Origin of the sequence: Paenibacillus ferrarius, assembly GCF_002027705.1 — a bacterium.
Lineage (GTDB): Bacteria > Bacillota > Bacilli > Paenibacillales > NBRC-103111 > Paenibacillus_E > Paenibacillus_E ferrarius.
Map to the genome: position 1 here is coordinate 114,544 of NZ_MBTG01000007.1, position 56,430 is coordinate 170,973.

Annotated in this window: 59 protein-coding genes and 3 pseudogenes (2 of these 62 cut by a window edge); 29 read left to right on the forward strand and 33 right to left on the reverse strand. The window is 48.6% G+C overall.

The annotated features are described in order from the left end of the window. Positions 1-186, reverse strand: partial view of a hypothetical protein gene (locus BC351_RS08915; protein ID WP_079410886.1) — the start only. Its footprint begins 909 nt before the window's first position; the window shows 186 of its 1,095 coding nt (coding positions 1-186); it begins with the start codon at positions 184-186; its stop codon lies off the left edge, out of view. A gap of 272 nt (positions 187-458) precedes the next feature. Between BC351_RS08915 and BC351_RS41460 the strand changes: the two genes are divergently transcribed. Next, positions 459-662 (forward strand): hypothetical protein, encoded by a 204-nt coding sequence (locus BC351_RS41460; protein WP_144028320.1) that lies wholly within the window; start codon positions 459-461, stop codon positions 660-662. 1,726 nt (positions 663-2,388) lie between these two features. Here the strand turns inward: BC351_RS41460 and BC351_RS08920 are convergent. Then, positions 2,389-3,897, reverse strand: coding sequence for a sensor histidine kinase (locus tag BC351_RS08920; protein WP_079410888.1), 1,509 nt, complete (start codon positions 3,895-3,897; stop codon positions 2,389-2,391). Next, positions 3,894-4,577, reverse strand: a complete 684-nt coding sequence (locus tag BC351_RS08925) for a response regulator transcription factor (RefSeq protein WP_079410890.1) — start codon at positions 4,575-4,577, stop codon at positions 3,894-3,896. The genes BC351_RS08920 and BC351_RS08925 overlap by 4 nt, the downstream gene beginning before the upstream one ends. 224 nt (positions 4,578-4,801) lie before the next feature. On the opposite strand from BC351_RS08925, the gene BC351_RS08930 reads away from it, so the two are divergent. Further along, positions 4,802-5,701 (forward strand): FAD:protein FMN transferase, encoded by a 900-nt coding sequence (locus BC351_RS08930; protein ID WP_079410892.1) that lies wholly within the window; start codon positions 4,802-4,804, stop codon positions 5,699-5,701. Between the two features lie 577 nt (positions 5,702-6,278). On the opposite strand, the gene BC351_RS08940 is transcribed toward BC351_RS08930, so the two are convergent. The 3 genes from BC351_RS08940 to BC351_RS42120 form a co-directional block, all read right to left on the reverse strand. Then, a complete protein-coding gene (locus BC351_RS08940) occupies positions 6,279-7,286 on the reverse strand; it encodes a glycoside hydrolase family protein (RefSeq protein ID WP_079410897.1) in 1,008 nt (335 codons plus the stop codon). Between the two features lie 137 nt (positions 7,287-7,423). After that, positions 7,424-8,107 (reverse strand): response regulator transcription factor, encoded by a 684-nt coding sequence (locus tag BC351_RS08945; protein ID WP_079410900.1) that lies wholly within the window; start codon positions 8,105-8,107, stop codon positions 7,424-7,426. A gap of 273 nt (positions 8,108-8,380) precedes the next feature. Continuing rightward, complete coding sequence (locus BC351_RS42120) at positions 8,381-8,539, reverse strand: hypothetical protein (protein ID WP_158082022.1); 159 nt, start codon at positions 8,537-8,539, stop codon at positions 8,381-8,383. A 338-nt stretch (positions 8,540-8,877) separates the two neighbouring features. On the opposite strand from BC351_RS42120, the gene BC351_RS08950 reads away from it, so the two are divergent. Continuing rightward, positions 8,878-10,137 (forward strand): BaiN/RdsA family NAD(P)/FAD-dependent oxidoreductase, encoded by a 1,260-nt coding sequence (locus BC351_RS08950; RefSeq protein WP_079410902.1) that lies wholly within the window; start codon positions 8,878-8,880, stop codon positions 10,135-10,137. Positions 10,138-10,191: 54 nt separating this feature from the next. Here BC351_RS08950 and BC351_RS08955 read toward each other — a convergent pair whose 3' ends face one another. The 5 genes from BC351_RS08955 to BC351_RS08975 form a co-directional block, all read right to left on the reverse strand. Then, positions 10,192-11,547 carry a dicarboxylate/amino acid:cation symporter gene (locus tag BC351_RS08955; RefSeq protein ID WP_079410905.1) on the reverse strand — a complete coding sequence of 452 codons (1,356 nt, stop codon included), beginning with the start codon at positions 11,545-11,547 and terminating at the stop codon, positions 10,192-10,194. Between the two features lie 201 nt (positions 11,548-11,748). Next, positions 11,749-12,033 carry a hypothetical protein gene (locus BC351_RS08960; protein ID WP_079410907.1) on the reverse strand — a complete coding sequence of 95 codons (285 nt, stop codon included), beginning with the start codon at positions 12,031-12,033 and terminating at the stop codon, positions 11,749-11,751. A 1,162-nt stretch (positions 12,034-13,195) separates the two neighbouring features. Next, on the reverse strand, positions 13,196-13,360 hold the full coding sequence (locus BC351_RS42125; RefSeq protein WP_158082023.1) for a hypothetical protein: 165 nt from the start codon (positions 13,358-13,360) through the stop codon (positions 13,196-13,198). Positions 13,361-13,375: 15 nt separating this feature from the next. Further along, positions 13,376-13,792: a hypothetical protein gene (locus BC351_RS08970; RefSeq protein ID WP_079410912.1), complete on the reverse strand. Its 417-nt coding sequence runs from the start codon at positions 13,790-13,792 to the stop codon at positions 13,376-13,378. A gap of 75 nt (positions 13,793-13,867) precedes the next feature. After that, positions 13,868-14,743 carry an inositol monophosphatase family protein gene (locus tag BC351_RS08975; RefSeq protein ID WP_079410914.1) on the reverse strand — a complete coding sequence of 292 codons (876 nt, stop codon included), beginning with the start codon at positions 14,741-14,743 and terminating at the stop codon, positions 13,868-13,870. A 168-nt stretch (positions 14,744-14,911) separates the two neighbouring features. Here BC351_RS08975 and BC351_RS08980 point away from each other — a divergent pair, with 168 nt between their 5' ends. Then, a complete protein-coding gene (locus BC351_RS08980) occupies positions 14,912-15,877 on the forward strand; it encodes an aldolase catalytic domain-containing protein (protein WP_079410917.1) in 966 nt (321 codons plus the stop codon). Positions 15,878-15,965: 88 nt separating this feature from the next. On the opposite strand, the gene BC351_RS08985 is transcribed toward BC351_RS08980, so the two are convergent. Next, positions 15,966-16,289: a hypothetical protein gene (locus BC351_RS08985; protein ID WP_079410919.1), complete on the reverse strand. Its 324-nt coding sequence runs from the start codon at positions 16,287-16,289 to the stop codon at positions 15,966-15,968. A 195-nt stretch (positions 16,290-16,484) separates the two neighbouring features. Here BC351_RS08985 and BC351_RS08990 point away from each other — a divergent pair, with 195 nt between their 5' ends. The 3 genes from BC351_RS08990 to BC351_RS09000 all read left to right on the forward strand — a co-directional run bounded on the left by BC351_RS08990 (position 16,485) and on the right by BC351_RS09000 (position 19,318). After that, positions 16,485-17,249, forward strand: a complete 765-nt coding sequence (locus tag BC351_RS08990; RefSeq protein WP_144028321.1) for a response regulator transcription factor — start codon at positions 16,485-16,487, stop codon at positions 17,247-17,249. Further along, positions 17,246-18,613 carry a sensor histidine kinase gene (locus BC351_RS08995; RefSeq protein WP_079410924.1) on the forward strand — a complete coding sequence of 456 codons (1,368 nt, stop codon included), beginning with the start codon at positions 17,246-17,248 and terminating at the stop codon, positions 18,611-18,613. Before BC351_RS08990 ends, BC351_RS08995 begins: the two co-directional genes overlap by 4 nt. A gap of 192 nt (positions 18,614-18,805) precedes the next feature. After that, entirely contained in the window at positions 18,806-19,318 is a 513-nt protein-coding gene (locus BC351_RS09000; RefSeq protein WP_079410926.1) for a C40 family peptidase, read from the forward strand. A gap of 70 nt (positions 19,319-19,388) precedes the next feature. On the opposite strand, the gene BC351_RS09005 is transcribed toward BC351_RS09000, so the two are convergent. Next, entirely contained in the window at positions 19,389-19,847 is a 459-nt protein-coding gene (locus BC351_RS09005) for a hypothetical protein (RefSeq protein WP_144028322.1), read from the reverse strand. 138 nt (positions 19,848-19,985) lie between these two features. Between BC351_RS09005 and BC351_RS09010 the strand changes: the two genes are divergently transcribed. The 5 genes from BC351_RS09010 (at position 19,986) to BC351_RS09030 (ending at position 21,995) form a co-directional block, all read left to right on the forward strand. Further along, a complete protein-coding gene (locus BC351_RS09010) occupies positions 19,986-20,210 on the forward strand; it encodes a spore germination protein (RefSeq protein ID WP_079410931.1) in 225 nt (74 codons plus the stop codon). Between the two features lie 63 nt (positions 20,211-20,273). Then, positions 20,274-20,483 (forward strand): spore germination protein GerPB, encoded by a 210-nt coding sequence (locus BC351_RS09015; RefSeq protein ID WP_079410933.1) that lies wholly within the window; start codon positions 20,274-20,276, stop codon positions 20,481-20,483. 94 nt (positions 20,484-20,577) lie between these two features. Next, positions 20,578-21,297, forward strand: coding sequence for a spore germination protein GerPC (gene gerPC, locus BC351_RS09020; protein ID WP_079410935.1), 720 nt, complete (start codon positions 20,578-20,580; stop codon positions 21,295-21,297). 2 nt (positions 21,298-21,299) lie between these two features. Further along, positions 21,300-21,482, forward strand: a complete 183-nt coding sequence (locus BC351_RS09025) for a spore gernimation protein GerPD (protein ID WP_079410937.1) — start codon at positions 21,300-21,302, stop codon at positions 21,480-21,482. 3 nt (positions 21,483-21,485) lie between these two features. Next, entirely contained in the window at positions 21,486-21,995 is a 510-nt protein-coding gene (locus tag BC351_RS09030; RefSeq protein ID WP_079410939.1) for a spore germination protein GerPE, read from the forward strand. A 23-nt stretch (positions 21,996-22,018) separates the two neighbouring features. Here BC351_RS09030 and BC351_RS09035 read toward each other — a convergent pair whose 3' ends face one another. Together BC351_RS09035 and BC351_RS09040 are read right to left on the reverse strand one after the other, a co-directional pair. Continuing rightward, positions 22,019-23,665, reverse strand: coding sequence for an S-layer homology domain-containing protein (locus BC351_RS09035; protein ID WP_079410941.1), 1,647 nt, complete (start codon positions 23,663-23,665; stop codon positions 22,019-22,021). A gap of 145 nt (positions 23,666-23,810) precedes the next feature. After that, the gene (locus BC351_RS09040) at positions 23,811-24,728 is read right to left on the reverse strand and encodes a sensor domain-containing diguanylate cyclase (RefSeq protein WP_158082024.1); all 918 of its coding nucleotides are present in this window, start codon (positions 24,726-24,728) and stop codon (positions 23,811-23,813) included. A 342-nt stretch (positions 24,729-25,070) separates the two neighbouring features. Between BC351_RS09040 and BC351_RS09045 the strand changes: the two genes are divergently transcribed. Beyond that, positions 25,071-25,772 carry a response regulator transcription factor gene (locus BC351_RS09045; protein WP_079410945.1) on the forward strand — a complete coding sequence of 234 codons (702 nt, stop codon included), beginning with the start codon at positions 25,071-25,073 and terminating at the stop codon, positions 25,770-25,772. Positions 25,773-25,778: 6 nt separating this feature from the next. Here the strand turns inward: BC351_RS09045 and BC351_RS09050 are convergent, their stop codons facing one another. Next, a complete protein-coding gene (locus BC351_RS09050; protein ID WP_079410947.1) occupies positions 25,779-26,519 on the reverse strand; it encodes a DUF554 domain-containing protein in 741 nt (246 codons plus the stop codon). 123 nt (positions 26,520-26,642) lie between these two features. On the opposite strand from BC351_RS09050, the gene BC351_RS09055 reads away from it, so the two are divergent. From BC351_RS09055 to BC351_RS09065, 3 genes are all read left to right on the forward strand, one after another. After that, complete coding sequence (locus BC351_RS09055; RefSeq protein ID WP_079410949.1) at positions 26,643-26,876, forward strand: hypothetical protein; 234 nt, start codon at positions 26,643-26,645, stop codon at positions 26,874-26,876. Positions 26,877-26,967: 91 nt separating this feature from the next. Beyond that, entirely contained in the window at positions 26,968-27,609 is a 642-nt protein-coding gene (locus BC351_RS09060) for a thiamine diphosphokinase (protein ID WP_208629659.1), read from the forward strand. 110 nt (positions 27,610-27,719) lie between these two features. Next, the gene (locus BC351_RS09065; RefSeq protein ID WP_079410953.1) at positions 27,720-27,992 is read left to right on the forward strand and encodes a helix-turn-helix transcriptional regulator; all 273 of its coding nucleotides are present in this window, start codon (positions 27,720-27,722) and stop codon (positions 27,990-27,992) included. Between the two features lie 151 nt (positions 27,993-28,143). On the opposite strand, the pseudogene BC351_RS44290 reads toward BC351_RS09065, so the two are convergent. Beyond that, positions 28,144-28,227: pseudogene (locus BC351_RS44290) on the reverse strand (transposase); the annotation flags it as partial. Positions 28,228-28,630: 403 nt separating this feature from the next. Between BC351_RS44290 and BC351_RS09075 the strand changes: the two are divergent. After that, the gene (locus BC351_RS09075) at positions 28,631-29,080 is read left to right on the forward strand and encodes a PilZ domain-containing protein (RefSeq protein ID WP_079410957.1); all 450 of its coding nucleotides are present in this window, start codon (positions 28,631-28,633) and stop codon (positions 29,078-29,080) included. Here the strand turns inward: BC351_RS09075 and BC351_RS09080 are convergent. From BC351_RS09080 to BC351_RS09090, 3 genes and pseudogenes are all read right to left on the reverse strand, one after another. Further along, on the reverse strand, positions 29,073-29,564 hold the full coding sequence (locus BC351_RS09080; protein WP_079410959.1) for a GAF domain-containing protein: 492 nt from the start codon (positions 29,562-29,564) through the stop codon (positions 29,073-29,075). The two genes, BC351_RS09075 and BC351_RS09080, sit on opposite strands and share 8 nt — an antisense overlap. Positions 29,565-29,680: 116 nt before the next feature. Then, a pseudogene (locus BC351_RS09085) lies at positions 29,681-29,893 on the reverse strand (class II aldolase/adducin family protein); the annotation flags it as partial. Positions 29,894-29,979: 86 nt separating this feature from the next. Beyond that, the gene (locus tag BC351_RS09090) at positions 29,980-31,206 is read right to left on the reverse strand and encodes an S-layer homology domain-containing protein (RefSeq protein ID WP_079410961.1); all 1,227 of its coding nucleotides are present in this window, start codon (positions 31,204-31,206) and stop codon (positions 29,980-29,982) included. 249 nt (positions 31,207-31,455) lie between these two features. Here BC351_RS09090 and BC351_RS09095 point away from each other — a divergent pair, with 249 nt between their 5' ends. The 4 genes from BC351_RS09095 to BC351_RS09110 all read left to right on the forward strand — a co-directional run bounded on the left by BC351_RS09095 (position 31,456) and on the right by BC351_RS09110 (position 35,352). Beyond that, positions 31,456-32,259, forward strand: coding sequence for an AraC family transcriptional regulator (locus tag BC351_RS09095; protein ID WP_079410963.1), 804 nt, complete (start codon positions 31,456-31,458; stop codon positions 32,257-32,259). A gap of 105 nt (positions 32,260-32,364) precedes the next feature. Next, entirely contained in the window at positions 32,365-33,339 is a 975-nt protein-coding gene (locus BC351_RS09100; protein WP_079410965.1) for an ABC transporter substrate-binding protein, read from the forward strand. Between the two features lie 4 nt (positions 33,340-33,343). After that, the gene (locus tag BC351_RS09105; RefSeq protein ID WP_079410967.1) at positions 33,344-34,357 is read left to right on the forward strand and encodes a FecCD family ABC transporter permease; all 1,014 of its coding nucleotides are present in this window, start codon (positions 33,344-33,346) and stop codon (positions 34,355-34,357) included. Beyond that, positions 34,354-35,352 (forward strand): FecCD family ABC transporter permease, encoded by a 999-nt coding sequence (locus BC351_RS09110; RefSeq protein ID WP_079410968.1) that lies wholly within the window; start codon positions 34,354-34,356, stop codon positions 35,350-35,352. Before BC351_RS09105 ends, BC351_RS09110 begins: the two co-directional genes overlap by 4 nt. Before the next feature lie 1,177 nt (positions 35,353-36,529). Here the strand turns inward: BC351_RS09110 and BC351_RS09115 are convergent. Further along, the gene (locus BC351_RS09115) at positions 36,530-36,979 is read right to left on the reverse strand and encodes a hypothetical protein (RefSeq protein ID WP_244208933.1); all 450 of its coding nucleotides are present in this window, start codon (positions 36,977-36,979) and stop codon (positions 36,530-36,532) included. Between the two features lie 179 nt (positions 36,980-37,158). Between BC351_RS09115 and BC351_RS42870 the strand changes: the two genes are divergently transcribed. Beyond that, entirely contained in the window at positions 37,159-38,421 is a 1,263-nt protein-coding gene (locus BC351_RS42870; protein ID WP_208629661.1) for a hypothetical protein, read from the forward strand. 326 nt (positions 38,422-38,747) lie between these two features. On the opposite strand, the pseudogene BC351_RS44595 reads toward BC351_RS42870, so the two are convergent. Together BC351_RS44595 and BC351_RS43855 are read right to left on the reverse strand one after the other, a co-directional pair. After that, a pseudogene (locus tag BC351_RS44595) lies at positions 38,748-38,879 on the reverse strand (methyl-accepting chemotaxis protein); the annotation flags it as partial. Further along, positions 38,870-38,992, reverse strand: a complete 123-nt coding sequence (locus BC351_RS43855; RefSeq protein ID WP_279628322.1) for a hypothetical protein — start codon at positions 38,990-38,992, stop codon at positions 38,870-38,872. The pseudogene BC351_RS44595 and the gene BC351_RS43855, both read right to left, overlap by 10 nt. Before the next feature lie 514 nt (positions 38,993-39,506). Between BC351_RS43855 and BC351_RS09135 the strand changes: the two genes are divergently transcribed. Together BC351_RS09135 and BC351_RS09140 are read left to right on the forward strand one after the other, a co-directional pair. After that, positions 39,507-40,073 carry an RNA polymerase sigma factor gene (locus tag BC351_RS09135; protein ID WP_079410974.1) on the forward strand — a complete coding sequence of 189 codons (567 nt, stop codon included), beginning with the start codon at positions 39,507-39,509 and terminating at the stop codon, positions 40,071-40,073. Next, entirely contained in the window at positions 40,060-41,349 is a 1,290-nt protein-coding gene (locus tag BC351_RS09140) for a hypothetical protein (protein WP_079410977.1), read from the forward strand. The genes BC351_RS09135 and BC351_RS09140 overlap by 14 nt, the downstream gene beginning before the upstream one ends. Positions 41,350-41,477: 128 nt before the next feature. Here the strand turns inward: BC351_RS09140 and BC351_RS09145 are convergent, their stop codons facing one another. From BC351_RS09145 to BC351_RS09160, 4 genes are all read right to left on the reverse strand, one after another. Then, positions 41,478-42,008, reverse strand: a complete 531-nt coding sequence (locus BC351_RS09145) for a YfiT family bacillithiol transferase (RefSeq protein WP_079410980.1) — start codon at positions 42,006-42,008, stop codon at positions 41,478-41,480. A gap of 521 nt (positions 42,009-42,529) precedes the next feature. Then, a complete protein-coding gene (locus tag BC351_RS09150) occupies positions 42,530-44,014 on the reverse strand; it encodes an HD domain-containing phosphohydrolase (RefSeq protein ID WP_079410983.1) in 1,485 nt (494 codons plus the stop codon). A 152-nt stretch (positions 44,015-44,166) separates the two neighbouring features. Beyond that, positions 44,167-45,612 (reverse strand): flotillin family protein, encoded by a 1,446-nt coding sequence (locus BC351_RS09155; RefSeq protein ID WP_079410985.1) that lies wholly within the window; start codon positions 45,610-45,612, stop codon positions 44,167-44,169. A gap of 39 nt (positions 45,613-45,651) precedes the next feature. Continuing rightward, a complete protein-coding gene (locus BC351_RS09160; protein ID WP_079410988.1) occupies positions 45,652-46,179 on the reverse strand; it encodes an NfeD family membrane protein in 528 nt (175 codons plus the stop codon). Between the two features lie 202 nt (positions 46,180-46,381). Here BC351_RS09160 and BC351_RS09165 point away from each other — a divergent pair, with 202 nt between their 5' ends. The 5 genes from BC351_RS09165 (at position 46,382) to BC351_RS09185 (ending at position 50,921) form a co-directional block, all read left to right on the forward strand. Further along, positions 46,382-47,932 (forward strand): stalk domain-containing protein, encoded by a 1,551-nt coding sequence (locus tag BC351_RS09165; RefSeq protein ID WP_079410990.1) that lies wholly within the window; start codon positions 46,382-46,384, stop codon positions 47,930-47,932. 126 nt (positions 47,933-48,058) lie between these two features. Further along, entirely contained in the window at positions 48,059-48,430 is a 372-nt protein-coding gene (locus tag BC351_RS09170) for a hypothetical protein (protein ID WP_079410993.1), read from the forward strand. A gap of 183 nt (positions 48,431-48,613) precedes the next feature. Beyond that, positions 48,614-50,209, forward strand: a complete 1,596-nt coding sequence (locus tag BC351_RS09175) for a copper amine oxidase N-terminal domain-containing protein (protein WP_079410995.1) — start codon at positions 48,614-48,616, stop codon at positions 50,207-50,209. Positions 50,210-50,453: 244 nt separating this feature from the next. Further along, positions 50,454-50,654, forward strand: coding sequence for a cold-shock protein (locus BC351_RS09180; RefSeq protein WP_079410998.1), 201 nt, complete (start codon positions 50,454-50,456; stop codon positions 50,652-50,654). A gap of 66 nt (positions 50,655-50,720) precedes the next feature. Further along, complete coding sequence (locus tag BC351_RS09185; RefSeq protein ID WP_079411000.1) at positions 50,721-50,921, forward strand: cold-shock protein; 201 nt, start codon at positions 50,721-50,723, stop codon at positions 50,919-50,921. A gap of 103 nt (positions 50,922-51,024) precedes the next feature. On the opposite strand, the gene BC351_RS09190 is transcribed toward BC351_RS09185, so the two are convergent. The 6 genes from BC351_RS09190 to BC351_RS09215 form a co-directional block, all read right to left on the reverse strand. Further along, the gene (locus tag BC351_RS09190) at positions 51,025-51,405 is read right to left on the reverse strand and encodes a YflT domain-containing protein (RefSeq protein ID WP_144028324.1); all 381 of its coding nucleotides are present in this window, start codon (positions 51,403-51,405) and stop codon (positions 51,025-51,027) included. 56 nt (positions 51,406-51,461) lie between these two features. Next, positions 51,462-51,626 (reverse strand): DUF1328 domain-containing protein, encoded by a 165-nt coding sequence (locus tag BC351_RS09195; RefSeq protein WP_079411004.1) that lies wholly within the window; start codon positions 51,624-51,626, stop codon positions 51,462-51,464. A gap of 101 nt (positions 51,627-51,727) precedes the next feature. Beyond that, on the reverse strand, positions 51,728-52,291 hold the full coding sequence (locus tag BC351_RS09200) for a DUF1003 domain-containing protein (protein WP_208629663.1): 564 nt from the start codon (positions 52,289-52,291) through the stop codon (positions 51,728-51,730). Positions 52,292-52,422: 131 nt separating this feature from the next. After that, the gene (locus BC351_RS09205; protein WP_079411006.1) at positions 52,423-53,310 is read right to left on the reverse strand and encodes a CheR family methyltransferase; all 888 of its coding nucleotides are present in this window, start codon (positions 53,308-53,310) and stop codon (positions 52,423-52,425) included. Then, complete coding sequence (locus BC351_RS09210) at positions 53,280-56,063, reverse strand: CHASE3 domain-containing protein (RefSeq protein ID WP_079411009.1); 2,784 nt, start codon at positions 56,061-56,063, stop codon at positions 53,280-53,282. Before BC351_RS09210 ends, BC351_RS09205 begins: the two co-directional genes overlap by 31 nt. A gap of 95 nt (positions 56,064-56,158) precedes the next feature. After that, positions 56,159-56,430: the end of a PPK2 family polyphosphate kinase gene (locus BC351_RS09215; protein ID WP_079411012.1), read on the reverse strand. Its footprint extends 544 nt past the window's final position; the window shows 272 of its 816 coding nt (coding positions 545-816); its start codon lies beyond the right edge, outside the window; its stop codon occupies positions 56,159-56,161.

Sequence of the window (56,430 nt, forward strand, 5' to 3'; positions counted from 1 at the left end):
GCCGCCGCGGTTCCCAAAATCTCCACGTCCCTTGCCTTGGCCTGCTTTTTGCGTCGTCGCGCTCTTCGTCGTACCTGTTACCGTATCTGCAAATGCCTGATTATGTAGGGCGCCAACAAAACCAACTCCGAGTACAAAAGAAGCTACCAATGAACCTGTAAGAATTTTTCTGCCGATGTTTTTCATAATTTGTTTCCACCTTTTCCTTTTTTATTTTGTTTGTTTCTTCCTTACAAAACCAAGTATAGCCCCCTTACCTGAAACCCATCTGAGTATAAACTGAAGGTTCGTTGAGAGGTTTCTGAGGGTTGGCTGAAAATGGTAGGACTGGTGGGGCGTGGGTGGATGATGGAGGGTGGACGAAAGGTGAAGGACGGAGTGCGAAGGACGGAGTGCGAAGGACGGAGTGCGAAGGACGGAGGGATGAAGGGCGAGGGATGAGCGGCGAGGGATGATAGGTGAATCGCGAAGGGATCAAGACATGGATGATGGATGAACGGCGGAGCGGTGGGCACGACTGGACGATGGTGACTGGACGATGTCGTCGGAAGATTGTAATGGATGGTCACGGTCAAATAGAAACCGGTGAGCTTTGTGTGAGCAAATGTGAGAATAATCCGGCGCTAGCTAGGAGGAAGCGGAACTATGGTACGCTATTTTAAGGTAAACTGCTTCTTTTCATGCTCAAAGGGAACTGTGGTCCGCTAATTGCTCGTTTAGACCACAATTTGGTGTGAAATTGGGCAAATAAGGGAACGACGTTCCCTTTGAGCTGCTTTTGAGGCTAATTTCTCGAAATAGCGGACCATAGTTCCGTTTCGTGGTTTTTGGGGACTTTGACTGCATACTCCCATTCGGGAAGCGGACAATTTAATGCTGAGACAGCCCTTTGGGCCTCTCAGCAAGGTTTTGCTACTTGGACTACATCTCCATTGTGGCGCTCTTACCTTACACTTGCGGAGATTTCCACCCTTTCATACCCTGAGACGGCCCTTTCGGCCTCTCAGCGAGGTTTTGCTACTTGGACTACATCTCCCTTTAGGGCGCTCTCTCCTTACACCTGCGGAGACTTCCACCATTCTTACCCTGAGACGGTCCTTTAGGCCTCTCAGCAAGGTTTTGCTACTTTGACTACATCTCCCTTTGGGGCGCTCTCTCCTTACACTTGCGGAGACTCCACCATTCTTACGCTGAGACTGCCCTCTGGGCTTCTCAGCGATAATTCGCTACTTGGACTACATCTCCCTTTGGGGCGCTCTCACCTTACACTTGCGGAGACTTCCACCATTCTTACTCTGAGACGGTCCTTTTGGCCTCTCAGCAAGGTTTGCTACTTTGACTACATCTCCCTTTGGGGCGCTCTCACCCTACACCTGTGGAGACTTCCACCATTCTTACCCTGAGACGGCCCTTTGGGCTCCTCAGCAAGGTTTTGCTACTTGGACTACATCTCCCTTTGGGGCGCTCTCACCTTACACTTGCGGAGACTTCCACCATTCTTACCCTGAGACAGCCCTTTGGGCTCCTCAGCCAGGTTTTACTACTTTGACTACCTCTCCCTTTGTGGCGCTCTCACCTTACACTTGCGGAGACTCCACCATTCTTACGCTGAGACTGCCCTCTGGGCTTCTCAGCGATAATTCGCTACTTGGACTACATCTCCCTTTGGGGCGCTCTCACCTTACACTTGCGGAGACTTCCACCATTCTTACCCTGAGACAGCCCTTTGGGCTCCTCAGCCAGGTTTTACTACTTTGACTACCTCTCCCTTTGTGGCGCTCTCACCTTACACTTGCGGAGACTCCACCATTCTTACGCTGAGACTGCCCTCTGGGCTTCTCAGCGATAATTCGCTACTTGGACTACATCTCCATTGTGGCGCTCTCANCATCTCCCTTTGGGGCGCTCTCACCTTACACTTGCGGAGACTCCACCATTCTTACGCTGAGACGGCCCTTTCGGCCTCTCAGCAAGGTTTTGCTACTTGGACTACATCTCCCTTTGGGGCGCTCTCACCTTACACTTGCGGAGACTTCCACCATTCTTACCCTGAGACAGCCCTTTGGGCTCCTCAGCCAGGTTTTACTACTTTGACTACCTCTCCCTTTGTGGCGCTCTCACCTTACACTTGCGGAGACTCCACCATTCTTACGCTGAGACTGCCCTCTGGGCTTCTCAGCGATAATTCGCTACTTGGACTACATCTCCATTGTGGCGCTCTCACCTTACACCTGCGGAGACTTCCACCATTCTTACCCTGAGACGGTCCTTTCGGATCTCGGCGATGGTTTGCTGCTTTGACCCTTTGCGGCGGCTTTGTTCAAGACGCCGCTCATACCAATCCATCAAAAAAAGCCATACCCATCACTCCGCGGGTATGACTCATTTTCATTTACCATCAGGCAGAAGCACCTTAAATGTGCTGCCTACCCCCAATTCACTTTCAACTCCAATCGATCCGCCGTGAAGCTCGACGATGGAACGCGTGATCGACAAGCCCAGTCCGGCGCCGCCGCTGCGTCTAGCCCGCGAGGAATCGATGCGGTAGAACCGATCGAACAGGTGCGGGAGATGCTCGGCCGCGATCCCCGGGCCATTGTCGTGAATCGCGATTTCGACACCCGCACTCGTTTTGGCCAATGACAGCCTCAGATTACCGGTTTCCGGGTGTGTGTGCTGAACCGCGTTGTGAAACAAGTTGAGCACAACTTGCTTGATTTTATCGGGATCAAACAGACAATGCGTGTTAGGCTCCAAGGTGAATGTAACGGTTCTGTCTCCTGCCAGCAAACGAAGCTGGTGTTCCATGTCATGCAGCATGTCATCGAGAACACCTTCCGTTTTGTGAAAAGACGGTGTACGATCCAACCGAGCGAGCATCAGCAGATCCTCGACTAGTTTATTAATTCGCACGGACTCACCGTGCATGCTTTTGAGTGCTTTCAGCAGCTGTTCCGGCTGTTGATACGCTCCGCGGAGCAGCACTTCCAGAAACCCGTGGATGGAAGTCAGCGGTGTGCGAAGCTCATGCGAAGCATCCGCGGCAAAACGGCGCATCTGCTCCTTGGCTTCCTTTTCCGCCTCAAATGAAAATTCCAAACGTTCCAGCATGCTGTTGAAGGAAACAGCCAATTGATCAATTTCCACTTGTCCTTGATGTGCTGGAAACCGTTCATTGAGGTTCCCTGCGTCTATCTGCTTCACGGTGCCCACCATATTCGATAGCGGCACCAACGTACGGCGCAGTACAGGGAGGAAACCTAGCAAACCGAAGATAAGAGCCAGCAAGGAGAGAAATATAAAGGTAACCAGCTGCTGGAGGAGCACATCTTTCAAAGGGGCCGTGCTCGTGCTGGCTTGAATAAGCCCTTGAATGCCAGCATTACCACGTGAACGCTCCGGTTCGCCAATTTGATGAAAGACGACCAACTGCTCGTTTATTATTTGATATGGCAGTTTCATTCGCTTATCCATAAGCGCCAAGTACTCCGCTTGGGACAGCTGAGGTGTGTGCTGCTCATTTTGGGAGGGCATCAGCTTATAATTCCCGCTCGCATCAATCACAGCAAGGGATAAATCGGAAACGAAAATGCGTTGTGGGTCCCCCCCATTATCAGAACGATTATTGCGGTCTGGCTCTTGTTTGGGGAAAGACGGATTCGCAAATGAGCCTGAGAACTCTCCCACTGCCGCACGCCACATATTGGGCGGAAGCGCCGCCAGCTGATTGCGAATGGTCTCCGCTTTATTTTGATACATGAACTGCTGCATGACGACATATTGGAAAATACCGATAAGCAAAAGCAGGGCAGACATGACTAATAATGATCTCGATAATAGCTGAAATTTCAGGGAGCCCATTACGAAGAGATCGGCAAACCAGCCCCGCTTCTTCATGTCAAATCCATCCGGTAGCCGGCGCCGCGAATCGTGCGGATCAGCTTATGTTCCTTATCTCCCAGCTTGTCGCGCAAAGAACGGATGTACACTTCGACGATGTTCTCCTCGCCTCCGAAATCATAACCCCACACTTTGTCGAGAATCATCGATTTGCTGAGCACCAGCCCGTGGTTAATCGCCATGAATTTAAGCAGTTCATACTCGGTTGGCGACAGTTCCAGCACCTTGTCATGCAGACTGATCTCTTTGCGGCGATCATCCATCCGAAGCGGTCCAATGACAACTTCGCCGAATAAGTTGGGAAAATGATTGCGGATCCGCGCATAGATTCGGGCAAGCAGCTCCTCAAAACTGAACGGCTTCACCATATAATCGTCCGCTCCCAAGGTAAGTCCCTTCACGCGATCTTCAACTTCATCCTTGGCGGTCAACATAATAACGGCGACATTTTCTGTCTTTTTGATCATCCGGCAAACCTCGAACCCGTCCATCCCCGGCATCATCACATCCAAAATAGCGATATGCGGCTGAAATTTATTGCAAGTCGTAATGGCCGAAAGCCCATCCGTCGCAGTCATGACCTCGAAGCCTTCGTTCGTCAGTCCTAATTCCAAAAATTCTAAAATATGAGGCTCGTCATCAACGAGAAGTATTTTGATTCCTTTTAATTGGCGCATGGGGTGTATCCTCCCGATTATATTTCCTGCCTAGTAGTGTTCTATACTCAGTATCCCATATCCTGCCTAAAAACAACCTGAGCGGTGGCTGAAAGGTTGCTGAATGCATCCTTGCATCGACTTGATCTTTCAGTATTCTTTCAGCTAACTATCAATTGAATCTCAGTTAACCTCTTTATAATTAAGTTCATTAATGTAAGGACACGAAGAAAAGAGGGAACCTTATGGAGCCTATTACATCATCCTTTTATTCCTTTCAATTCCAAGCTATCGAATCGGATGTCGAGCTGTTGCTCAGCTGTGAGGAGAAGGACCGCGCCCATATCAAGAAGCTGGCTATTGATTGGTTTCAAAAGGCAGATAAACGTTTCAGTCGTCTACTTGCCGATAGTGAAATCAGTCTGCTGAATACATTAGCCGGCGAGAACTGCATGGTCTCGAATACCATGCTTGAAGTGCTTTTTCTAGCTGAATTGTATCAGGCTGTTACGGATGGCTATTACAGTCCTCTCCTGCCTAACGGGGGGCAGGCAGCCTTCGCTGAGGCTTCGGTTGGTTTGGAATGGAAAGTTGATCCCGCTTTGAAATCAATTAAGCTTCCCACGCATACTAATATAGATTTACGAGGCATCGAAAAAAGCTGGTCCATTAAACGGCTAGCCGAATATATCCGCAAAAATCTGGCCCTCCAGCAAGGCCTTATTCTTGCCGGCGGAGATATGACCGTGTGGGGTAGGGATACACAGGAGCTCGACCCATGGATCATAGGGATTCAAAATCCTTGGCAAACTAACGCCAAGCTAGGCGCCATCGCTATGCCGGAAGGCTCGCTTTCCACTTACAATATCTTTGAAGAGTCTGCTGACGCATACTCCAGCAGTGATGTTGTGCAATGCACGGTTGTCGGTCAGGACCTGATTGAGTGTCAGGTTTGGGCAAGACTGCTGTGCAAGTTGGGTATGACAGAGGGCTTTGCGCTAATGGCCAAGCGCACGTCTGTCTGCGAAGCTGTCGTTCTAACTGCGAATCAGGAGCTGCATTATTTCGGCAGAGAAGCGTCGCTTCGTCGCAGATGGCTCGACATGAAGATTGACCATTATCATTTTCAGGATTTGGTGTCTTGAGGAAGAGGACATCACCTAGCCATTGGCGACTCAGAAGTTCGGAAGCTAAGCTGAAAATCGCTTACTCTTTCGTTGTGGATATTTATTAGCCAAGAAAGCCGCTTGTGGATCGAGATTCAAGAAGTTATCCACATTTATCCACACATTATCCACAATGAAATTGTGATTTACCCACAAAACAGCCGATTTTATCAACATGTTACCCACAGCCTGTGCATGCTTTTGTGTTTTGGCAGGCAACGACTAGCTTAAGCAGCGGAAACCATCGCTCCTTCTTCGCTGGAGCAGTGGATAACACACATTTCCAAGCTCAAGCGGAACTCAGATACGCTATTTTGCATAAAATGACGAGTTGGAGTGACCAATGGGAACTATGGTCCGTTATCCGGCTGTCATCTCCTTCTTAGGGCTCCATTTGCCATTAATAGAGGATCGTAGTTCCTACTCGCTGGCTAACGGCCCTTTTTAGAGCAACATAGCGGATCAGAGTTCCTTTTGCTCACCGGCTGAACACACAAAAACAATAGCGCCTAGGATTTCGAGAATCCAAAGGCGCTATTGTTTTGTCACCACTTGCTTATGTCTGCAAAGGAATTTGCAATGTATAGGCTTTTGTCCCCTCCGCCTCCACGACAGTGCAGCTGAGCACAAGGGGCTTGCCCTCTTCCAAATAAATCTGCGGCCGTGCCAAGCGGGCTACTGGCTGAATACCCCGCGCTTTCCATGCCAGCTCCTTGCGCAGCGCAAGGGGCTGACCCGCGGCTTGCCAAGACAAGCCATCCTCGGATTCGAACAAAGCAAAGGCCCCCGGTTCACTCTTAGTGACATAACCGTGATCATCCTTCATGAGGGCATAGAAGCGCTCATCCTGAAACCAAATGCACGCGTCCTCGATCGCTGATTCATTGTCCAGCCGGTCAATATCGAGCGTTCCGATTTTGGCAAAAGGCCCAATCGGCCGCTCAGCCCGGGCAATTCCCGCATTCACCGCGCCGCCTTTAGCAGCACCTGTATACAACATAAGGACATTTCTGCCCTGTGCTCGACAGATTGCCGGACTACTGGTCATTACAGCGTCCCAAGCCCCAGGTGTAACGTCCAGAATAGGCTCGTCAAACCGCTGCCAAGGTCCAAGCGGATGGTCGGCCATCGCGATGCCAATTCTTTGGTTACTGCAGTAGACCCACCGGTTTTCCCCAACTATTGCCTCGTCTGAGGCCGTTTCCGAAATCTCTGGACCTTGCGTTCCCACATAATATAAATAGTAGGTGCCTTCTACTTCCAACACCGCTGGATTATGTGTCACATCACAGTCCCAGCCTGGCTCACCTTTTTCCAGAAGCACACGGTCAAATGTATAGGGACCTGCCGGATGATCAGAGACGGCTGTCGCGATTTCAGCGTGCGTCACCCATCCCTCGCAACCAGCCGATTCCGGCCAGCGCGAGAAAATCAAACAATACTGCCCGTCAGGCGCGCGGGTGATACTGCCGCAACTGACATGGTAGTCTTCCATAGCAAACGCATTGTCTGCCGTAACTTCACTGATCCAAGTACCAAAGCCTCGTTCATCAAGTCGTTTCATGTGAGTATCGTCCTCCTGAATGTGAAAGTCAGCTTTCCCATTCCATATTGCTATCATACACGAAGTAAGTAAGAGGACTGTACTATTATCACATATAGGACGATATACAAAAACTGCCCGACAAGGCTTAAACGCGCCTAATGCCGAGCAGTCTTCACTTCGAAGCGGTAACCTAACCCGCGCACCGTTGTTAACCGAATCGCCTGGGAGATCACACCCAGCTTGTTCCGCAGCCTTTTGATATGTACATCGACGGTCCGTTCGCCTCCCTCATAATTAACGCCCCAGACCTGCTCAATCAGTTGGCTTCTGGTTAGAATATGATTCGGATAGCTTGCTAGTGTAAAGAGCAATTGAAACTCCTTGAGCGGCAGGAAGAGGCTGTGTCCCTCCACTTGAACTTCATGCATGGCTTTATCAATCATAAAATCGCCAATATGAATCTTGGTACAGGAGACTGCGCGATTGCGTTTGAGCAGCGATCTTACGCGCATCACCAGCTCCTCCGGATGAAACGGCTTAGCCATATAATCGTCTGCTCCAAGCTGGAATCCTTTGACCACATCAGTGTAATCACCTTCAGGTCCAAGGAGCAGCATCGGCAAGTCCGCATCCTGCCTAAGCTGGCGTGCGAGCTGGCAACCATCTAAATGTGCTGCCGTGATATCGAGAATGATCAGCTCCGTCTGGGACTGTTCTATAAGTGTCTGAACTTGTGCAACGTCATCCGTACAAACAACGTCAAAGCCTTCACGCTGCAGCGTGTAGCGAAGCGAATGACGAGCAGGATTCTCTTCGTCGATGAGAAGAATACGTGCCATATATGTGATCTCCTTTTCTACATGCGCCAAGCCTATATACGACTCACGCGGCTGGAGTTTAAAAACTGAACGGCTTTGCCACAAACCAAAGTGTAACGCGCTACGCTGAATCCCATCTGAACGAAGGCTGAAAGTAAGTTGAACAGAAGCTGATTGTTTGCTGAAAATGGACCGTATCCGAATCGCCTTCAATGCAGACTGCGCCCCAACAGCACAAAAAAGCGAAAATACCTGAGGATCATAATCATCCTGAGGCAATTCCGCTTTAGCCGTTTAGGCTTGTATGTCTAGCAATGAGGACGATTCTGCATCAAACCCGCTGCTTACCTGATAGGTCCGCTTCAATAATTCTTGCAATTTCGTGCCGCTGGCATCCGACAGAAGCGTTTTGATATCGGAGTCCGTGCTGGAGGTGCTGCTCGTACCACTCACACTATCGTCTTCATCACTCAATAGCTGTAGTAGTCTAGAGCTTGTTCTTGGAGGCAGCGGCATTCTCATCTGCGGAGCTTTCCGATACTTTGAACGCATGCTGCTTGTACAATGAACTAATACTTGCGTTGGAAATATTCACCGTTGCTCCATCCCCTTCTTCCATAAATTCACTTCATGATATCGCGATCAAGTGAACACCAAATGAACGCCAATTGAATGTTTGCTGAAACCGACATGAACTTTCCCCTTGCTGCAGGCTGATGTATTATTGCTAGCTTACTAGCAATGGGAGATTGAATCTGTTACAATCTTCGAAAATAATGAAGGAGTTTACTATGGACTATGAAGTCATTGTAATAGGCGGAGGATCCGCAGGATTGATGGCCAGCATCGCAGCCAGCCGTCACGGCGCCAAGGTTCTTCTCTTGGATAAAGGGGACAAGCTTGGTCGCAAGCTGGGCATTTCCGGGGGCGGACGATGCAACGTCACGAACAACAAAGAGATGGATGAACTAATCAAGCATATCCCGGGCAACGGCCGCTTTCTATATAGTGCTTTCACACATTTCAGCAATAAGGACATTATTGATTTCTTTGAAAATCTCGGCATTCGCCTGAAGGAAGAAGACAACGGTCGGATGTTTCCCGTCAGCGACAAGGCCAAAACCGTCGTAGACGCGTTGATCGGCCAAGTTCGCAAGCAGGGCGTGGAGATCCGGACGAACAGTCCGGTCAAAAAGGTCTTGTACCAGGCAGGCCGCGTCCAAGGCGTCCAGCTCCGCTCCGGTGAAACGCTGCACAGCCGCGCTGTGATCATCGCATCCGGCGGATGCTCTGTCCCGCACACCGGCTCCACCGGAGACGGTTATGCCTGGGCGGAGGCGGGCGGGCACACCATCACGCAGCTGTTTCCGACCGAGGTTCCGTTAACCTCGAAGGAAGCTTTCATTCGCAGCCGCGAGCTGCAGGGGCTATCCTTGCGGGACGTTTGTCTCTCCGTATGGAACGCCAAAGGCAAGCCGGTCATTTCGCATCGGGGGGACATGCTGTTCACCCATTTCGGCTTGTCCGGTCCGATTGCCCTGCGCTGCAGCCAGTTCGTCGTCAAGGAGCTTAATAAATCGGAGCGCAAAGAGGTCCTGCTCACCGTGGATCTCTTTCCGGATCAAAGCATGGACGAGGTATATAGTGACAGCATGGCGCTTGCCAAAGCTGACGCCAAAAAAGCCATTAAAAACGTACTAAAGACGCTCCTATCGGAACGTCTGATCCCTATTCTTCTGGAAAAATCCGGTCTGGATGAGCAGCTGACCTACGACAACATTCCCAAGCAGAAATGGCTCGAGCTCTGCAAGCTGATGAAAGCCTTCCCCGTGACCATCAAAGGCACGCTGTCTATTGAAGAAGCCTTCGTCACCGGCGGCGGCGTCCAGCTCAAAGAGGTCGACCCCAGCACGATGCAGTCGAAGCTCGTGAATGGGCTTTATTTCTGCGGTGAAATCCTCGATATTCACGGATATACGGGCGGTTATAACATTACCGCAGCTTTCTCTACCGGCTTTATGGCTGGCAAAAGCGCGGCGGAGCAGGCATAAAAAAAGAAGGACCCGCATCCCGTGATGCAGGGTCCTTCTTTCCATTTCACCAACTTAAGCTGTAGCCAGCTCAAGATCATCTTCCTCGTCGCGATCAAAAGCAGCGCGATCGAATTCACCTTCGGATTCTGCCACAAGCAGAGCCGTTACAGTTGTTCCTGTTGCGTTCACCGCAGTACGGCCCATGTCGATCAGCGCTTCAACGCCAAGCACAAGACCCATACCTTCCAGCGGCAAGCCCAGTGCCGTCAATACGACAGTCGTCGAGATCGCTGCAGGCCCCGGAACGCCGGCTACGCCGATGGAGGAAATCACGCTGACCAAGATCAACAGCGCATATTCAGACACACTAAGCGGCAAATTGTAAACCTTCGCCACGAAAATCGCCACAACTGCCGGCCATACCCCGCCGCAGCCATTGAAATTCATCGTTGCGCCAAGCGGTGCTACGAAGCTAGCAATACGTGGTGATATGCGAAGACGTTTCGTGATCACTTCCAGATTCACAGGCAGCGTCGCATAGCTGCTGCGTGTTGTGAATGCGACTGCGATCGTCGGATAAGCCTTCCTGAAGAACTTGATTGGGTTTACTTTTGCCACGAGAAGAACCAAACCACCGAAAATCAACACGAAGTGGATGATCAAAGCGACATAAGACGTTAGGATAATTTTAGCCAAAGGAGCCAATGTGTCCAGACCGTATTTAGCCGCCATAGCCGCGATCAAAGCATACACCCCATAAGGTGTGAGACGAATAACATACTTAACTACTTGGTGAATAACAGCTGTTGCTGACGTGATAAACGCTTTGATTGGCGCTACAGTTTCTGGCTTTTTGGAGCCCACATGTACAATCGCTACTGCCACGAAAATCGCGAAAATCAGCACCGGTACAACTTTCCCTGTTGCCATATCATTAATTGGATTGGATGGTACCAAGTCCAGAATAACCTGCGAGAACGTAGGAATTTCTCTTGCTTTAAAATCCTTCGGTACAGCTTGCGCAATGCCGTTACCTGGATCGAATGCCAGAGCAACCAGAAGCCCGATCAATGCGGCAATCCCTGTTGTGAGCAAGAACCAACCAATCGTTTTGAGTCCCAATTTACGAAGCTGACCCAAACTGGATAACGATGAAATACTGTTAATAACCAGAATAAGTACGAGAGGCATAACGAGCATTTTGATCAAATTGACATAAATCGTGCCGATGGTGCTTACACTTTTGAACTCCAAATGGGTTTGGTTGAACACAATCCCAGCCACTAAGCCAAGACCTAACGCGATGAAAACGCGGTTGCCGAAGCTGACTCTCTTTCTCGCCAGAAACACGAGCCCCGCAATAATTATCAATGATACAACTAAGCTGACCCAGTTTGATTGAAATGCTGTCACTAGGTTGTTTTTCACTAGAATCATCCCCTTAATCCCTATAATGTCACTTGGTTTTATGGGTTAAGAATATGACATATGACGTTACCTGTCAACGGTTAATTTTTAAGGTCATATGCCAAAAGCCGCTCCAATGTCAACATTTCTGAGAGCTGGCGCGGCTTTGTATGTTCTATATAACTATGTCTGTGCTCATAATAAAATTACATCGTATATTGATCAAGCACGATAGCCGTAAGAGGCTGAAGCTGTTGGCGATGGAGGCACTCTCGGCATCTCGATGGCAGAAGCAGGCTTGTAGGCGGATACAGGCGACTTTGTTGGGGGCTCGGCGGGTGAAGCTGCTGACATTGGCGCAAGTATGCTTATATTACTTGCTGTCGTTGCGAGTGCCGCTGTAGTATCAGCGCCTTCTTTTACCAGCTTACTCGTACATCCCTCCGTTACAATTACCAACGCGCCACGACAACAAACGCTATTTCGCGTCTTCCCATCCCCCTCCATCACACCTAATCTCCCCAAACCATGTCACTCAGCTAAAAGCTGTGGTTTCTGTGGTATCTACAATAATAAGTCGCATGTCCGGGGGAGGCGGCACCGTTTCTCGATCGGGGATTAGTTTGTTGAGTAGCTTCGGAGTCGGTACCGTTTCTCGATCGGGGGATAGTTTGTTAAGTAGCTTGGGAAGCGGCTCGGTTTCTCGATCGAGGGGGATAGTTTGTTAAGTAGCTTGGGCGGCGGTGCGGTTTCTCGATCGGGCCGATAGTTGTTAAGTAGCTTAGGAGGCGCCACCGTTTCTCGATCGGGGGGATAGTTGTTAAGTGGCTTGGGCGGCGGCACCGTTTCTCGATCGGAGGGATAGTTTGTTAAGTAGCTTGGGCGGCGGCACCGTTTCTCGATCGGGTGGAATAGTTTGTTAAGTAGCTTCGGAGGCGACACCGTTTCTCGATCGGAGGGATAGTTGTTAAGTAGCTTGGGCGGCGGCACCGTTTCTCGATCGAGGGGGATAGTTGTTAAGTAGCTTCGGAGGCGGCACTGTTTCTCGATCGGGGGGATAGTTTGTTAAGTAGCTTGGGCGGCGACGTGGTTTCTCGATCGGGGGGATAGTTTGTTAAGTAGCTTCGGAGGCGGCGCGGTTTCGCTCGAGGGGGATAGTTTGTTGAGTAGTTTGGGCGGCGGCGCGGTTTCTCGATCGGAGGGATAGATAGTTTGTTAAGTAGCTTGGGAGGCGGCACCGTTTCTCGATCGGGCGGATAGTTGATACGGTAGTTTAGATGGCCTGATTGCTAGATTTGCAAGCAGTTGGATCTCGGTGAAAAGTTAGGGGAACTACGGTACGCTATTTTGGCTTAAACCATCTAAAACCATGATGAAAGGGAACTACAGTTCGTTATTTCGCGGTTTTACCCGCTAAAATCGTATTTGAAGACCATATAGAGGACTGTAGTTCCGTTTGGAACGAAATATGGGCGAAATCTTCGAAATAGCGGATCTCAGTTCCCTTTCGTGCCTTAACAGTGGGCAAAAGGGCCCTGGCGCGCCGCCCAGCCTCCAGCCAAGGTCGAAACAGCAAGAGGCTGTCCCCGAATTCTGGGGGACAGCCTCCTATTCGCCTTGCCCGCGCCGCTTCGCTCTCGCCCACTACCAGCCGCTTCGCTCTCGCTAGCTACCAGCCGCTTCGCTCTCGCCCGCCACCAGCCGCTTCGCTCTCGCCCGCTACCGGTCGCTTCGCACTCCCCGCGTCGACGGCTCCTAGCGACGGGCCGCAGCTAGCGCCGCTTGTCCGCGCTAGCCCTGCGCTTCCGCTTGCCGCCGGAGGAAGCCAGCACACTGCGCCAGCCCCATTTCATATCCGAATGCCGGGGCTGAAATGGTTGTAATCGTCCGAGGACGGGTCGAACACCGCCTCTTCCTCACTCGGGACGGCATCGTTGTTCGTGGATGCCTGCGCCTCGGCGTAGCTGTCGGGCCAATCCTCATTCACCGTATGGGCCGGAATGCGGATGGAGCCCTCCAGATCGTACGCCATGGCGAACGTCGCTGGCTCTGCCTGAGTGGACTTGCTTTCCACGAAGCGTCCGCCGTGGGACTGCGCAATCTCCAGCGCAGAGGTAACTTCCTGCTCGTCCAAGTGGATGTGCAGCGTCGCCCGCTCTCCATCCAACAGCTCTGGCTTATAGCCGAGCTCTTCCAGCGTATCCAGAGCAAGTAGCGCATCGCGTTCGTGCTCAAATTCAAAAAAGATCGGAACAAAGTTGTTCATCGCCCAGCATCCTTCCTCCAAATGAAAAGTCTGCCATTAGCTTTTACAAATTGTTCCTCGCCTATTCCTCTCCTCTTAAATCCCGGCTTGGACGATTTTGAGCAGCTCTTCATGGTAGGCAGGGACTGCCGCGACTAAATAAACGCCTTTTTCCAATTCGTTGCCTTTGGCTGAAGCAGCCGACCCGCCCTGCTGACTACTTCCTCCAGCATCCTGCGCGCTATCCTCTAACCACGAAACAGGTTGACCGTAGAAATCCGTCACCTTCACCCCAGCCTCCCGAGCGAGCAGCAGGCCTGCATACAGATCTTCCCCTTCCGAGTTATACAGCACGATGCCATGAAGATCACCTCTGGCCAGCATCGCCCAAGTTAAGGATGGCGCCCACATGCGCAGCACTCTTTTGACCGAATGCTCAAGATGATGCCTTAAGTCCAAAGCCTTGCGATCATCTTTGCCAACGACATGGCCTTGAATCCAGGAAAGAGTAGATTTCGTCAGATCACCTTGGGGCTTCGCCTCCAGCCGAGTTTCCTCCTGCCACGCGCCTTCGCCTTTCACAGCCGCATAGTTCAAGCCCATCACGGAATCATAAACGACGCCTATGATGATTCGTCCCTGATAGCTGAGTGAAATGGATACGCCGTACAGAGGAATCCCCAGAGCGAAATTATTCGTCCCATCCAGCGGATCGACATGCCATACCCAGTCGCTTGCTGCTCCGCTTTCACCCGCTTCTTCACTATATATACGATGAGTCGGAAATACGGCCATAATCATCTCTACAATTAAACGATCTGCCTCTACATCCACTTCCGTCACCAGATCGCCACGTTCGTCTTTATGGTGCGTCGTCAGCTTGCTCCCGAAACGTTCCTTGGCAAGTTCTCCTGCTTTGCGCGCAGCATTTCCCGCAACTTCTTTCGCCAGTGACCATTCATCACGATCCATTTGCTCAGCCCCTTTAAGCAATCTAGTAGTTCTCTCTCATATATTACCATATGTTTCCTACGAATATTGTCGTTTGTGAAGGCTGTTAGATTGACAAGCTGCCTATTCATAAGTCATAATATAGCAAAATCTTAAGCGATATGAGCAGTCGAAAGGGGCACTACGAGCATGGTAAAGCATCATCAACACAAGATATTGGATTGCACGATTCGGGACGGCGGTTTGGTGAACGATTGGGATTTTAGCGTGGAGTTTGTCCAAGACATGTATCGCGGCTTAAGCGCAGCTGGCGTGGAATATATGGAAATTGGTTACAAAAATTCGGAAAAACTGCTGAAAGGCGGAGCATCCGGTCCATGGAGATTCTTGAACGAAGAGTTCTTGCGTGATGTGATTACCAAAAAAACCGATACAAAGCTATCTGCTCTCGTAGATATCGGCCGTGTCGATGAGAAAGACATTTTGCCTCGTGAAGACAGCTTGCTTGACTTGATTCGCGTTGCTTGTTATATCAAAGATGTAGATAAAGGCCTCGAGCTAGTCCAAAAGTTCAATGACATGGGTTACGAAACGTCCCTGAACATTATGGCACTTTCCCACGTTATGGAAAATGAGCTTGTCGAAGCTTTCGAAGAAATTAACAAAAGCCCTGTTGACGTTGTCTACATCGTAGACTCCTACGGCAGCATGGATCACAAAGATATTGACTACCTCGTAACGAAGTTCCAACGTTTGCTCCCTGAGAAAGAGCTTGGCTTGCATATGCACAATAACATGCAGCTTGCTTTCGCCAACACGATTGCCGGTGCTGCGAAAGGTGTATCGTTCTTGGACTCTTCCGTATACGGGATGGGACGCGCTGCAGGAAACTGCACAACAGAACTGCTTCTTAGCTACTTGAAAGGGGCACGCTACGACATTCGTCCAGTGCTCGAAATTATTGAGAAGCACATGATCACCATGCGTCAAAAATGGGATTGGGGCTACCTCATTCCTTACATGATCGTTGGTGCGCTTGATGAGCATCCACGTACGGCTATGGCCTTGTTGAACTCCAAGGAAAGAAATAACTTCGTAGATTTCTATGACCGTTTGACTTCCGTGGAAACAGCTCCATCTATTAACAAAGACTAATTCTGCCGTTTAGATAACTTAAACCCCTTATTGACCGTTCTGAAGGCTATTGAAGCCCTTTGAGCGTTCGACAAGGGGTTTTTGGCGCTTATTTAATAAGCTTAGCAGATACCACATAATCCTCGGCATAAGCCCGATCAATGAGAAAGGTAAACTCCTCTTCATTACGGCGAGATGGACTTCTTTTGCGGAACACCTCAATATATTCGCTTTCAATGAGCTCTGTACAATCTTCGTCTGAGTAGATCAATCCATCTTCCAAGCGTTTAAGCGCCTCAACCATAACTTCACGCGATTTCAGATCACCTTGAATCTCCACATAGACTCTGCCAATAGCATCATGATCTTGCAGAATGATCACGACTTTGGCGTTCGATTTGATACGCACCTTCTTTTTCAGAGATATACTCATCTGTCCTGCTCCTTCATTAGTCTTCTCTGTGCTATTTTATGTCACGAAGGACGAACGCGGACTAGGCATATGAACGCTATTGAAATAATTCCTCTCTTCCAGGCTTGGGGATATTTCTCCTCATATCTGAAAATAGTATGGTAAACGGCACGATCACATGCAAGTCAAAGCAAGCGAACGGGGATGACGAACGCAATGAGCCGCATATTACTAATCGAAGATGAGGAACGAATCGCCCGCGTGCTTCAGCTGGAGCTGGAGCATGAAGGCTATGAAGTACATACCCGATCAGATGGGCGTTCCGGACTGAATACCGCTTTGGATGGGTCTGACTGGGAGCTGATTCTGCTGGACGTTATGCTGCCGGAGCTTAGCGGTCTGGAGGTGCTCCGCCGCATACGTCAGGTGAATGCCAGTATTCCTATTATTTTATTGACGGCACGCGATGCGGTCAGGGATCGGGTCAGTGGATTGGACCAAGGGGCTAATGACTATGTTACGAAGCCTTTCGCCACGATTGAGCTGCTTGCCCGCATTCGCAGCTTGCTCCGGCAAAGAAGTTTGCAAGAGCAGCCGGCCGAGCAGCCCCATTTGCTGAAAGTCGATGATCTCACCATGGATTTGAAGAGCAGAGCCGTTGTCCGCGAGGGCATCCCTATTGAATTAACACCTACTGAGTTTGATTTGCTGCGGTTCCTCATTCAGCATCAAGACGAAGTCATGTCGCGGGAACAAATTATTTCGGAGGTATGGGGATACGATTTCGTAGGCGATACCAATGTAGTTGATGTGTATATCCGTTATTTGCGCCAAAAGGTCGACAAGCCCTTCTCCTGCAAGCTGATTCAGACCATACGAGGGGTCGGCTATTTATTGAAGTGTGACGCCTCCTCTACGAACAAAGACAACGAAGACACCGCTGGGAACGCTCCTCCCAAAGACGAGCAGAAGCCTGTATGAGCCTTAAGCTCAAAATCACTTTATGGGTTTCCGCCGGACTTATGCTGATCCTTTTTTTCAGCTTCACCTTCGTTTATTACATGTTCATTCGGGTTACCACCAAAGGCGAGGTGGAGCTGCTGAAAGAGAAGGCACGAACTCTCCTGCTCAAGGATTTGCCGACCCATCCGGAGTACTGGCAGAACAACTCACAGATGGATGAGCTCCTTATCCCGCAAGAGATGCTGCGATATATCGCTCCAGATTCGAAGGTCGTTCATCAAATTTATTCCGATGAGAAGCTCATTAGCTACCCTGCGAGTTATGTAAACAAAGAAACCGTAGTATTAGAAACGGCTGCAGACGGCATTTTTATCTTTGTACAAATGCCTGTGTACCAAGAAGGGCATCAGGTCGCTACTTTAGAAATCGGGCGAAATCTGCGAAGGCTTGGCGAATACTCGAGTATGCTCATATCCATTCTTTTATTAACTTCCACCGGGGCTCTGATTCTAGCTCTCCTTGGGGGTTATTTCTACACGAACGTGCTCTTTCGTCCGCTCCAGCAGCTTGTAACCACCATGCAAAACATTGAAAAAAGCGGCTCTTTCCGGCATATCAGCATGCCAGCCAAGATGACCAATGATGAATTAACGATGCTTGGGGCGACCTTCAACAGGATGATTGATCGGTTGCAGGATATGTTTCAAAAGCAGGAGCAGTTCCTCGCAGATGCCTCCCATGAGCTGCGTACGCCGCTCACCATCATTGAGAGCTATGCCAGCCTGCTGCGAAGATGGGCGTTTCGGGATGATCAATTACGGGAGGAAGCGCTTGAAGCGATTATCTCCGAATCTGCACAGCTGAAGGTGCTTACCCAGAACCTGCTTTCCCTCACCAAGATCGAGCAGGAAAACGGTGAGAACAGCGTTTCCTTCAATCTTATTCCGATCCTGGAACAAACAGCCGCTTCGCTGCGGCTTACCTCTGGCAGAGAGATTCAGGTTCAGATCGCTTCAGGCTTGAAAGAGCTTCTTATGACGGGGGATCCGCATAAGATCAGGCAGCTGATCATCATTTTGGTCGATAATGCGCTCAAGTACAGCCAGGAAAGGGTTGAGCTTGACGTAGACCTCAAGGACAACAAATCGGTTGAAATCAAGGTCACGGATCAAGGCATTGGCATAGCCGAAAACGAATTGCCTCACCTATTTGACCGTTTCTATCGGACGGATAAAGCGAGGAATCGCAAACAGGGCGGAGCCGGCCTTGGACTAGCTATCGCCCATCATATCGTCCAGCAGCATGGGGGACAAATAGAGCTCCAAAGCCGCTTGGGCCATGGAACAATGGCATTGATTACGCTCCCACAAACCTGTCAATGAAAACATTATAATGAGATTCCCATCATTTTCTCAGAAACCCTAGGAACCCCTGTTACAGCAAGGGAATCAAGGTTGCAAGGTAAATAATAGGCGAAATTTCATTTGGTATACTGGGTTTAGTGAACGGCCAACACACAAGTCAGCCTTAAAACTTTCTTGTGAATGGCGATAAACACTAAGGAGGCAAACCAGATGAAAAATCAACAATTATGGTACAAGAAACTAGTCGTAGCGGCTTTGACCGTTTCCATAGGGCTTTCAACAGGAATTGTCAGCGCGCCCCATCAAGCAGAGGCGGCGACAGCAAACGCAGCTATTACAGCAACTTCTCGTGCGAACCAAGTGATTTCGATCGGTAAAAACTACTTAGGGCGACCTTATCAATTCGGCGCAAAAGCGGGTCAAACACGAACCTTCGACTGTTCTTCCTTTACGCAATATGTGTTCCAGCGGATTGGCGTCAGCCTGCCGCGGACCTCTAAGCAGCAAGCCAAAGTTGGCAGCTACGTGTCCAGAAGCAACCTTCGTGCAGGGGATCTCGTATTCTTCTCGATTCCAGGCAAACCTGGCGTGATTAACCACGTCGCCATCTACATGGGCAATGGCAACCTGCTGCAAACGTATGGTGCAGGCGGTGTACGCATTACCAACATTCAAAGCGGAACTTGGTCATCCCGTTACATGACCGCTCGCCGCGTACTATAGAATTACAGAGATAACCCTCAGCCATCCGGCTCGAGGGTTATTCGTTGTTTAATCCATCGCGATTGTTCCCTTAGTAGCGGATATACGCCTCAACATAATTCTCCTTCAGTCCTCGTTTGCGCACCCTGATCTGCAGCAGGCGCTGCTTGTAGCTTACTCTAGCCGTTCTAGGCATGACTAGGGTCGGCAGCTTCACGATCTGGCTCTTGCCGCTTAGAAAGCCGGTTAGCTTGATCTGATTCGACTTGACATACACTTGCAGCGCTCGTGGATCTTCAGCTTTGGCAATCTTCACTTTGATGATGACGTGTTCATGCGTCTCAAAGATTTCCGCTCCAGCGGAGTTATGAGCAGAAATGCCAGAATCCATACCTGGCATCGCTTTTTTCAGCATGTCCTGTACATATCCCTCAACCCACGTCATATTATCTAGAAAGGTCTGCCCATTTTCAGCAAAAGGCAGTTTCTGCCCAAGGAACTTCTCAACCTGCTCCCACTTCAGCCAAGGATGGCGATTAAACCCGCTCAAGTCCATCACCTCATTTTCCCTAGCAGTATATGTGCCTACACCCTGATGTGATACCCTGCTGAAAAACAGAGCACCTCTGGGCGAATACCCACATATACTGGAGTGTGATAAGACAGATAGAAACAAGGGAGATCGACTATGCCTTCAATCGTAGGGAATGTCAAAATCATCAGCGTGGGACCGAGTTCCGTCGTCCACTTCGGCGACTCCTTCATTATCGCGCCAACCAGCTCCTCCAAAACATTCGCTGGAGCAGGCTCCTTCAATACCGGAGACTTCCCACGCGTCTATAATGCTTATAGCACTACCGTCACCAATGATTCCGATCTTATAGAAACGAATGCCAGTGGACTGATTATCTAGGATTCTCCTGTTAGGAACTTATAGCCGGGAATTAGGCCAAGTAGAGCGAGGTGTTCATGAGCAATGAACTGGTATATTCACCAGACGATTATGATTCAACATTTGAAAGTAGACTCTGTCTCCAACTCCTCCGTTCTGCAAATTGGCACCGCTGGCTCTATCCGCTCGTTGTCTAATCTATATAATACAGGCGGCTTTGTAGAACCTACGCCACAGCTTGGAACATCTTCAACGAATCCAGTTTCTCTTGTACCTCTGCCTCCTCCAACTTAATCTCGCCTGTAGTCGCCGCTGGGAGATACACAAATTTGCTTTTTTTGCAGATCAGGGTTCCCTTATGGAAACCGGAAGGAGGTGCTTATCCTAGATGCATAACTCTATTACATGGCAGCAATGGGCTCAGCAGCTCTCCGCCTATATTGAAATGCAGAAGCAGCGCATCGACAAGCTTGAGGAAACCGTAACTAAGCTGCAAACAGACTTAACTGCCATGAAGGACCAGAAACGGTTCCATATTGATAAAATCGAGTACAATTTCGATCAGCTTAAAGTCGAAAAGCTGGATGGAACGCTGACTATCGGCATCAGTCCAAGCGCGCTGGACAATATAGAAGACTTCACCGTGAATGGCTCGCATATGGGCAAAGATGCAGGGACTGAGGCCAACGTATTTGCCAAGAACCCTGGGCAGGAGATGGGGAGTGGTCAGGGACAAAGCACTTGGCAAGGGCAAGGCGTAAGACAAGGGCAAACTGAAGGGCAGGGGCAAGGAAATCCGTCTTTTGGCATTCAGCAGGAGGTATCAAGCGGGCTTGAGCATTATTTGCAATTTGGTCTTCAGGCGGATATGCAAAATATAGAGAATAAATATAAGTACGTGCTGGATGATGACTACAAAGACCTCATTATCGATGATATTCGCAAGCAGCTTGATACCCGCATTCAGCATTATGTCAACCAGTACCGCGGCGTAGGGTTCAAAGAGCCCATGGAAGCTGTAACGATGAGCATCACAGAGAGGACCAAACAAGACATACTTAGTGCAATTGAGAGTTACATATCAAGCCTGCCGAGGAAAGAGGGATAGCGATGTTTAACTTGAATGTGGAAAACAAACAGCTTTTTGTCGGAGATGTACGCATTATCGGGGTATCCAGTTCTTCCATTTTTCTCATTGGCGATACAGAAGTAGTATCCTTGTCCTCTATGTTCGATACACCTCCAGAATCCGTGATTATCTCTCCATTCATCCCTACAGCCGCGGAGCGATGAGCGATGGCCCGATTATCCATCGTTGGTTACGTCAACATCAATGATTTATCCTCAAGCAGCGTCATGCATGTCGGAGATAACATAAGTACCGTGCTTCAAACTAGAGTCTTCGCGCTGCAGCGCGAAGTCCCTTTTTATTATGGGAACGAGGGCAGCTTCGCTGCTCATCCCCTTTTCCAGAGACCTTTCCCGATCCCTCAGCCGCCAGAGCCTTTCACAATGTGTGTGGATAATTTCGGCTCTTTCATTCGAGTTAAGGGTATCCGCATTCTGGGCATATCCTCCTCCTCTGTGCTCCAGATCGGCTCCAATCGCATCACAAGCGCTGAAACCAGGATCAAAAACATCCGGCAGTTCGTCACAGACAAGCCGGGCCCGAAAGAAAAAACAACGTTCGTCAAGCTGGGTAAGGCAGACGGGAGCGGCAACATCCAGAATTTCTTCGAATCGCCGCATGTCCCCCTAGCGCCTACTCGGCATGACGAAACCCAAAACGACCCCCCGCTTGTTTAAGCGAGGGGTCGTTTGATGCCGGCTCACTTCGTGAGCAGCGGCTGGGCGCGGCTGAGCAGCGCCGCCATCTCCGCGCGCGTCAGCGACGCGCTGGGGCGGAACGTGCCGCCGGCGTAGCCGTCGACAAGGCCATAGCTGCTCATCGCAGCAATGGCCTCTGCCGACCAGCTGCCCGCTGGCACGTCAGAGAAGACCTTCGCAGCGGCTCCGCCGCCGGACTGCGAAGTTAAGTGCAAAGCGCGGGAGAGCAGCACACTCATCTGCTCCCGCGTCATGATCTGATCCGGCGCGAAGCGATCGTCGCTGATCCCTTGGATCAGCCCGCTCTGCTTCGCGAGCTGAATCGACTGCCGCGCCCAGTGGGCGGCAGGCACATCAGAGAAAGAGGCGCTGCCTGAGCCCACCTCGCCGGTCAAGCCCAGCACGCGCACGATAATCGTCGCGGCTTCGGCTCTGGTAAGCGCCGCGTCGGGCGCGAACCGATCTGCGGCTGTGCCAAGCATCCAGCCGCGGTTCGCCGCGGCAAGCACGTCGGCTTGGGCCCAGTGCTTCTGCATATCGGTGAAATAGAAGCCGTTCGCCCACAGACTATAGTAATCCCAGGTATCGGAAGTTTCCTGATTGAGACTCCAGCTGCCAGTCCCTTTCAGCTGATATTTGCTGACCAGCTTTAACTTCGCCTTCAGCGACTGTTCGTTTTCAAACCAAACGGTGTAGTCCCCGATATCCAGATTCTTGCCATTGATGCTGTAAGCTGGATCTGTAGGACCAATCGAAAAAGTCGCTACAGGCGACTGGCTTGCGGTATCATACCGTACCATTCCCTGATACGCATTCACCAGCTTCGTGATCGTCTGGGCTGACAAGCCTGCACCATCTGCCGCTGGATCTTGATTCCAGTACCTTCCGTAGAAGGGAAGACCTAGTACAATTTTATTCGCCGGCGCCTGCTGGAGGGCATATTGAATGGATTTCTCGACAAAGGGCAAGCTAGCGACAGGCCCCGGAGTCGGATCTCCCGGGTAGCTTTCATCATAAGCCATGACCATTAAATAATCGCTCACCGCAGCTAAGGCCTTATAGTCATACAAAGCAATCCAGCTCGTGGTGGCTCCTGTCGGATTCGCTGCAACTGCGACAGAAACTTCCATCGTACTGGGCAGTTTATCGCGCAGCAGTTTAACGAAATCCGTGTATTTATCCCGATAGTCCGCGCCCACATTCTCGATATCCAGATTAATACCGTCCAACTGATTTTTTTGAATCGCTTGCACGATTTGATTGGCCAAATTCTCCCGATTATCAATCGCTTTTTCCCCAAGTGCCTGATCAAAATCATTACTTAGAAAAGGAACAACCTTTTTCCCTCTTTGGTGCATGTCTTTGACAAAAGAGGCTTGAAAGGAATCATCTATTTGCAAACTGCCATCTGCATTAATATGAAAATAGCTGGGTGAAACCTCATCTAGGGCTTGACCGCTTTTGTCTACTTGGGACGTATAAGAGCTTGAATTTCCAAAGTAAAGATAGGACATGGCAAAGGCACCCTGTGCCGAGCTTGCCTGAGCTTGTGTAACAGTGGTTTCGGAGTTCACGGCAGCAGCGATTAATAACCCAGTCACCCCTAGTGTCAACAAACATTTCCGCCATAGTCTCTTCGTGGTTTTCATCCCTCATCTCCCCTTATCTGATCGGTTTCCGCTTCTTCTATCATCTTAGAAAGACAAGAAATGTGCTAGGAGTAAATATTGGAGAATTCGAAAAAACCGCTAGCCAGAGCCATTTGCTCCAACTAGCGGTCTTCTTGTTTATCTTTTATTTGCGAAAAAATTGATAATGATTGCGGCCTTTCCCCTTCACTTGGTACAGTGCAGTATCCACTTCTTTCAACAGGGTCGCTGCATCCGCCACACCGGAGTGGCACATCGTAATTCCCATGCTGACCGTTGATCGGAAAATCTGGCCTTGTACTTCCCAGGGCTGTTCCACGCATTGAATGATTCGCTCGGCCACACTGCTTACATGCTCCTCGCAATCGACAGTTGGCAAAATAATCGTGAACTCATCGCCGCCCATGCGCGCGAACATGTCTACCTCACGAAGACAGCCCTGAATCCGCTGAGCGAATTCTTGCAAAAACGCATCCCCGACATCATGGCCCATCGTATCATTGACGACTTTAAAATCATCGATATCCAAATATAAAAGAGCAAACGCACGATTCGTCTGTTTGGACTGGACAAGCATCTGCTGCAGATGATCCTTAAACAACCGCCGGTTTGGCAAACCTGTCAAAGCATCATGAAAGGCCATGGCCACAAGCTGGCTCTCCTGATTTTTGCGCAGTGTGATATCATGAAGAACGAACGAAATTTCCGCTAATTCCCCCTGCTCATTGCGAATCGGTATCGCTGTGCATTCTAACCAGATGCATGCCTCATTCGCACTTTTCGCGCGAAATTCGAGCTTATTGCTGCGGTTTGTCTGCAGCGCTTTGATGAACATTTTATATAAATCCATTCGATATTCGGAATCAATGAAGTCTACTATTTGTTGAAAATCTTGAGGGATGAATCCGACTACCTGACCAAAACTTTTGGAGGCGTATGTCAAATTCCCATGAACATCAAACGTGCAGAAGTAATCCCAAGCTTGCTCAATGAATTGGCGAACGAATGCATTGTTCTGAAACCATGAAAGTTTAGCAAGGTCCAAATCAGTCTTTTGACTCATGTCTTTCGTCGCCCCCTCTTGATTTCTGCCTAGAGACTTAGGTAGCTTAGCATGAGAACATAAATTTTTCATAAAGATTACATCAACTTTAAGTCAATTCCTGTATAAAATTTGATGTTTTCTGCACTTTTTTGTATTTTCCGACATTATTCGCCATCATTCGATATTTATCTACAGGGCGAATTACCTACTTCCAAGCAATAACTACACTATTTCTGTCGTTTTGTAAATAAATGGATAGAATTTTACGGGAGAATCGTTCTATAATGAAAGTAACCGCTGAGAATGGGGACACCATTATCTCTCAACAGAGCCGTTCCGTGACTGAGGAGGATTCATTTTATGGCAGGAGAAACAATTTTAATCGTTGATGACGAGCAGGAAATCGTCCAGTTAATTCAACTATATTTAGCTAGAGAAGGGTACAAGGTCATCAGTGCCAATAATGGACATGATGTCTTCGCAATCGTTAAAGAACACAGGCCCGATTTAATTATTCTGGATATCCTTTTGCCAGGACTGGATGGCATTGAAGTGTGCCGGCAGCTCCGCAAAACGAACAATACACCTATTCTATTCATCTCTTGCAAAAGCGAGGACATTGATATTATTCTCGGACTTAGCATGGGCGGCGATGACTATTTGACGAAGCCCTTTAGTCCAAGTCAGCTTGTCGCGAGAGTCAAAGCGCATTTGCGCCGCAACTCCATTCGCGAGCAGCATCAGGACGATCCGCAACTGGTGAAATTCCCTGGCCTCGAAATCGACCTCGTCAGTCATATCGTCCGAGTGAATGGTCAAAGCATTTCCCTATCCGCCAAGGAGTTCGACTTGCTTTCCCTAATGGCCAAAACGCCGAACCGCGTATACAAAATTGAGCATCTGTTTGAACTTATATGGAGCTTGGACAGCATGGGCGACCCGCGAACCCTTATCGTACATATCAGCAATTTGCGGAAGAAGATAGAATCGAATCCAGCAGAGCCTCGCTACATTATTACGGTTCGCGGAGTTGGTTATAAATTTAACGGCGCTATCCTTTAGAAACGTCTAGTAGAATCGGCTGAACCATGTCGTGAAGTGCTGCTGCAAGGGAACGGCTATCGCAGCGATCACCAAAGCTGGCAGCATATTCGCAACATTGATTTTCTTGATTTGCAAAATATTTAAGCCTACACCAATGACCAGAATACCGCCAACAGCTGTAATTTGGACGATCATTGCATCCAAAGATGCTTGACTGAAAGCCATGGCAATCAGGGTTGCACTAAGTGCGATAGTTCCCTGCATAAGGAACACCGAACCAGCTGAGAAAACAACACCTACGCCTAGGGTCGAGGCGAAAATAATCGATAAGAAGCCGTCCAGCAATGACTTCGTATACAAAATATCATGATTATGTCGAAGCCCGCCATCAAGTGGACCCAGAATCGCCATCGCCCCTATGCAATAAATCAGGGTACACGTCACGAAACCTTCTGAAATCCTGCTCGTAGGAGCGGTGGATGAATCGCCTTTGCGCAGAGCAGACTGCAGCCAATTTCCCAATTGCTCCAGCCTATATTCAATGCGGAGAAGCTCTCCGAGAATGCCGCCTATAACTACACTCATAATGACGAGCACAATTTGATTAGACTTTAAAGCCATAGTAATCCCAAGCACAGTTATTGCGAGCCCAAGGCCCTGCATGACTGTGTTTTTCATGCCCTCCGAGATGCGGGGCAGCATCATGCCTAACAAGCCCCCAATGATAATGGCGATTGCATTCACAATCGTCCCCCATAAAGCCATTCGTTTCATTTCCTTTCTCTCTGGCCAATCTATGACAACCTTATCATTCTACATGAATCTACTCATAATTTCCTCCCTCATTGGAAATGGTATGGATTAGCAACAGGAAAGGAGGAATACGGCATGTCGAATGACAAATCCATGGATCCCATGACAGGTGATACAGTGGAAACCGATGGCATCTATGCCAATGAAGCAGGACAAGAGGTTACATTGAAGCGTGGCGACGAGTTTCCCGCTGATCTCATCTTGGGCCGAACGACTTGGGAATTGCAGGGCTTCGCGAGTGAAGCGGAGATTGATCATGACCAAACGGAGCTTAATCCGATGCGCAAGCGTGTAGATACACGAACTTAATGATGAACCGGGCTGTGAGGGATGCAGCTCGGTTTTTTGCCTCTATATGATATACTAGAGGGATGAAATTAAGCGGCTGGGGGAAATAAGCATGAACGGAAAACGAATCATCATTGTCACAGGAGGCACTTTGGGGGATTGGGCTCTCGGAGACATTCAATCGGATGATATCCTCGTAGGTTCTGATCGGGGGGCTTTATACTTAATTCAACATGGCTACAAACCCGATATCGCGATGGGCGATTTCGACTCCGTCACCGAGGATGAGCTTGAATTAATTCGCGCGTCCAGCCACACCTTCGTGGACTGTGACCCCATTTTCAAGGATTTAACAGATACCGAAATGGCCTTTAACTGGGCTTTGGCGCAGCAGCCTGCTCACATTACAATACTAGGAGCGATAGGCACTCGATTCGATCATTCATTAGCCAACGTCCATTTGCTTCGCAAAGGATTGGAGCAAGGAATATCATGCTCCATCGTTGATGCCAACAATCAAATCATCGTCATCCAGCAATCGACCTCCATCACGCGGGGAGATTACACACATATATCCCTGCTTCCGCTTAGTATGGAAGTGACCGGCATCACGCTGCATGGCTTTCAATATCCGCTTCATAACGCCACTCTCCAAATCGGACAATCCTTAGGGATCAGTAATGTTCTTGCAGCATCACAGGGCATGATTGAGCTCGAAACTGGCTTATTGCTCGTCATTCAAAGCAAAGATTGAGAAAAATTTTCAAAATCGACAAATCAATTTGGATGAAATAGGGAATAACTCTGCTACAATGAACGTTATATGTCCTACATTTTATATACAGATATTGAGGTCGTTCAAGCATGCCGCATGTCCAAGAGAATTCTGTCCGAATCGTTCACCATAAGGGAGTACATTCGGTCATTACCCAATTCGCCACTATCCATCAACTCACCAATCGTGAATCCGAAATCATTGGCCTAATCGCGATGAACGGCTACAGCAACAAAGAAATCGCTGACCACTGTAACATTAGCGAGAAAACCGTCAAAGTACATATCGATAAAATTATGGTTAAAGCCGGAACCCGATCCATGCGCAAGCTGCTAGCTACCATCATTTGCAACTCGGTCTAGGCCGAATCTCTCTCCACATCAGAACAGGCTGTCCCAAAAGTAACTCTTGTTGTTGATCGGCAACAGATTCATCGTTGGAAAAGATAATAATTAATTGAAAAAGGAGCTGAGCAGTTCGTAACTGCTTAGCTCTTTTTTTTATAGCGTCTACTGCTGCTTTTTTGAGCAGATTATGGGCATGGGAAAGCCTACCGGCCTCCAAACTTGCTTTTGGTATTCCTCGAAGCAGAAACCTTATGCTTGGGTAATGGCGATACTCGATTTCGTATCCACTTTCGGTTTTCTCCTTTGATAGCTTTCGTGAGCATCTTAGAAGGGTAACTGCTCGCCCGCCACCTGGATACGCGGCGTGCGTCGAAGATGGCGTCGTCTAGATCCATGGGCAAAAAAAAAAAGCTATCTCTTAGGTCTTTTTAGACCTTTGGAGATAGCCTCCTTTTTGACAGCTCAGCGTACTTCGCGGGGATGCAGCCTTCTTCGCGCGTTGAGACTGCTTTTTCGGCAGGCTCAGCGCGGGTTCGATGCTTTCCCCTCCGGAGACACCCCTATTTTAATTTTTCATAAAAAAGATCAACGAATAGTTCTAAATAACCATCATTATAGTATAATAGACCCACAAATAATAAGGAGCACTCCACATGTCACACATAAATAAGCGCTCCAGTTTCCGATTGAATCTTCAAATTCCTTTATCTGCTCTATTCAAAATTATCGGTATCAAAAATAAAGCCGCGGATACGAAACACTCCAAAATCATGATCAAAGATATCAGCGCTGGCGGCATTCGCATCCATACCCCCCTGAATTTACCGATGGATATGAATCTGCTGTTGGAGTTCACTTTTCTCCTTTTTCACCAAGAAATGAAAGTGCTCGGTGTCATCAAGCGAAAAATGACGCTGGACACGACGCTCTATGAGTACGGCATCGAATTCAGCATTGCAGACCCCCTCGTGGAGCAGCAATTGATCCGTCACCTGATTCAATTGAGTACCCGGCTCAAAGACACGAAGATGCTGGCCAATTGCAGCTTCTGTTCGGATGAAGATATAGCGGACATTTTATCTACGACTTACGAGATTACATAGCAGCGGCCAACTTCTGAACAAACTGCTCTAAATAGCGTTGATCCGTTTCGTCAAATCGGCTTTGCTTCGGGCTATCGATATCCAGCACCCCGATAAGCTCGTCGCCCAGCAGGATTGGCACTACAATCTCGGATTGTGAAGCCGCGTCACAGGCAATATGACCGGGGAAAGCGTGCACATCCGGCACCAGCACCGTTTCTCTGCGTTCCGCTGCTGTTCCGCATACCCCTTTGCCCAAGGGAATCCGTACACATGCCGGAAGCCCTTGAAAGGGCCCAAGGACAAGCTCCTTCTTCTCGTTCGACTGGTCGATCAAATAGAAACCAACCCAATTCACTTCGCTTAGAAACTGCCCAAGCAGGGCTGCCGCATTCGCCAAATTGGCAATACGATTCGGTTCATCATGTATCAAAGCTTCAACTTGCTGAATCAGCAAGGCATATTGTTCTTCCCTTGTACCTTCATAGCTTCCTTGAGCAAACATCAAGCATCATCCTTCTTCCTCCTACGTAGTTAGCCTCTCTATCATACCAAAAATGACTACCTCTCGCCAAAATGCAAAAAAAGACAGCCGGCCTTGTGCGCCAACTGTCCTTTGTCTTATTTTTGCCCATAATAGGCGCTTGCTCCGTGCTTTCTCAGAAAATGCCGTTTAAGCAGCGTCTGGTCCATAGGTTGAGACGATGGATTCAAGCTAAAGGTGCGATAGCCAATCTTCGCAACCTCTTCCAACACAACCGCGTTGTGAACCGCGTTATGCGGATCTTCGCCCCAGCTGAAAGGAGCGTGGCCATTCACCAGAACGCTCGGCACCATCGCCGGTTGGACGTACATGTCATCTAGATGGCAAGAGAATAAAGTTCATTAGCTTCAATTTGTATGTACAGATTGTATCAAAATTACGTATGAATAAGGGAGAAAATAATCGTTTTCCCGTCCGATTCCAGCCTAGTTTCAACGGAATAACTGCCAATTTGCTTCGTTGTAGTTTCCAGAACACCTTTGACTGCTGCGCGCTCACAAGCGTCCGTAAATTGGCGATAGAAAATATCAGCATCATAGCCAAAAAGGAAATCTGTAAATTTGCGGATGCTCTCCATATTGCGTGCGATGGTCCCCTCTTCCAAACGAAGTGTGACCCCATACGTCAGAAATTGCGGATCCAGCCATAACGACGCCTCATTGCTATTGCGCTGTTCAAGCGTTGCTCCACTCATGGCAAGCCCTTTGGCTTCCGCATTTTTGAAAAGACGCAGCGTGGTTTCCTCAAGATCATAATTCGTCCCCCGCAGCTTGCCTGCTTCCTCCATCACTTCATAGGCCTGCAGCATCCGCTGGTCAGGGAAGATAAGTTTCTTATAGCTGCCGTCTTTCGTAGGAACCACCTTGATGAAATCGCTTCCACTATCTACGGTGAGGCGTTTGGACTTCGTCTGTAATCTGGTAATAATTTGCAGTGCTTCCGCACGTGTCACATCACGCCCCACACCGAAATAGCCGTTCGGATATCCCTCCATAATGCCTTTTGTCATAACTTCTCCGATGAATTTCTGCTGTCTGGACGTTGCGCTTTGCAAATCGCCGAACTGGGAAGCGGCTTTGAGACTATAGACTTCATCTTCCAAATACTCGGTTTCCTTGAGCAAATAGTATAAAATCTCCGCTACGTCTTCACGTTTCAGCTTCGCCTTATAGTCACTGAATTGACTTTTGCTTATAAAATGAAGATCACTGGCCAAATCCAAGTAAGGCTTCGCCCAATAGCCAACCATACTCGGCTTGAACGTAAAATCCCGATAATCCTGCTGCAAAATGCTTTGATTGCCTGCGCTCAAAGCTTGCAGGAAGCTGGATTTCCATTTGCGCTCACCATTTGGATATTTATCTGTAAAAGCGAGCAGCATAATTTTCACGAATTGATCAGCCGTGACCGAATCATCTGGTCGGAAAGTTCCATCCGGGAACCCGTCCAGCAGCCCTTGCTGCGCCATTTGGCTAATTGTCTGCTCCGCCCAGTGTCCTCTTATATCCGTCAAACCTGCGGCCTCACTCTTCCCTAATCCGACACCTATTGTCATTACGCTACAAATCGTTGCAATTGCCATCCATTTCTTCCAATACCGCATCTTTCATTCTCCGCTTCTCCATGATTTTTTGGGTACCAAACTGTACCATTCTCTAGGATAAGCCTTCTAATATGCTTTGAGAACAGGCTTAAAGCCTAGTCATGAGCTCAGCCAAGCACTACCGAATTCGGGACTATTGCCGCATAGACGCTGCTAATCAAGGATTCTTACCACTTTGATCCATTGACGCTATCCAGATTCGTGTGTCACTATCAAATAAGAGGCTGTTAAGGAAAGGACTGCTGGACAATGGATTTTCAACAACTTATATCACTTATTCCGCTTATGGCGCATATCGAAGTACATGCTTCTTCACATACATTTGAATGTCCGCCCAAGCATCACCAGTTAATCATAGTTCGCAGCGGCCACATCCAAATCCATTTGCTGCAGCAGGAACCGATCGTTTGCGCCCAAGCCTACGCTTTCCATCCCGAGCAAGGGACTTATTCCATCCAGGTACCTAAGACAAGAGCTGCTGAATACATTCTCATCACCTATCGCATGTTTCCCGAGGACTATCCTTGGACACTTCACGGCCCTCTGACTACCCTCAGTGAATTTAAAATTCATTACATGATCGACGAACTTATGCGTACAACCCATGATATTCATCCACTGAATCTAGAGGAGGAAGCGGCTCATCAGTTTCGCAAACGGATGATGCTGGAGCGTATCCTTTTCATATACCTTTACGAATCCCATCTCTCGGAAGAAAAGAAATCGGCTGCGGTCTCCATCGAAGAGACACTTTCCTATATTAATGAACATTATATGGTCGAGCTCACCCTCCCCATGCTGGCTAGACGTGCGGCGATGAGCGTGGGCTATTTCACGGTTCTTTTTAAAAAGAAAACCGGTACTACCCTCATGGATTACTTGTACGACCTGCGCATTGAGAAAGCGAAAAAAATGTTCCAGCAAACCGATCTGCTGGCCAAAGAGGTCGCGCAGCGCGTAGGTTTTATTGATTATTTTCATTTCAGCAAAGTTTTCAAAAAGAAAACTGGCCTTTCGCCTCGAGTCTATCTCCAACAACAGAATGAAATCTAATAATAAGACATGTCTATTCTGCATTATAGACATGTTCTTAGCTGCGATTATTCGGTATGATCCCTAATGAGAATAATAATCATTGTCACGGAGGGAATCATTCACATGAAGAACCGAATAACACGTCTTTGCTCTATCGCACTGATTAGCGTGTTTGCTATAAGCCTTGTCGCTTGTGGCAAAACGACCAATAATGAATCAGCTGCCTCAACAACAACGCCTGCGGCGAGTCAACAACCCGCTGCCCCGGCAAGCGGCAAAATTACGGTTCAAGATGCGGCAGGAACTCTGGAATTGCCTAAAAAACCAGAGCGAGTGGTTGCTATGGAGTTCGGTTTCACGGATATCCTAGTATCCATTGGCGTCCAGCCTGTTGGTGTTGCTGATGATGGAAGCCCTGATTTATTCATGGATTCTGTTAAAAGCAAACTAGGTGCCTACAAGTCCGTTGGTTCCCGTTATGAGCCTAACATCGAGTTGATCAGCTCCCTGAAGCCTGACTTGATCATCGTTGACATTAATAAGCATAAAAATGCGATTGAACAACTCAAAGGCATCGCCCCAGTTCTTGTCTTGGATGATTTCCAAGCAGACTACAATCAAATGCTGAAGAACGTAGCTATTATTTCCAAAGCTGTTGGCAAAGAAGAAGAAGGCAAGAAACGTATGGCCGAGCACCAAGCAACCGTTGAAATGTTGAAAAAGAAACTCGGTTCTACCAATTTGCGCGTACTTCCGGCTGTAGTGAATCCTAAAGGATTTTTTGCACATTCCGATCATGCTTACAGCGGTTCATTCCTGGCCATGCTGGGGTACACCGACCCGATTAAGAATGCGACAGCTTATCCGCAAATTACGTTAGAGCAGCTGGCTGAAGCGAATCCTCAAGTTCTGTTCTTGCTGCCGACCGAAAAAGAAACGATTGTCAAACAGTGGGAAACGAATCCGCTTTGGCAAAAAATCGACGCTGTAGCGAACAAGAAAGTCTACACCGTTGAACGGCGTGACTGGTCTCTTTCCCGGGGGATGCTCGGTTCCGAGAAAATCCTTGAAGATCTTGTGAAGAATATGGGGCAATAATCCAATGGAACATGCCTATAAGAAGCAGAGCCGAACTTGGCCTCTGCTCTTCCTTTTTTCTGCGTCCGTGCTTATTATGCTAGTGGGAATCGTTTGCAGCTTAAAATGGGGCCAATCGCACGTTTCCTGGCGAACGCTATGGGAAGCCATCACCTTCCGAGGCAGTGACAAGGCCCACTTATATATCCAAACCTTGCGTCTGCCCCGCGCACTAATGGCGTGTATCGTTGGCATTCAACTAGCGCTGGCAGGACTGCTTACCCAGCTTACGACTAAGAATCCGCTGGCTTCGCCGCACATTTTCGGCATTAATGCCGGAGCTGCCTTGGCCGTCGTGGTAGGCTTAGTCGCTTTGCCTCATTTCGGCAATTTCGGCTTGATTGTATTTGCCTTTGTTGGCGCAGCTCTCGGGGCTTTATTGGTGTGGTCCTTGGCAGGTACGGGGAACAAACAATATGTACGGCTGGCCTTGGCGGGGATCACCATTCACTTCCTGCTGTCTTCTCTTACGGAAGGCTTCATCCTCATGAATCAACAGGCCACTGACAGCATGATTTTCTGGCTTGTGGGTTCGTTGAATCAAGCGGCTTGGAGTGATGTCCGGCTGATCCTGCCCTTCTTTATAGGTGGCGCATTGCTATTCAGCTTGATGCTCCCCTCTTTGCGGCTGCTGCTTCTAGATGATGAAATTGCTGCTGGGTTGGGCCAACGAATCAACATCGTTCGCGGCATCAGCATCCTGCTGGTGATTGTTCTGGCTAGCTCTGCTGTTGCTCTGTGTGGACCTATTGGCTTCGTCTGCCTTATCGTTCCGCACATTGCGCGTGCTTTGGTCGGCTCGAATCTAACGATTCTCGGGCCATTCACCGCCGTTCTTGGGGGCATTTTACTGTTATATGCTGACTTCCTCAGTCGGTTTATTGCTTTCCCCTTCGAATCGCCTGTCGGTATCGTGACAGCTGCTGTGGGTGCGCCTTACTTTATCTATTTGGCGCGCAAGCAAGGAGGTGCACGATGAAACCGACCTCTCGCGGAGTGTGGAGAAGAGCTCTCCCTTTAGTTATCGCCTTCGCCACCATGCTTATGCTGGCACTTATTTATGCGCATGTAGGCGCTGTTCGTATCCCTTATGGCGATGTCTGGGCGGGACTTACAGATGCGAAGCATCCTTCCTATTTCATCATTCATCAGGTGCGTTTGCCCCGTCTCTTGGTGGGCATTCTAGCTGGCTTCGGGTTGGCTGTTGGCGGAGCGATTCTGCAAGGCATCGTCAGAAATCCACTGGCGAGCCCTGATGTTATCGGCATTACCAAAGGAGCCGGATTCATGGCCGCTGCGGTCATCTTCCTCTTCCCGAAGTCGCCAAGCTATCTGCTGCCTATCGCAGCATTTGCCGGGGCCGTGCTGGCCTTTCTTCTGCTCCTGATGCTTAGCAGACGGTTAACGCTGCGCCCGTCCTCGCTCGCTTTGGTTGGCGTTGCCATTGGAACGGTGTTTCAGGCTGGCACACAGTACCTGATCGTCAGGCATCCCAGCGATATTAACATGGCGCTGCTCTGGCTGTCCGGCAGCTTGTGGAGCCGCAGCTGGCACGATGTATACTCGCTGCTGCCGTGGATTGCCGTGCTGCTTCCCATCGTGTGGGCGAGCTATGCCAAGCTGAATGTCTTCCAGCTTGGCGATGACATCACCGCTTCGCTTGGGCTTCACATCGCGAGGCAGCGCTTCTGGCTGCTGCTGCTCGCCGTTGCCCTTGCGGGCATCTCCGTGTCCGCCGTGGGCGCGATCGGCTTCATCGGCCTGATCGCCCCGCACATTGCGCGGAGCATCGTCGGTGGCCGGCATCAGTGGCTCATCCCGCTGGCGGCTCTGATCGGCGCGGATCTGATGCTGCTGGGCGACCTGCTTGGGCGCGTCATTATCATCCCACGCGAAGTCCCCGTGGGCATTATGACCGCCGTCATCGGCGCGCCTTATTTCCTCTACCTGCTTCGGAAGGAACGCCGAAGATGAGAGGGGCTGCGGGGCGGTTCGCAGGCTCTACGAACACCCGGAATTCTGATGAATTCCGGGTTACCTTGTGAAAACCTGCGAAAGTGCAGGTTTTTTTCGTCTAAATCGCCTAGAAAGATGAAATACCTGCGATTATGCAGGTATTTCAGGTCTTTTTACCCTTTCCTCGCTTAAAAGCCGTAAAAGCCTGCATAATCGCAGGAATTCACGGTTGGAGGCTAATTCAACAAGTAAAAAGATGTATAATCGCAGGTTTTTAAGAATTATGCGGAGCGAAGCGGAACATAGGCGCCCCCCGCAAGTATAGCTCTTACTAGCGCTGTATTAACAATGATTGGGTGCTTGTTGGGTGCTTGTTGGGTGCTTGTTGGGTGCTTGTTGGGTGCTTGTACTCCTTGTACACTCTGTGCCATTTGCATACTTATGGACTTCTGTGCTACTTATACGCTCTACGTTCCTCGCACACTTATGCCTTCGCTGCTACTTCTGCTTTCTACACTCCTCATACTCTCTACGCACCTTGCATACTTATGCCTTCTATGTTACTTCTGCTTTATATACTCCTCATACACTCTACGCTCTTTGCACACTTATGCCTTCTATGCTTACTTCTGCTTTCTACACCCCCTATACACTCTACGCTCCTTGCACACCTTTGCCTTCTATGCTACTTATGCTTTCTACACTCCCTATACTCTCTACGCTCCTCGCACACTTATGCCTTCGCTTCTACTTCTACTTCTACTTCTACTTCTACTTTATATACTCCTCATACACTCTGCACACCTTGCACACTCATGCCTTCTATGCTACTTGAGCTTTCTACACTCCCTATACTCTCTACGCTCCTTACACACTTATGCCTTCAGCGCTACTTCTGCTTTATCCACCCCTTATACACTCTACGCTCCTTGCACACTTATGCCTTCTATGCTACTTATGCTTTCTACACTCCCTATACTCTCTACGCTCCTTGCACACTTATGCCTTCTATGCTACTTATGCTTTCCACCCCCCAATACTCTCTACACTCCTTGCACTCCCGTTACTCCGTCTGTCCCTACGCTCCCTAATATCCACAGTTATCCCCCATGCAAAGGTCACTCGTTGCCCAGAAAAAAATAGGGACTGCTCCACAAGCAGTCTTTCTACTTGTGGAACAGCCCCTACTTTTTAGTTAACCAAGACGCTTAGAAGCGCCAATCGTTATCGCAGAATTATAGTAGCGCAGCCAATCAGCAATGTATAGCATTTTGGCCAAGAAATCCGGTGAACTTCCTTGCAGTTCGGCATATTTGCCGTTCTGCAGCAGTTGATGAAACTCTAGGCTTTTCAGGAAAATCGCTTTAATGAAAGCTTCCTCTGTTTGTGGCTTATGCAGGTCCGATCCGCGGGAAAGCTCAATTTCTTCAATAATCACACCTCTATAATAGGGATGTACATTGACCAGTTGACCCATATCGATATAAGCAAGTCCTGTATATTCGAAAGGCAGCCAAATTAGGTTCGTCTTTCTGTCTTCGAGTTTAACCGTATAGGCTAAGCCCAAGTTCAGGGCAATCGGCTGCGGATAATTGTTAACCTGTCCAGATCGTAAGTGATCCATGATATGCTCAACGAAATTCATGATGCTCTCCCTCTCCGATGGACCTGATCTAGATGCAGTATCCTATCTTCATATTGCGTGTTAAGCCCTGCTATGTCAAGACATACAATGGACAAACTTCTTGTCAGCACCGCATAATAAAACCCAATTTTTTACATACTAGTTCTAAAGAATGCAGCAGCGAAGAGGATGGCTAACGTATGACCACTAATTCTACCCCCAGATGGGGCTTGGCCTCCGTAAGAAGGTTTGACATTATCTATGCCCAGCGGCGCAACCCCTATTTAATTGCGTGGTGGTCCGCTTCCTTTCCGGGATTTGGCCACCTGCTTATGTATAAGAATGCCGTTGGTGTTCTCTTAACGCTTTCCGAGGTCCTTATTAATTCATTAGCTTGCGTGAATCTGGCCATGGTCTATTCCTTCAGTGGAAATTTCTCGATGGCGAAGGAAGTTCTCCAACCTTTATGGCTGTTCGGCTATATGATTATTTATTTCTTTGCCATTTGGGACAGCTATCGCTGTGCGATCGAAACGAATAAACATTATGAGCTGGCTATCTTGGAGAATGCCCGTTTTCCTATCCAATTAATGCGCTCAACCGGTATTCAATTCCTCGAGAAGAAAAGACCTCTAACAGCCGCCATCTGTTCATTGATTTTCCCTGGTCTTGGCCATCTCTATAACAAGCATATTTGGCTCGGCTTCTACGGTGTTTTCTGGTGGTGGATCTATCTCACCTTTTCCCACTTCTATGAGGCCGTGCACGCTATGATTCTTGGGAATAATCAGCTGGTAACAAGTATTTTGCGACCACAGTGGCTTATGTTTATGCCTTCTGTTCTAGGAGGAGCTATCTTTCACTCCTATTCCAGCGCGATTGAGCAGAACCGCTTATTTCGCATCTCACAACGACACTATTTAACGGATACTTATATTCAGGAAGCACAGATTACCAACAACAATTACGGAGGTCATTTCCCCTTGTGGATGATAGGCACCTTTGAACACTCCATTGAGCTTGAGCAAGCTTTGAGCATACTTGAACATAGCGGCATTCCTCGAAACCGGATAAAACCTGTTCTTATGGATATTGATGCGGATAAGTCTCTGAATATCGTGGACCAGCGTTTCGATCGCACCGCCAAATCAATTGAGCTTGGATTAGCCAGCGCTACAGCCTGCAGCGTCGTTGGGATTAGTGCGGGTTTCGTCCTTGAATGGGGACCCATTATTTGGGGACTGCTATCCGGCCTGGGAGGCTTTGTGCTAGGCTTCCTCCTTGCCCAAATGCTGAAATCCAAACACCGCTTGCCTGCCAAAGCGAAAAAACTCCCTGAGGTCACTGTCCTTGTTCAGTATGAGAATGAAGAAGAGGCGGCCCTGATTAAGCAAACATTTTGGCGGTATAAAGCCTTAACGGTTGGCCGTCTAGCAAGTCCCCCTCCCCCTGTTGTACTTTGAATTGCTGAACAACTTTTTGCACTTCTTCTGACTGTTTTTGCAAGATCGATCACAGAGCCATCAATCGTTTCCACCACATGCAAATGGATTGGGATTGCCGCGCTATTTCCGCATTGATCGCTGATATTTCCTCCGCTCCGGCAGACATTTGATCCGCAAATGCGGCAAAACCCTGCACCTGCTCGGAGATATATTGGCGGCATTTAGAATGCCTCTAAACATATCTCCCGACTTCTTCATCTGCTGCACCTCCTGCGTGACCCCATGCATCGAGAAACTGAGGCCAGGGCATCTCCTTGTATGCTTTTCATAATGGCATGTGTTACTTCTTCCAGCTTCCTTACTCCCGATGCTACAATAGCGAATCCTTTGCCTTGTTCACCCGCACTGCCAGCTTCAATCGAAGCATTCAAAGCAAGTAAATTCGTCTGGGAAGCAATCCCTGCAATCACATCCACAAAATATCCCGCGATCTTTCCCCCAGGCGAGCAATAATAACGGTCGAGACCCCCACCGGCTGCTCAATCCGATTCATTACCTCGATAGATGCTCCAATTGCTGCATAGCCCACCTTCTTCCTCCTCAATAGAAAGCCCCCCCGAGACAGTTGTCGAATGTGAGCAATAACGACATTATAACGACAATTACGCTAGAAATTTTGTATTCCGTCTTGAGCTGTTCTGCCGTATACTTATTCTGAATGCTATTTAGCGTGACAACCTTGTCGAATATTGCAATATACGGTTGGCACTGTTCCTTAATTTCATCAACCCACTGACGTTCTTCACTAACCATCGCTTTCAAAGATTCCGCCAGCTTCTGATGGGTCCCACCTTAGATATTTGTCTGTATACCCTTCTCTACAGCTACGAAAAGAAGTTATCTCTTCGATTCTCTGCCCGGCATCCAAAGTCCTTCGCATTTCGACCTTTTTGCGATTTCCAATTTCAACATGATTATCCGACTTAAATGCCCATCCGTTCTCGAATCATATAGCACCAGCTTAAGGTGCGGAAACTAAAAAAAGTTTTGCAAAAAAAGAACTTATTTTGAACTTGTAACGTCTAATTCAGAGAGGTGAGAGTATGGAGACGACCGGTGTCCATGTATTTGATTATTTAAAGTATGTATCTGAAACAACGGATCAAAAAGCAATTTTACGCAATTTAATGGAAGCTTATGGAAGCGACGTATGGAATTATGCCTTCAGTATTTGCCGGAACTCAGACTTAGCCGATGATATTACGCAAGATGCCTTCCTAAAAGTTTATCGCAATCTTACTACATTCCGCGGTGAAGCCTCGGTGAAAACCTGGCTGCTGACCATTACACGAAATACGACTTACGACTATCTACGCAAAGCATTCTGGCGCAAAGTTACGCTTGTCGGCTTCATTCAATCCGCGGGCACATCTCACTCGGCAGAAACAGAAGCCATGGAGAAATTATACGCCAGTGATATATGGAAAAAAGTGATTTCTCTGCCGCCAAAATATCGGGAGATTCTAATTTTGCATGCCCATTATCAGCTTTCAACGAAAGAAATGGCCGCCATTCTCAAGATTTCGGAGGGAACCGTTAAATCCCGACTTCACCATGCCAGACTCAAGGTGATCAGTTTGAAGGAGCGTGAAGCGCTTGAACAATCCTGATCCAGATGACTTACATAAGGAGTTGGAATCAGGACCGCTTGAGCAGCCCGGCTTTACTCCCAAGCTTCAACGCAACATCGAGAAAGCGATTGAGCAAAAGGAACGAGAGAAGCCGAGGTTCAAACCCTTTCTTTGCTTCGCCGGGGTCGGGGTTATCGCTGCAGCGTTACTGATCTTCCCTTGGCGTTCCATTCATACCCAAAGCGATGCAGCACCTGCCATGGATGCCTCGGTTATGACGACGACAGCATCCGCCAGCTCCGTGCCGTCACCGATAAGCACAGCACTCCTTATTGGCTTAAGGACCGAGCATGAACCGACTAGCAGTATGGCAGGGCGCGGCCTCAAAGGTATGCCATACAGTACTTATCGAACTATGCTGATTGCTCCCGTTCGCGGGCAGCTGCAGAAGACATCTGAGGGACCAGGAATTCTGATGCCTTATAAGCAAAATTTCTGGAAAATCGACTCCCTTGTTCAACGAACCAAAACAGGTGAATTCCATTATTTATCTGCCCATCTGGCTGACCAACCGGTGAAACCGGAAGTTTTCGTCGATCAACCTGATGAACAGCTGAATCGTGTGGAAACCCTGTTGTTTGCAGGGAATCAATATGTGTCCATCGCAGAATCGGAGCAAGCTCTTCGTGGCAATACGCCTTACCAAGCAGATCGCATCTGGGTGCGTACTCTTCCACAATTGAAGGAAGGCCATACTTTAGAGTTCTATAACAAACCAGTGGACAAGAACCACGTGTCCTTGTCCGAAGTGTTTGGCATGGGCGACAATTCAATGCTTCCCCGCGTTATGAGCGGTCCTGTCGCGCCCAAAAGCGAGCTCACAGGTCAAAGCTGGACCGTGAAACGCGAACCTGGCCGCTGGGTTGGCAAGATTGCCGAAACCCCGCGAGTTGGCAGTACTGCGCCTGACAGCTATGTGCTGCATGACCTGCCACGCGAGCTGCCGGACAAAGTCGTCAATCACGACGATCTCTGCTGCTCCTGGAACGACATTAAAGCTGCTTGGCCGCAGGCGACCGATGCCCTAACGTCTCCGCTGAACGATATGGTCGTTATCTTCGAGGGAGACCAGCTGAAGTTCTACCCGTACGCGCAAGCGCCGGGCAACGCACCGCAATTAGCATTGGACCTGCTGCCCGGTGAGCAGCTTGTTATGGCACAATGGGCTACAGATCACTATGTGCAGGAATGGATCGACAAAGTTGATCGGTATTTATCGGACAACACAGGGAAGCGTGTCTCTGCAAGCGAGTAAGTACGAGGTCGACGAGAGTGGAACACTTGCCATAAAGTTAAGTGCCCTATGACATGAAAGTGAATGAAAAGGAGCGATCAACAAGTAGTTTTTGTACTTGTTGATCGCTCCTTTTTTGACTTTCCTAGCTATTGCCAGCCTTTGCGATCCCGAAAACGCGTGATGTGGGCAATATGATGATTGCCATGCCATGCATAAAGGCCGACATTCCAATCCAAACGAATGGTCTTTCCTGATTCTGGATGTACAAAGGCGCGGGCAAATTGATCCTGCTGCATCTCCTGCAGCAGGATCATCCAGCGGCTGTGCAGCGCCTCCAGCAGAACAAGCGACAGTTCCACCGGAGCTGACCTGCCATCGCTTAGCTCAGCCCACCGCTCCTCATAATACGGTCTGATCGTCGGCTCTTCTTCCGTCAGCGCCAGCTTGAATCGCGTATAGCTGTTCATATGGCTGTCTGCGACGTGATGTACGACTTGGCGAAGCGTCCACCCGCCTGCACGATACGGTGTGTCCAACTGCTCGTCAGACAGCCCAGCGACAGCCATTCGCAGCCGAGCAGGTGTCGATGCAATATCGGCCATCCATGTATGCAACTTCTCTTCTGTGATTTCACCCTCGTGTTCAAACAATCCAATGGGGTAGCGTAACTCATCCATAGGAGCACCTCCTGCATGTTTCTTTCCTCATGCTACCATTATAACGGCATTCACAAGAATTGCCCATCCGCCTAAGGTTATTCTGTCAACTCGCCCTTGTGCAGCCCTCACCCAAAATCACGCTGCGCAGCAGCCAGACAGATTAACTTGTATCCGCTCGCCAGTATTATCCTATTTGGAGGGAACTATGATCCTCTATTTGTCCAAGATTCACCAAAAACAAAGTGCAAACGGAACTACGTTCCTCTATTTCAAGCAATCGAGCCTCCATAGAGGTCAAAACCTCCAAATAGCGTATCGTAGTTCCCCTTCGCAGCGAAAAGCCCTCGATTCCCGACAAATAGCGGAACCTACTTCCCTTTCGAAGCTCTCCCCTATTCATCTACCCAACACACGCAAATCCTGGGCACTTTCCCCAACGAAAAGAAAGCCAACCCGCTTCTCCGGTTGACCTTCCAAGCAAACAGGCGCCTCTTGTATCACGCCATCGCGCCGCCTAACACATGCATCGGGCTCCGCTCCTAAAGCTTATAAACATCAATAAACGTTTGGGCAAACCGGGGATCCCACTGGGTCCCCTTGCCTTCGGCGAGAATGGCCATGGCCTTCTCGACCGCCATCCCCTTCCGATACGGGCGATCGGACGTCATCGCATCGAACGCATCCGCGACCGCGATGATGCGGCCGAACTCCGGGATATCCAGGCCTTTCAGGCCGTCTGGATATCCGCCGCCATCGTAGCGCTCATGATGGGAGCGCACGCCGGGAAGCAGGGGAGCCATAGCTTCCGTCGGCTCAATTTGCTTCAAGATGGACTCACCTAGCACTGGGTGCAGCTTGATTTGCTCGAACTCCTCGTCCGTAAGCCGACTCTCCTTAAGAAGCACATCGTCGCGCACACCGATTTTGCCGATGTCGTGGAGCAGCGCCGTCTTGTTCAAGAGATCGAGCTCCTGTTCATTCAAGGCAACCGCTCGGCCAATTATTAACGAGTATTTGGCCACTCGCGTCGAATGCCCGGCAGTATAAGCATCTCTCGCATCGAGCGCCGCAGCTAAGGTGGCATAGTAGCTTTGCAGCAGTTGACTATTCATTTGTTCGCGGGCTTCAAGCCCCTTGACCATATGATTAAAGCCAGCAACAAGCCGCGAAAATTCATCCGAATATAAATCGGAAGCGCGAACCTGAAGATCTCCGGCTTGGACTTCTTTCATTGCTCTGTGCAAATCTTCGATGGGCTGTTGAATGTCCCTGGTCAGCATCCGCGCCCCTAGCGAGGAGAAGCCGACGCCCAGCAAGAGAATGATGCCCGCCCATTTCCAATAATCGGCTGTGAGATTGGAGGACTGCGAAATTAGGCGAATTTGCGTCGCCAAACTGAACAGAAACAGCGGCATGGTGCCAATCAGGAACGCACTGAGTTGGAATTTCCGCTGAATCGACACGATCACGCGTCCATCCAAGGAGACATTCTCGCCGTACAGGCGCTGACCGACTTGCCGTATATGCACAAGCACTGGGCGAATAGCCTGAGCCGTCGAGAAAAACTCCAACAGTGCATGCATGCTCGCCACCAGCACCGCACCAATGCCCGCGAGCCCAATGTAGTACGCGGGCAAAGACAGCCAGCCCATCATAATCCCTACGTAAGCCAACGTCATCGCAGGAAGGGACAATCCCAAGAAATGCGGACCAAGAATCCGTTTCACCGAAAGTGCAGGAAAGCGATGGGTTTGCAAGTAGGCATCACGAATCACGACCAAATCCGGATGCTCCTGCTCCAGCATCTCGCGGATTGGCTTCATGTGTCTACGAAAAACCATGAATTCTGCAAGCATCATTACGCAAAGCGAGCTGAACATGATCAAAAAAATACGTACCAATTCCGCATTCGAAATCGATAACGTCGTCGAAATAATCACACCGCCCACTACAATGACCGCGATGCCCGAACCTAATATATAGTTACGAATTAAATCTCGTAGAAATTTCTTGTATATCTGCATGATGCGATCCTCATTTCCACCCAGCCTGCCATCCCGCCAAAATACGAATTCATATTCCTATTGTATAGCAATCCGACAAGCTTCGCCTTACATCTAACTCTTTTCTAACAAAAAATGTCTTCAGCCTAGGGCTGAAGACATTTTCTCTCACACTATTCGGGTTCCTTCGCAACAATGAGTTCATTATCCTTGCCTAGGAAGGCGCGGGCTAGATCTGTGACGCTTTTGCCTGTCAGTGTCTGCGTAATTTCCGGAACCTGTGCAATCATTTTGGCGATATCGCCTGTAATTCGATTGACGCCTGAAGTCGCGCCGTCTTGCGAAATGACCGTGATTTTATCCACGTTGCTGAGAGGAGCGGCAATTTTCTCCGCCAATTCCGGTAAAATCCGCAGGATTTCCACGGTAACGGCTGCCTGCGTGTACTGCTTGTAGGCTTCCGCTTTCTTCTCCAGCGCTTCCGCTTCCGCAAGTCCCGCTAAGCGAACGACTTCCGCGTTCGCTTTCCCTTTGGCCAGCTCCGCCTCTGCCGTCGCTTGGCCGCGTTTTCTCGTCGACTCCGCATCGGCCTCCGCTTCAAGAATTTGCCGCTGCTTGTTCACCTCAGCGCGCATAATCGCCGCCAGCTTCTCCGCTTCCGCCGGCTTAATCACAGACGCTTCGAGTTCCTTCTGCTTCAGCTCAACTTCAATCTGGCGAACGGTCTTGTTCGCTTCTGCTTCCATCTGCCGGATCTTTACCTGCTCCGTCACGAGAGACTGTTGAATTTGCTTTTGCTTCAATTCATAAGCCAAATCCGCTTCCGCTTGCCGGCTCGTCGTCTCCTGCTTGAACTCTGCTTCTTTCATGCTGAGTTCTTTGCGGTACTGCGCTTCCTTCGCAGAAGCGGCGCTTTCGGCTTCAATCTTCAGCTGATGCGCTTCCGCCCTGCGAATCGCCGACTCCTTCTCCGTATCCGCTTGGCGGATTTGGATATCGCGTTCGACCTCGGCTCTGGCAATGCTGGCGCTTTTGCGAATGCGCTCTACTTCAGGTACGCCGAGATTCTCAATGTACCCTTGATCATCGGCTACACGTTTGAGCACGAAGGAAATGAGGCTCAGCCCCATTTTATCCAAATCCTCTGAGCACGTTTCTCTCATCTTGCTGTTCAATTCATCCGGATTCTTCAGGATCGATTCAACGGTCAATTGCCCCACTAATCCGCGAAGATGCCCTTCAACGGAATGCAGAATCATCAATTCCCGCTCCAGCAGCGTATGGTCCAGGAACTGTTCGGAAGCGGTTCCGATTGCGACGGGATCACTTTGAATTTTGATCTGAGCCACCGCTTCAATTTTGAGACGAATTCCCTGCTGGGAGAACATCGGCTGATCGGGCTTCACATCGAAGCTCATCAGCATCATCGAAATTGTTTTATAGCTCTGAAAGCCAGGGATAACGAATGTACCTCCGCCTTGCACAACTCTTTTGCCACCCAAACCATACACGATCATCGCTTCATTCGGCGGCACTTTCTTGTAGGCTTTGACAATTGAAGCTAGTAAGATAAAAACGACAAGAACAATCGCGATCACTGCATACAAAACTGTCATCATAACCGTATAACCTCCCGTTAATCCATCATCTAAGCTAGTTTATTCGGTAAACCTCGTGACAGTAGCAACACCTTTGTTCATCTGCAAAATGAGGACCTTCGCCCCTTTGGGAATGGATTCCCCCTGCTCAGAGCGAGCACTGATCGTGCGTGTCGTTCCTTGCATAACGAACATCATTTCCCCTGTCCCTGTTCCGTGAATCGGCACAGAGAGCTTCCCCAGCTGACCGCTTAGGTTGAAATCACTCTCTTTCATACTATCATCGTGCTTATAGATGACTTTGGCAAAAAGCAGGAAGAAGAGCCAACCCATGAAGATACCTGAACCAATCGCAATAAGCAGAATGAGCAAACTGCTCGTCATCCCCACTTTATTAAGAATAAAGCCGATACCGCCGAACACCGTTAAGCTGGCCAAAATGGAAGATAAATTAAAAAAGGACGGTCCCCCATGGCCATGAGCTGAACCATGATCGGCATGAAACTCGAAGAAATCACCGCCGAAAAATGTATTCAACAGGGTAAGCGCAAGTCCCACGAAAAAACATATGGCAAACAAAGTCATCATAGACTTCACCTCCTCCTAGTTTTTTTCAGAAAGCTTGCATAGCAAGTCATACACACCCATAAATATAGACGTTTCTGGGAATAAAAGGTTTCGTCCGAAAAAAAATACTTCTTGCACCGAATCGTTCCCCTTAAATGAGCGTATAAACTTTCGACATCTTTTCGTTGAAATTCCTATTAAAAACTAAGGAGTAGATCACCACATGCACAAAAAGAAATGGACTTGGTGGGTATCCTCACTGCTTGCTCTTATGCTTATTACGCTAACAGGCTGCCAGACGGTACAAGGTTTAGACATCGCTGGCGTCATCAAGAATGATTGGTCCGTGAAATCCTCCGAATCCAAGGGCTCGCTCCAAGTAGAGCTTCTGCCCGGCGACATCTCCAAGTTATCTGCGGACGAGCAAAAAGTGCTCAGCGCTCTGCAGAACGTAAAAATCGACCTCACCAATGTAAAGACACAAAATGCCGCTCATCTGTCGGCCGATGGTACGATTACATACAGCAAAGGGGCAATTCCTTTCAACCTCTTGGCGGAAGGGACCAAGCTCCTGCTCCGTATCGAAGGCGCTAAGAAGCCGGTCGTTTTCGATCTGTTGGGCGGTTCCAATTTATCCTTCCTAGAATTGCTGCCCAAAGCGCTGCAAGAGCCATTAGGCAACAAAATCACAGAAATTAAACCAGCGATTATTGGGCTTATTTTAGCGAATACAGCGAATCCGTCGAACGTTTCTGTTGAATCCGTTACGGATAAAGTAAACGGCGAAGCGCTGTCTTTGCAAAAAGCTCACATCCAGCTTACGGGCACTGAACTGACCTCGCTTCTCAAAAAGCTGTTCAGCAATATTCTAGCTGATGAAGCCGGACTGAAAGAGCTGATTAATCAATTGTACGACGTACTTTCTCCGGTTATTCAAGAACAAATCAACAATGGCTCTTCAGATTTCACTTTGAAAGTCTTGAGCAACAAACAATTGGCAGTTGGGCTCGTGTATCCACGCGTTCGCGAATATCTGGAGAAAATCTCGGCTTCCGTAGATGGTATGTTGGCTGGAGACGATTCCTTGGAGCAAGGTCATCCGCCAATTCAAGCCCTATTCAACAATAAATCCGCCCTGCAAGTGGATATTTATGCGGATGCCGACAAGCAAGTTCGCAAGCAAGCCCTTTCCATGAGTTTGCCGCTTCCGAATACGTCAGGTGTCTCCGGTCTAAAGTTTTCTTATGTTAGTGAAACCTGGCATATAAATAAGCCTGTTACAGCGGCATCTATCGATATTTCAGGAGGGGCACTGCAAGTAGGGACGGATGCTTCAGCGATCTACAGCTTCCTGAATAACTTGGATAAACAATCGCTGATCTACACCTTGCTCAAAAATGATTTGAAGGTCACCAAGAAGCAAGTTAGCTTGAATACTACGGGACCTGCCACGGATGCACCGCAGCCTTACATTAACTCCGATGGCTTCACGATGGTTCCCGTCCGCTTCGTTTCTGAAAAGCTTGGCGCTGATGTAGGCTGGAGCGGCGAATTGCAGCAGGTAACGATCAAGGATTTGTTATCCGGTGCGACGATTATTCTAAAACTGGACAGCACCAATGCCAGTGTCAACGGCACGTCCGCTAAGCTTGATAGCCCGGCAACGCTCCATAACGGCTCAACGTTTGTGCCGATTCGTTTCATTGCCGAGCAGTTGGGCGGCGTCGTATCCTTCAACGACGACACCCGTGTCGTTACGATTAAGCGCGACTAGCCCAAACAATTTGAAGCTGATGGGCATTCGTGTATACACCCTTTGCGTGCGGCTGAATAGTCTAGTAAGGAACCTAGGCAAACAGCCTGCTGCCCAGAGCAGCCACACGGCAAAGGAGCGAACGTTATGTATACGAATCCCATGTATCAGCAAGGTCATCAAGGTTATCCAAGTCACGGTCAACAGGGGCAAGGGTTTCAAAATCAACATGTCATCTACCAAGCAGAACCAAACTGGCAGCACACGCTAAAGCAAAAGAGAGATATGATGATGGGCAGCCTGCACCCTCATGTCGGCCGGACAATTCGTGTCACAACCGTAGATGGACATACGCATGAAGGTGTTCTGATGAACGTCGATGGCCACCATGCTTACCTCCATGTAACACCGCATAATCAATATCACGGTCAGCATAGACCCCTTTATACACCTGCCCAATATAATCAAATTTTGACGCTCGTTCTGTTCGAGCTTTTGGTTATTGTTTTGCTTTCCTAATGAGCAAAGCTCGCCCTCATCCGGTCCTATACACCGGCGAGCGGCGAGCTTTTTTTATTGCCCCTCCCACCATTTGGTTAATTTTACTTGTTTAAGCGCATCTTTTCCCCTTCGCCTGCGTATAATCTATCACTGCTATTTTCACTAGCTATTATAGTAATAGATAAGGAGTAGATTCGAGAGATGCAAAAAAAGAAATTGACTTCGTGGATAGCCGCCACATTAGTTCTGATGCTGTTTGCCTTAACGGGTTGCCAAACCATACAAGGGCTGGATGTGACACAAGCGATTCAGAACAATACCCTTGTTCAATCCGCTCAGTCCAAAGGGTCGCTTCGCCTAGAGCTTGTCCCCAGCCATACAAGTACGCTGACAGCAGGTGATAAAGCGATATTGGACGTCCTGAAAGATGTGAAATTAGAGTTAAACAACGTTAGCATGCAGGATAAACGGGTCATATCCGTTGACGGTGCCCTCACTTACAGCAAGGGTTCGATCCCTTTTCAGGCAAGCTTGAATGACACGAAGTTCGCGCTCCAAATTGAAGGGGCAAAAAAGCAAATTTTCTTTGATTTGGCCAAAGCACAAGGAGGCTCTTTTCCTACTGAGCTTACCGCCAGCGTTCAAAAACAGCTGATGGATACAAGAGACGTTCTTACACCAGCCTTGACGAAATTCCTTATCGCCAATGCGCCAAATCCGAAACAAATTTCCGTCTCATCGGTTTCTGAGCAAGTTTATTCCGAGACACTTTCCTTGCAGAAGCTGCATGTGGAGATTAAGGGCAGCGAGCTTGTCCAGCTGTTAAAAGCATTCCTGACCAGCATCCTCGCTGATGAGAAGGGCATGAAGGAATTGCTCGGGCAGCTCTATGATGTTCTGGTTCCGATCTTCAAGGAGCAGATGAAAGCTTCGGAGGAAGATGATGATGAGTTCTCTTCTCCGTTCCCTGATTTAATGAAGGCTTATCTCGATAATAAAACATTAGCGGTCGAATTTGCTTTTACAACGATCCAACAAGGTCTGCAGAAATGGCTCAAGGACTGGGACACAACGGTAGCGTCTTCGCTTTCTTCGGTAAAGGATCCCCAAGCCCAAGCCTTCCTGAGCGATAAGACGGTGCTGAAAACCGACTTGTTCGTGGACAGTGATAAACAAATTCGCAAAGTGCGGACAGAGCTTTCGTTCCCAATTACCGATGCAAGCACAGGGATAAGCGAAGTTAAGCTCACATATGTCAATGACATATGGAATATCAATAAGCCTGTAAAAGCAAACCTGATTACGCCCGCTAGCGACGCCGTGGATCTTGGCGAGGCAACAGCCCGCAGCAGCTCGATTCTCAGCTATTTCAAAAAGGATTCGCAAGCCTATTCTTTTTTGAGAAACGATCTGCAAGTGGCCAAAAGGGAAATTCATTTGCTGATGAGTCCATCCGAGGATGACAACTCCTCCTATGATGCAAGCCATCCTTATATTAATGCTGATAATGTGTCCATGCTGCCTGTCCGTTTCATTACGGAGAGACTCGGTGCGGAAGTGAAATGGAACAAAGAAACCAAGCAAATAACGGTCACGGATGCGCTGACAGATAAAACGATTATTCTCGAGCTGAACAGCCAGTCTGCCCAAGTGAACGGTGTCGCCGTTGCCATGGACAGCGCTCCAGTTCTGAAGAATGGCACAACCTTCGTTCCGCTTCGTTTCATAGCTGAGCAGCTAGGCTGCAAGATTGAATTTGACAGCAAGACGCACAGCGTCACGTTGACTAGGCACTAATTATTTTCCTGCTAAGCTCGCTCTCGTGTGGTCTATCCGGCCAAGACGGAGCGAGCTTTTTTCACAAGTGGATGAATCACTCGCCCCTTCCAGCTTGATAAGAAATGAATTTTTGATGAAATTGGAATAAGCTTCCCACTAAATGGATATATTAACAAAGCTGCGTTAACAAGCTGTCCGGATCCAGTGTGATCCCGAAGAACAGACGCGCAGGCACAAATTATTGTTGGAGGTTTATGTCTACATGGAAACAGGTACAGTGAAATGGTTTAATGCAGAAAAAGGCTTTGGTTTTATTGAAATGGAAGGCGGTAAGGATGTATTCGTTCACTTCAGCGCCATCACGGGAGAAGGCTTCAAGAGCCTCGATGAAGGCGAACGCGTACAATTTGAAGTTACGCAAGGTAACCGCGGACCGCAAGCTGAAAATGTAGTCAAGCTGTAGTCCTTCACCACATATTGCTATAAACTGCTTGCGAGTCTGAGTCTAATATGACAAGGAGGAGTTCGATTGTACTTTTCAAAGAAATCGTTGGAACCTGTTCCTGAAGAGCAAACCAGCATCTGGACCTGCAGCACGGAGCAGTGCTCCTGTTGGATGAGGGATAACTTTTCATTCGCGGATAGTCCGGAATGTCCAATTTGTCATTCATCCATGGTCAAGGATTTAAAGATGCTCCCAACCTTATCGAACACAAGCAGCAGGCGATGAACGTTGTATCCGAAGCCCTTACCTCTCCTACTTGGAGTCGTAAGGGCTTCTCTTCGGTTGCAAACCGTAAAAGGACTCCCAGAAGGAGTCCTTTTACTCACTTTTATAAAATAGTCCGTTGAAAATCTTCGGTGCTGTACGAATTCACTTCTGTTGTTGGTGTAGCCAACACAAGGATTTTCCCCTTATCCAGCTCACCCTCCAGCCGGCTAGCCTCTACCTCAGGCACGCCAAGTGCTTTCATCTTGGCCCGCAGCTCATCGCCGCGAGAACGGAAGAGGTTCGCGATAGAGGTAATCACGCCTTCCTCAACCATCGTGATCTGCTCGGCACCTGTGTAGTTCGCCACGAAGTCGGTACCTTCGGAACTATGCGTCAGCACATAGATGTGGTCCCGTTCAAAACCTTCCCTGTACAACTGCTGCACCTTGCTCTGCGCCTCTTGAAGATTCGCCGTCACACTCACTCTAGTATAAGTATTCATGATTATTCCTCCTCTTTCGCATCTTATTTATAAGGTTGAAGCGGTGGTCAACGGAACTAAATACTTCTGCGTCTGCCGAAAATCAGGGATACCACGAACATAATCAGGAAGACAAAGAATAAGACTTTGGCAATCCCTACTGCTGCTGAGACAATCCCAAAAAATCCGAAAACACCAGCTACGAGCGCAATGATGAGAAACATAATGGCCCAACCCAACATAGGAAACACCCTCTCTTTACTTTCAATTTGTGTTGATCTTGCTATGTCTTTTATTACCCGCTCGACCCCGCCGTGAAACATGTCTTATATAAATAATGAGGCTATTCTTCTTCTGGACCTCTATCCAAACTTCGTTCTAAGCCTTGCTGTTCCAGCCTTTCCATTCTTTGATCAAGACGTTCCAGCAGAGTCTTCAGTTCGATATTCTCCTGCTCGGCACGATAGTTAATGGCAAAATCAAGGATAGCCTCTTGCTTATCCCTCGCTGCTTGGCGGTTCTGGCTCATTAGAATGACAGGGGCTTGGAAGGCCGCAATACAGGACAAAATCAAATTGAGCAGAATGAATGGCGGCTTATCATAGGCGATTGCCGTAAGATTAATAGCCATCCAACCCAGCAGAAATAAGCTGAATAGCACAATAAACGTCCAGCTCCCGCCGAAAGTCGCGATATGATCAGCTAGACGATCCGCCCATGATGCTTTTTTCTCTTGCTGCTGCGTCAAATGCGATTTGATGTTGCCCTGATACTCTCTGACCATCAGCTTAATTCGGTCTAGCTGTTCCATGTCCAGCTGGGTGCTCTGATCCTGCTCCAATTCCTGCACCAACTGCTCCGGTGTGCAAGCTCCGCTTATTTCCTCTCGATCCCAGTCTTCGCTCATTTCTATTCCCTTCTTTCTATGTCCAAGGTACGCGCTACTTCTTACTTAAACCTTCCGCCAGCTTGTGAAACAACCTTATGTTTACAACAAAAAAACCGCCTTCGATGATTGCTATCATCAAAAGCGGTGCGTTATTTCTTGCGATAAATTCGTTCCTGAGAAGCGAACTCATCATAGTTCACACCTTCCGGTATGAACAGAATGGATTCCTTATTGCCTAATCCCAGAAAGCCTCCTGACGTTAAACTGTCATAGAAGAGGCTGTGTACCTGTTTCTGCAGCTTGTTGTCGAAATAGATCATCACATTGCGGCAGAGGATAACATGGAACTCATTGAACGAGCCGTCTGTCACCAGATTATGCTGAGCAAAAATAAGATTTTCCTTCATTAATGGCTGAAAATAGGCATATTGATGGTCCGTCTTGTAGTACTCCGAGAACGCTTTCTCGCCGCCGGAATCCAAGTAATTCTTGGTAAAAGCTTGCATCTGCTTCAGCGGGAAAGCTCCCTTTTGCGCAGATTCAATCGCTTTCTCATTCATATCCGTCGCATAAATCCGCGTTTTCTCCGCCAATCCCTCCTCCTGCATAAGGATGGCCATCGAGTACACTTCCTCACCCGTTGCGCAGCCGGCGTGCCAGATACGAATCTCGGGATACTTCCGCAGCTCAGGAACCACATACGTACGGAAAGCACGGAAGAAGCTAGGGTCCCTGAACATTTCGGTCACTCGGATCGACATGTCATTCAGCAGCAAATCCACAAAACCGGGTTCATGCAATATTTTTTCTAAAACGGCAGTAATCGTCGGCAGCTTCTCTGCTCTCATCCGATTAAGAATTCGCCTGCGCAGCGAGGAGCGCACATAATGGCGGAAATCGAAGCCATACATTTGATACATGCCTTCCAACAGCAAATTGATTTCAACATTTTGCAGTTCATCATTGTAAGACAGCTCGTTCAATTCGCCGGGCTCATCCGTGTGATTCAACGCTTCTTCACCTGCTTCGTCAACCATACCCGCATGAGCGAGAACAGTTGATCCATATTCAGCGGTTTCGTAATATAGTCGGATGCGCCGGCCTCGAGGCATTTCTCCTTCTCACTTTTCATTGCCTTGGCTGTCAACGCAATAATAGGGAGATCCTTCATCATTAATTGGCCTCGAATTGCCTGCATCGCTTCGTAACCGCCCATGACAGGCATCATGATGTCCATCAACACAAGATCATATTCCGTTTGCGCTTGCAAAATCTCCAGCGCCTGTTTGCCGTGATCCGCTACATCCACGGTCACGCCTTTCATCTCAAGCGCTGTGACCAGTGCGAATACGTTGCGCGCATCGTCATCTACCAGCAGGATTTTTTTGCCTTGGAACAGCTGGGCATCCGATTTAATCGCTTCTGACACCGGAGACTCATCCGTCAGATCGAGGAATTCCGAAGACAAAGCCTCTATTGTCACGATTTCGGCATGTTCGCCTGTCGCGGCAATCTCGCCAGCCGGATATCCCGTCATATGTTCCTCTTGATCCGATTCCGGAGCGTTAGGAATGTAAAGCGTGAACGTACTGCCTTTATTCACTTCGCTTTTGACAACAATCGATCCACCCAGCAAGCGTGTAAATTCACGGCAAATGGATAAACCAAGTCCAGTTCCGCCATATTGACGGTTCGTTGTGCCATCCACCTGACGGAAAGCTTCAAAGATGACCTGCTGCTTATCGATTGGAATCCCTATGCCTGTATCCGTAATAGAGATAGCGAGTACCGGCTCTTCCGGATCTCGATGGAGAAGCTCTTGCACACGAGATGGCTCAGCCAGAGCAATGCGCATCGTTACGGAGCCTTGCTCCGTGAATTTGAAAGCATTGGAAAGCAGATTTTTAACGATTTGCTGCAAGCGCTGACCATCCGTCAGCATAACATTCGGCACATTTTCTTCCAAGAGGACTGCGAAATCCAAGCCTTTCTTTTCCGCAACAGGATCAAACATTAATTTCATCAACTGCGGCATTTCGGTCACGTTGAACTCATCAGTCATGATTTCAATTTTGCCCGCTTCTACCTTGGACAAATCAAGGATATCATCAATGAGCGCCAACAGATCATTCCCTGCTGCATAAACAACACGCGAATAATCAACAACCTCGGACATCTGCATGTCGCCGTTATTCTCGGCCAGCATTTGCGATAGAATCATAATGCTGTTGAGCGGTGTGCGAAGCTCGTGGGACATATTGGCCAGGAAATCGGATTTGTACTGCGAGCTCGTTTGCAGTTTCAGTGAGTATTCTTCCAATTCGTCTTTGGCTTTCTTCAATTCCAGCGCTCTTTGCTCAGAGAAATGGTTTTGCTCCTCTAGAAACTCATTGGTCATACGCAGCTCTTCCTGCTGCATCTGAAGTTCTTCCGACTGCGCCTGAAGCTCCTCAGACTGCGCTTGAAGCTCTTCCGTCAACATCTGCGATTCCGATAGCAAACGCTCGACTTCCATTCGACTGCGTACGTTGACAATCGCCGAACCGAATTTCTCTTGAAGTGAATCCATCAAGGTAAGGTGCTGGGATTGGAATGGCTGCATCGAAGCTAATTCAATGACAGCTTCGGTGTGGCCATCGACCATGATGGGCGCGACAAGCAGAGCACGCGGTACGGAAACCCCTAAGCCGGACGTCATTTTCACATGGTTCTCCGGCAGATTATCCATCAGGAAAATCCGTTGATCCAAGGCGCATTGCCCGACGATTCCTTCACCTAACCGGAAGCTGTTCGCCGAAGGGTCTTCCCCCGCAGCCGCATAGCTCGCTGTTCTCACAAAATGCGAATGACCCTCGATATTTTGACGCAAATAAACAACGCCATATACACTATTGAGCAGCGGAGCAAGCTTGCTTACGAAGGTTTCGCTCAATAGTTTAATTTCGTTGATTCCTTGATACAAGGTAGCAACCTCGGTTAAATGTATCTGAACCCAACTCTGCTTCTCCAAGCTTGCCAACAAATCATTGGTGGCTTCGGCCAGCTCTTTGATCTCGTCATTGGTCTTCACTTCGATTCTAGTCTTCAAATTGCCTTCTGAGGCCGTAATGGCTTTAATGGTTCGAATGACTTGTTTAATCGTATTGGTAATCGAACTAGATAACAATAAGGCCACAACAATAGCAAAAATTGAAATAATGCCCAAAACGGAAAAAAGAACAATACGAAGATTACTATTGCTTTCAGCTAACTGGTTGACTCTAGCAACGGTTAATTTATTCTCAGTTATTAAAAAGGAGTCAAACATCGTACGAAGTTGATCCATCACCTTTTTGCCATTGTTTTGGCTAAAAAAATCATTGATCGCTTTCTGATTATTATCCGTTTTCGCCTTGATCATAGCTTCTCCGGTATTCTTGACCCAGTTTTGAATCGTTGGCTTGATCTGTTCTAAGTTTCTTTGCTGCGCGGGGTTGTCATCGAGCAATTGATGAAGTTTGTTATAGTTATCAAGCCATGTTCGGCTGCCGCTGTCATAGGGCTCTAAATACTGAGAGTCTCCCGTAATGATATAACCGCGCATGCCTGTTTCCATATCCAGCATATTTTTCTGAACTAGATTCAGCAGATCATGTACTTCGATATCATGCTTGGATACGAAATCAACTTCCTTCTGGAGGGAATTGACACGGTCGCTTACAACAAGAAGAGAGAGGCCCAAGCATATGATAATAAATACATATCCAACTATAATTTTGGCCCGTATATTCACCTGCAAAGATTTAAGCATGATTGCCTCCTAGTATAGTTCGCACCGAATGTTATGTTAACATTCTACTACTCTCACTATACCATATTCAAGGAGTTAATAGAGAAGATTCCCCATTATTCTTGCAGTTGTTCAAGCAATTGATCCAACTCGGGATCAGAAGCCGGATAAGCTAATCGCATGCTTTCTAACGCGTCGACAGCGATTTGCAGAACAGCTAGATCTCGGTACCAACGGTGATTAGCCGGCACGACATACCAGGGAGCTGACTCCGTACTGCATTGCTTGAATACATCTTCATACGCTTCCTCATAAGCACTCCAGGATTCGCGCTCCACAAGATCGTTTTTATCGAATTTCCATCGCTTCGTTTCATCCGTTAAGCGGT

What these genes read in the sequence shown, in the direction of transcription:
- BC351_RS09035 (WP_079410941.1), bottom strand. Translation starts at nt 23,665, where the DNA reads ATGAAAACCACGAAGAGACTATGGCGGAAATGTTTGTTGACACTAGGG.
- BC351_RS09190 (WP_144028324.1), bottom strand. Translation starts at nt 51,405, where the DNA reads ATGAATACTTATACTAGAGTGAGTGTGACGGCGAATCTTCAAGAGGCG.
- BC351_RS09000 (WP_079410926.1), top strand. Translation starts at nt 18,806, where the DNA reads ATGAAAAATCAACAATTATGGTACAAGAAACTAGTCGTAGCGGCTTTG.
- BC351_RS09055 (WP_079410949.1), top strand. Translation starts at nt 26,643, where the DNA reads ATGTCGAATGACAAATCCATGGATCCCATGACAGGTGATACAGTGGAA.
- BC351_RS08985 (WP_079410919.1), bottom strand. Translation starts at nt 16,289, where the DNA reads ATGAGTATATCTCTGAAAAAGAAGGTGCGTATCAAATCGAACGCCAAA.
- BC351_RS09030 (WP_079410939.1), top strand. Translation starts at nt 21,486, where the DNA reads ATGGCCCGATTATCCATCGTTGGTTACGTCAACATCAATGATTTATCC.
- BC351_RS09200 (WP_208629663.1), bottom strand. Translation starts at nt 52,291, where the DNA reads ATGAGCGAAGACTGGGATCGAGAGGAAATAAGCGGAGCTTGCACACCG.
- BC351_RS08925 (WP_079410890.1), bottom strand. Translation starts at nt 4,577, where the DNA reads ATGCGCCAATTAAAAGGAATCAAAATACTTCTCGTTGATGACGAGCCT.
- BC351_RS09195 (WP_079411004.1), bottom strand. Translation starts at nt 51,626, where the DNA reads ATGTTGGGTTGGGCCATTATGTTTCTCATCATTGCGCTCGTAGCTGGT.
- BC351_RS09210 (WP_079411009.1), bottom strand. Translation starts at nt 56,063, where the DNA reads ATGCTTAAATCTTTGCAGGTGAATATACGGGCCAAAATTATAGTTGGA.
- BC351_RS09080 (WP_079410959.1), bottom strand. Translation starts at nt 29,564, where the DNA reads ATGTTTGCTCAAGGAAGCTATGAAGGTACAAGGGAAGAACAATATGCC.
- BC351_RS09045 (WP_079410945.1), top strand. Translation starts at nt 25,071, where the DNA reads ATGGCAGGAGAAACAATTTTAATCGTTGATGACGAGCAGGAAATCGTC.
- BC351_RS08980 (WP_079410917.1), top strand. Translation starts at nt 14,912, where the DNA reads ATGGTAAAGCATCATCAACACAAGATATTGGATTGCACGATTCGGGAC.
- BC351_RS09065 (WP_079410953.1), top strand. Translation starts at nt 27,720, where the DNA reads ATGCCGCATGTCCAAGAGAATTCTGTCCGAATCGTTCACCATAAGGGA.
- BC351_RS09165 (WP_079410990.1), top strand. Translation starts at nt 46,382, where the DNA reads ATGCACAAAAAGAAATGGACTTGGTGGGTATCCTCACTGCTTGCTCTT.
- BC351_RS42870 (WP_208629661.1), top strand. Translation starts at nt 37,159, where the DNA reads ATGACCACTAATTCTACCCCCAGATGGGGCTTGGCCTCCGTAAGAAGG.
- BC351_RS09095 (WP_079410963.1), top strand. Translation starts at nt 31,456, where the DNA reads ATGGATTTTCAACAACTTATATCACTTATTCCGCTTATGGCGCATATC.
- BC351_RS09090 (WP_079410961.1), bottom strand. Translation starts at nt 31,206, where the DNA reads ATGCGGTATTGGAAGAAATGGATGGCAATTGCAACGATTTGTAGCGTA.
- BC351_RS08995 (WP_079410924.1), top strand. Translation starts at nt 17,246, where the DNA reads ATGAGCCTTAAGCTCAAAATCACTTTATGGGTTTCCGCCGGACTTATG.
- BC351_RS08920 (WP_079410888.1), bottom strand. Translation starts at nt 3,897, where the DNA reads ATGAAGAAGCGGGGCTGGTTTGCCGATCTCTTCGTAATGGGCTCCCTG.
- gerPC (WP_079410935.1), top strand. Translation starts at nt 20,578, where the DNA reads ATGCATAACTCTATTACATGGCAGCAATGGGCTCAGCAGCTCTCCGCC.
- BC351_RS08960 (WP_079410907.1), bottom strand. Translation starts at nt 12,033, where the DNA reads ATGGAGGGGGATGGGAAGACGCGAAATAGCGTTTGTTGTCGTGGCGCG.
- BC351_RS09060 (WP_208629659.1), top strand. Translation starts at nt 26,968, where the DNA reads ATGAACGGAAAACGAATCATCATTGTCACAGGAGGCACTTTGGGGGAT.
- BC351_RS08990 (WP_144028321.1), top strand. Translation starts at nt 16,485, where the DNA reads ATGAGCCGCATATTACTAATCGAAGATGAGGAACGAATCGCCCGCGTG.
- BC351_RS09155 (WP_079410985.1), bottom strand. Translation starts at nt 45,612, where the DNA reads ATGATGACAGTTTTGTATGCAGTGATCGCGATTGTTCTTGTCGTTTTT.
- BC351_RS09105 (WP_079410967.1), top strand. Translation starts at nt 33,344, where the DNA reads ATGGAACATGCCTATAAGAAGCAGAGCCGAACTTGGCCTCTGCTCTTC.
- BC351_RS09040 (WP_158082024.1), bottom strand. Translation starts at nt 24,728, where the DNA reads ATGAGTCAAAAGACTGATTTGGACCTTGCTAAACTTTCATGGTTTCAG.
- BC351_RS08940 (WP_079410897.1), bottom strand. Translation starts at nt 7,286, where the DNA reads ATGAAACGACTTGATGAACGAGGCTTTGGTACTTGGATCAGTGAAGTT.
- BC351_RS09025 (WP_079410937.1), top strand. Translation starts at nt 21,300, where the DNA reads ATGTTTAACTTGAATGTGGAAAACAAACAGCTTTTTGTCGGAGATGTA.
- BC351_RS08945 (WP_079410900.1), bottom strand. Translation starts at nt 8,107, where the DNA reads ATGGCACGTATTCTTCTCATCGACGAAGAGAATCCTGCTCGTCATTCG.
- BC351_RS09180 (WP_079410998.1), top strand. Translation starts at nt 50,454, where the DNA reads ATGGAAACAGGTACAGTGAAATGGTTTAATGCAGAAAAAGGCTTTGGT.
- BC351_RS09160 (WP_079410988.1), bottom strand. Translation starts at nt 46,179, where the DNA reads ATGATGACTTTGTTTGCCATATGTTTTTTCGTGGGACTTGCGCTTACC.
- BC351_RS09050 (WP_079410947.1), bottom strand. Translation starts at nt 26,519, where the DNA reads ATGGCTTTATGGGGGACGATTGTGAATGCAATCGCCATTATCATTGGG.
- BC351_RS09205 (WP_079411006.1), bottom strand. Translation starts at nt 53,310, where the DNA reads ATGGTTGACGAAGCAGGTGAAGAAGCGTTGAATCACACGGATGAGCCC.
- BC351_RS09175 (WP_079410995.1), top strand. Translation starts at nt 48,614, where the DNA reads ATGCAAAAAAAGAAATTGACTTCGTGGATAGCCGCCACATTAGTTCTG.
- BC351_RS08930 (WP_079410892.1), top strand. Translation starts at nt 4,802, where the DNA reads ATGGAGCCTATTACATCATCCTTTTATTCCTTTCAATTCCAAGCTATC.
- BC351_RS09170 (WP_079410993.1), top strand. Translation starts at nt 48,059, where the DNA reads ATGTATACGAATCCCATGTATCAGCAAGGTCATCAAGGTTATCCAAGT.
- BC351_RS08975 (WP_079410914.1), bottom strand. Translation starts at nt 14,743, where the DNA reads ATGGATCGTGATGAATGGTCACTGGCGAAAGAAGTTGCGGGAAATGCT.
- BC351_RS09010 (WP_079410931.1), top strand. Translation starts at nt 19,986, where the DNA reads ATGCCTTCAATCGTAGGGAATGTCAAAATCATCAGCGTGGGACCGAGT.
- BC351_RS09115 (WP_244208933.1), bottom strand. Translation starts at nt 36,979, where the DNA reads ATGAATTTCGTTGAGCATATCATGGATCACTTACGATCTGGACAGGTT.
- BC351_RS09015 (WP_079410933.1), top strand. Translation starts at nt 20,274, where the DNA reads ATGAACTGGTATATTCACCAGACGATTATGATTCAACATTTGAAAGTA.
- BC351_RS09110 (WP_079410968.1), top strand. Translation starts at nt 34,354, where the DNA reads ATGAAACCGACCTCTCGCGGAGTGTGGAGAAGAGCTCTCCCTTTAGTT.
- BC351_RS09100 (WP_079410965.1), top strand. Translation starts at nt 32,365, where the DNA reads ATGAAGAACCGAATAACACGTCTTTGCTCTATCGCACTGATTAGCGTG.
- BC351_RS09145 (WP_079410980.1), bottom strand. Translation starts at nt 42,008, where the DNA reads ATGGATGAGTTACGCTACCCCATTGGATTGTTTGAACACGAGGGTGAA.
- BC351_RS09150 (WP_079410983.1), bottom strand. Translation starts at nt 44,014, where the DNA reads ATGCAGATATACAAGAAATTTCTACGAGATTTAATTCGTAACTATATA.
- BC351_RS09075 (WP_079410957.1), top strand. Translation starts at nt 28,631, where the DNA reads ATGTCACACATAAATAAGCGCTCCAGTTTCCGATTGAATCTTCAAATT.
- BC351_RS09135 (WP_079410974.1), top strand. Translation starts at nt 39,507, where the DNA reads ATGGAGACGACCGGTGTCCATGTATTTGATTATTTAAAGTATGTATCT.
- BC351_RS08950 (WP_079410902.1), top strand. Translation starts at nt 8,878, where the DNA reads ATGGACTATGAAGTCATTGTAATAGGCGGAGGATCCGCAGGATTGATG.
- BC351_RS08970 (WP_079410912.1), bottom strand. Translation starts at nt 13,792, where the DNA reads ATGAACAACTTTGTTCCGATCTTTTTTGAATTTGAGCACGAACGCGAT.